Source organism: Ruegeria sp. CF5 (assembly GCF_056537325.1).
In genome coordinates, this window is the sequence record NZ_JBQFRI010000007.1 from 54,873 (window position 1) to 109,955 (window position 55,083).

Consider the following 55,083-nt stretch of genomic DNA (forward strand, 5'->3'; position numbering starts at 1 on the left):
ATGACCAGGGCACCGCAGGAGCGGGCATAGGTCAGGGCGCGGGAAAACACCTTGGTATTGGTGACGACGTGGTCACAGTCGGTGAAGGCCACGGCGCCTGCGTCCTGCAGAAACCCGATCTCAGTCATCTCGCGCCCTTCGCGGCCCTTGGTCAGGGCGGCCATGGGCAGCACGTTGACGGGCGTGTCGGCCTGCGCGCGGCGGGTGACGAATTCCAGGCTCTCGGGCGTGTCGATGGAAGGGCTGGTGTCAGGGCGCGTGACGATGGTGGTCACACCACCGGCGGCGGCGGCAAGACCGGCTGACTTGTAGCTTTCCTTGTGACGCTCACCCGGTTCACACACTTTGACGCCGATATCGACAATCCCCGGTGCAAGGCAATAGCCGCCGCAGTCGATGATTTGCGCATCCGCAGACGGAGCTTCGCCGTCACCCCGCGCAGCAATACGACCCTCGGCAACCTGCAGCCAGCCGATGTTGTCTGAACCGGATTCGGGATCGATCAGGCGAGCGTTGGTGAAGATCGTATTGCTCATGCAATGGCCCTTTCGATTGCGGCTTTGGTGGCGGCGGGGTCCGCCTGATACTTGATCAGATGTTTATCGCCGCCCTTGGTGACGATCTGGACAAAGCTGCCCATGATATTGACCGCCTCGATCTGGTTCAGCGCCACAGTGCGCTGACCGGGGCCGGTGAGGGCGGTGTCGGTCATCTGCCACGTCGCAACAAGTTCTTCCGAGGCCAGATACCAGGCACGGAGGCCGACGGCGGCCAGCCCGGCAGGCGCGCCGGTCCAGACATAGGGGTTGCCGATCAGCCATAACACAGCCATCGCTGCCGCCATGGCCCCGGCGGCAAGCCATGCGTTGGTGCGGATATAGGCGCCTTTGTCCGGCGCGAAGGTTACAGGATCAGCCATAGGGCACCTCCGATGGCCAGCAAGATCACCAGGGCCAGAACGGCCGAACCGATGCGGCGCGGCTTGTCATCCTGCGATGCGGTCTGAGGGACCGAGAACGGTTTCGCGCTTTCGGTTTCGATCTTGCCGCCGGTCCAGTTTGTGGCCTCTTCCGTGAAAAGACCAATCAGGCGCAAGCGAGGGTCCGGTTTCAGCGTGGCAGCGCGATCCCCAAAGGCGGCACTGCGCACGGCCATAACCCAGCCTTCGATGGCCTCAAGGGCGTTGCGGTCCAATTGATCCCCGGACACGCCACAACCTTCGTTCAGATACCCATAAAGTCCAAGGTCTTCGAGGTCCGAGACCGGGAAGATGTCGATCTGCTCGGGATCCAGCCCTTTGACCCCCAACACCTGGTCGGTAGCACCGGGTTCACGCAGAAACTTTGCCTCTTCGGGCCGCATATTCAGCGCAAACAGGCGGATCACACCGCGTTCATGGGGGGCGATGGTCAGATCGCTCATGCGGCGTCTCGCAAATTACGGGCCAGCAGTTCCATCGCGGCCATTCGGACGGCGACGCCCATCTCGACCTGCTCTTGAATCACCGAGCGGTTGATGTCGTCGGCCAGCGTTCCGTCAATCTCGACCCCCCGGTTCATCGGACCGGGATGCATGACAATGGCATCGGGTTTGGCCAGCGCCAGCTTGGCGGCGTCCAGACCGTAGCGGTGGTAATACTCACGCTCTGAGGGGATAAAGCCGCCATCCATCCGTTCCCTCTGAAGGCGCAGCATCATGACGACATCCACGTCTTTCAGGCCCTCATTCATGTCGTCGTAAATCTCGGCGCCGAATTCGGCAAACTGGCCCGGCACAAGCGTCGGCGGGCCGATCAGGCGGATGCGGTTTTCCATCTTGCCCAGCAGGATCAGGTTGGATCGGGCCACGCGAGAATGCGCGACGTCTCCGCAGATGGCGATGCTCAGCCGGTGCAGGCGGCCTTTGGCCCGGCGGATGGTCAACGCGTCCAGCAGGGCCTGCGTTGGATGTTCATGCCGCCCGTCGCCCGCATTCAGCACAGCGCAGTTCACCTTTTGCGCCAGCAGATCGACCGCGCCAGAATGCGGATGCCGTACCACCAGCAAATCAGGATGCATCGCATTCAGCGTCATTGCAGTGTCGATCAGCGTCTCGCCCTTTTTGATCGAGCTTGCCTGCATCGCCATGTTCATCACGTCTGCGCCCAGCCGTTTGCCTGCCAGTTCAAAACTGGCCTGCGTGCGGGTCGAGTTCTCGAAGAACATGTTGATCTGCGTCAGCCCCGACAGCACATCGGAACGTTTGGCCGGTTGCCGGTTCAGATCGACGTATTTTTCGGCAAGATCGAGGATGGCGGTAATATCGGATTGCGACAGATGCTCGATGCCAAGAAGGTGACGATGGGCGAAACGCATGGGCGGGCTCCTGTCTGACAATCGGGCCGCTTATAGAAAGGACAGAGCGGCGGGGCAACACGGTCCTGCGACTATGGGTTATTTTCCGTTTCGGGCAGTTTTTCGCACCCGCCATCTTCCAGACACTGTTCACCGGGTTTGCACCAACGCCCGAACCCGCAATCGATGGCCTTTTTCGGGACACAGCCCTGTTCTCGCGAACATTTGAAACCGGGGCGGCATTGTGAACCGGTTTCTTCGCATAAAAACCAACCCGGTCTGGTGCATCCGCCGCCGGGCAGGCAGGCCGACCCGGGCCCACAGCTGCGCCCGTCAGAACATTTCGTCTCGCGGCCGGGATCGAATTCCGGGCTGCTGCTCTCACACTCTCCACGCGCATTGCAAAAGCTCCCACCGGGGCAATCAAGGCGCGAGGCGCATTTGTTCGCCCCCGCCGGCGCGCATCGGGTTCCGCCGGATACGCATTTTTCGAACGGTCCGCAGGATCGCCCGCCACCGCAATAAGTGCCTCCGGGCGGAATACAGTGGCCATCCCAACTGCAACGTTGACCCAGAGGGCAGCAGTTTCTTGCGCCGCACTGGGCCTGACCCCCCGGACATTGTCTGAGTTTGTCGTGAAAATGGGCCACAGCGGGCATACCGCTTGTCAGCGCAAGCAGAACACACAGCAAAAGGAATCGAACGATCAACAGCATGAATTCCCCCATGGTCGGGGTGTTCGGGGGCTCAGGCAAGGTCAATTCGCTTTCCCTCGCCGCAAAGGCGGTTAGATTGTCAGCCATGGAATCGGCTCTGGACTTTCATACCGCACGCGCCCTGCTGGAATGGCAGGTGGAACTGGGCGTGACCGACGCGGTCGGGGACAATCCGGTCGATCGGTATGCTTTGCCGGACACCACGCCCAAGCCAAAGAAAGCCGCTCCGGCACAGGCGGCCCCTGTGAAACCGAACAAAGTGGATCCGGTGAAGGTGGCGCAAACGTCAGCGCAAGCGGCCAATTCGCTGGTTGATTTGCGCGCTGCGATGGATGCGTTCGATCATTGCGATCTCAAACGTGGTGCGCGGCAGCTGGTGTTTGCGGACGGAACGCCGGGCGCGCGCGTCATGATTATTGGTGAAGCTCCGGGCCGGGATGAGGATCGAGAGGGGAAACCGTTTGTCGGACGCGCGGGCCAGTTGCTGGATCGCATGCTGGCCGCAATTGACCTGAAACGATCCGAGAATGCCTATATCACCAACGTTCTGCCGTGGCGGCCACCCCAGAACCGTGATCCCAAGCCCGAGGAAATTGGCATGTTGAAGCCGTTTCTGGAACGTCATGTCGCGTTGGCAAAGCCCGAAGTTCTGGTTCTGATGGGCAATATCAGTTGTCAGGCGGTGCTGGGCAAACGTGGTATTACGCGGCTGCGGGGACAGTGGGAACAGGCCATGAACCTTCCGGTCATTCCTATGTTCCACCCCGCTTACCTGCTGCGCCAGCCGCAGATGAAGCGACAGGCCTGGGCAGATTTGCTGGAACTCAGGGCGCATTTGGGAGGCACGTCATGAAAATTCTGGCCTTCTCGGACCTGCACATGGCGCGGAACCGCGCCGCTGATCTGGTTTCCGCCAGCCGTGACGCGGATCTGGTGGTCGGCGCGGGCGACTATTGCAACATGCGTCACGGATTACCCGAGGCGCTGGAAATGCTGTCCGGCATTTCTGCGCCACTTGTGCTTGTTCCTGGAAACGCTGAAAGCGCCGAAGAACTGGAAGAAGCCGCACCCGAAGGCGTTCACATCCTGCACGGTTCTGGCATGACGATGGATGGTCTGCGCCTGTTCGGTCTTGGCTACGGCGTTCCGGTAACACCGTTCGGTGATTGGTCCTGCGACCTGACCGAGGCGGAGGCCACCGAGATGCTGGCCCGGTGCAATGACGCGGACATCCTTGTTGTGCACTCACCCCCGAAGGGAACCGGCGACACGACCTCGCAAGGTGTCTCCGTTGGCTCGGTTGCCATACGCGACGCGATAGAACGCATTCAGCCAAAGCTGGCGTTCTGCGGCCATATTCACGACAGCTGGGGGTATCGCGGAACTGTTGGCCGGACCGAAGTTGCCAATCTGGGCCCAAAGGTAAACTGGTTCGAGGTTACAGCGTGATTGATCCGGTTATTCTGTTTGCCTTCGTTCCCGCTGCGTTGGCACTGAACCTAACTCCTGGCGCGGACATGATGTTCTGTTTGGGGCAGGGCCTGCGTTCGGGATCGGGATCGGCCGTAACCGCCAGTGCGGGAATATCGCTCGGAACTCTGGTCCATGTTGTGATCGCGGGGCTGGGTCTGGGCGCTGCGGTTGCCACTATGCCCTGGCTATTTGACGCGATCCGATGGCTGGGCGTGGGCTACCTGCTGTATCTCGCGTGGGGTGCCATACGAAACGGTGCGGTGGCGGGGGATGCTCAGCGGCGACCCACCCGATATGCCTTTCGGGACGGGTTTCTGGTCAATCTGACCAATCCCAAGGTCATCTTGTTCGTTCTTGCCTTCATTCCGCAATTCGTTGATCCGGCCGGTTCGGTTCTTTTGCAGTTTCTGATGTTCGGAACGATCATCGCGCTGGGCGGCTTTTTTGTGAATTCGGCAGTTGGCGTATTTGCTGGTGGCATGGGCCGAAGGTTGGTCAATAATCCTCGGTTTTCGCAGATTGTTGGCTGGATCACGGGGGGCATTTTTGCTGCACTGGCTCTCCGTCTTGCAATCATGGAAAGGGCATGACTCGGCATGTCGCAAATTGATGAAACCAAGGCGTTCATTCCGGTTCGCATCGCGGTACTAACCGTCTCAGATACCCGGTCTGTGGAAGAGGATCGCTCGGGTCAGACCCTTGCCGATCGTATCGAAAAGGCCGGTCACATACTAACTGACCGCAAAATCATTCGGGATGAGCGCGCAGAAATCGCTGCCCAGTTACGGCTGTGGGTTGCTGACCCGGAAATTGACGTGGTGATCTCGACCGGCGGCACCGGGCTGACCGGCCGGGATGTTACCGTCGAGGCGCATCGCGACGTCTATGAGAAAGAGATCGAGGCCTTTGGTACCGTGTTCACCATCATCTCGATGGACAAGATCGGGACCTCTGCGGTTCAGTCCCGCGCAACCGGTGGTGTGGCGGGTGGAACCTATCTGTTCGCCCTGCCGGGCAGCCCGGGCGCGTGCAAGGACGCATGGGACGGCATTCTGGAGAAACAGTTCGATTACCGCCATCGTCCCTGCAATTTCGTGGAAATAATGCCACGATTGGACGAACACTTGCGACGGAAGTAGACTGGACACACGTTACACTATTCATAACTGCTTTGTGGCTTGGCATTTTTTTCTGCCCGGCTACCTTCAGCATGTGGCAGCCCGATGCGACCGGAGTGACGTGAACGATGCGATTTCTAAGGCAAAGCCTTGTGGGGGTTTTTCTGGCGGCTTTGACGCTGGCGCTGCTGATTTATGCCGCGCAGTCCATCGTAGGTGCCGTGCAGGAGGTTCTGGCCCGAGACTCGCAGCCGCCGGAATCGCGGGAACGTGTGTTTGCCGTCAGCGTCCGTACTGCTGAGTTCGCGACCGTCACGCCATATCTCGAAGCCTTCGGAGAGGTTCAGAGCCGACGCCGGCTTGAACTGCGCACAGCCGCAGGGGGACGTGTGATTGCATTGTCCAGCGACTTCGAAGATGGCGGTACTGTCCACGCCGGTGAAATACTGGTCGAGCTTGATCCGGCAGACGCGCAATCGGCCCTAGACCGCGCCAAGTCCGACCTGCTGGATGCGCAATTCGAGGAACGTGATGCCGAACGCTCGCTTCTGTTGGCGCAGGATGAACTGAAGGCGGCGGAAGATCAGGCGGATTTGCGGGCAAGGGCGCTGCAACGGCAGAAGGACCTTGAATCCCGCGGATACGGATCGACAGCCAGCGTGGAAGAGGCAGAGCTGACCGCAGCGTCCGCGCGGCAATCCGTTCTGGCGCGCAGCATCGCGCTGGCGCAGGCGGAATCCCGTGTTGACCAAACCACAACCCTGCTTGCGCGCGCGCGAATTGCGTTGGAAGCGGCCGAGCGGGATTTGGAAGACATGACAATCCGCGCCCGCTTCGACGGTACCTTGTCGGGGGTGACCCTTGTCGAGGGCCGCCTTGTCGCGGCCAATGAAAAACTGGCCGAACTGGTTGATCCTAACGCGCTTGAGGTGGCTTTCCGTGTCTCGACGGCACAATACGTGCGGTTGCTGGATGAGAGCGGTGAACTGATCAATGCGCCTGTCAGCATTTCGCTTGAAGTGACCGGGGCCGATCTGGTCGCGCATGGCCGCATCAGCCGGGACAGCGGGTCGGCAGGCGAGGGTCAGTCGGGACGGCTGATTTTTGCACGTCTGGATGCAGCCCCCGGGTTCAAACCGGGTGATTTTGTTACGGTTTCGGTGGAAGAACAGCCTCTGGATAAAGTGGTGCGCCTGCCTGCATCGGTTCTGGACGCATCCGGATCGGTGCTGATCCTTGGCCCGGATGACCGGCTCGAATCGCTGCCTGTGCAGCTTGTGCGCCGTCAGGGTGACGAGGTTCTGCTGCGCGGTCAGGGTCTTGAGGGGCGTGAGGTCGTGATCGGGCGTACCCCGCTTTTGGGAACCGGCCTGCGTGTGCGTCCGCTGCGGGTCGAAGCTCGGGCGGACCCGGATCTCGAGATGGTCGAATTATCCGATGAGCGTCGGGCACAATTGGTCGCGGTGGTCGAAGCCAACGAACGTATGCCGCAGGACGTCAAGGCCAGAGTCCTGAGCCAGCTGGGCAACCAGCAGGTTCCCGTGCAACTGGTGCGGCGAATTGAAGACCGGGCAGGGGGCTGACGGGCATGATCCGTGAGATTCCCGGTACGGCCAGCGGCATCCTCAGCTATTTTGCGCGGCATCGCACGCTGGCAAACCTGTTGCTGCTGGTGATGCTGGTTTTGGGGGCCGCCTCAATCCCCAATATGCGTGCGCAGTTCTTTCCGGACGTCATACTCGAACGGGTCGATATCACGGTTCAATGGGATGGTGCCGGTCCTGAAGATGTTGATAACGGTATCGTTCAGGTGATCGAGCCTGTGCTGCTTTCCGTCGAAGGTGTAAACGAAACGAGGGCCCGATCAACGGAAGGCAGGGCACAGATCTGGCTTGATTTTGAGCCAAACTGGGACATGGCGCGCGCGGTAGAGGAGGTGAAGACCGCAATCGATGGTGTTACGAACCTGCCGGAAGATGCCGATGAGCCGAATATTCGCAGGGCGGCATGGCGGGACCGTGTAACCGATGTGGTCCTGACCGGCCCGGTCGAAACCAGCCAGCTTGCGCAATTCACAGATGAGTTGATTACCCGATTGTTCGACGTGGGCGTGACCCGGACCACCATCCGCGGGCTAGCAGCCCCGCGCATCGTGGTCGAGGTGCCAACTGCACAGCTTATCGCCAATGATATCGGCATGGTGGACATTGCATCTGCCATCGCAGCCGAGGTGACGGCCAGCCCTGCCGGCGATGTGACCGGTGCCAATGCCCGCATTCGAACCGGCGCCGAAAAAAGAAAGCCCGAAGAGATCGAGAGTATCGTTCTGCGGTCCTACCCGGACGGCTCCAAACTGGTTGTCGGTGATCTGGCACAAATCCGGGTGGAAGGCACAACGCGCGAACGCGGGTACTATGTTGGCGACGATCCTGCGATGTCCGTGCGGGTGGACCGGTCGGATCAGGGCGATGCAATCGAAATTCAGCGCACGGTCGAACGGGCGGTTTCGGAGATGCAGGCCAGCTTGCCCGAGGGCATAACGGTTGAACTGATCCGCACCCGGGCGCAGGCGATTTCGGACAGGCTGAATATACTTGTCGACAACGGGTTGGTCGGTCTGGGTCTGGTTGTGTGTCTTCTGTTCCTGTTTCTGAATGCGCGCATCGCCTTTTGGGTTGCTGCCGGAATTCCGGTGGCGATGTTCGCGGCCATTGCCCTGATGTATATCGGCGGGTTGTCGATCAACATGGTGTCCCTGTTTGGCCTGATCATCACGCTTGGCATTGTTGTCGATGATGCCATCGTTGTCGGAGAGCACGCCGATTTTCGCGCCCGTCGTCTGGGTGAGCCGCCGGTCGTCGCCGCCGAGCGCGCAGCCCGGCGCATGGCGATGCCGGTATTTGCAGCGACACTGACGACGGTGATCGCTTTCTTTGGTCTTACATCCATCGGCGGGCGTTTCGGAGAACTGATCCGCGACATTCCGTTCACCGTGATCGCGGTGCTGATTGCGTCGCTGGTCGAGTGCTTTTTGATACTGCCGAACCATATGGCCCACGCCATCAAGCATTCGGCAAAAGAACATTGGTATGATCTGCCCAACCGCGTCGTCAACCGCGGCTTCAGATGGGTTCGTGACACCCTGTTCCGGCGGTTGATTACATGGGTTATCCAAGCAAGGTACGTGGTGCTGGCGGCCATGATTGCCATTCTTGCCAGCCAGATTTCCCTGTTCATCCGGGGAGATGTGCACTGGCGGTTCTTCAATGCGCCCGAACGCGGATCGGTCACCGGCAACTTCATCATGATCGAAGGGGCTACGCGGTCCGATACGATGGAAATGATGCGGGAATTGCAGCGGGCGACGGAAGAACTGGGAAAAATCTACGAAGAACGACATGGACGAAATCCGATTGATTACGTGCTGGCCGAAGTCGGCGGTTCTGCCGGGTACGGGTTGTCGGCCGCGGAAGGCAAGGACAATGATCTTTTGGGCGGTATTTCGATCGAGTTGATCGATGCCGATCTGCGCCCCTATTCCAGCTTTGAATTTGTGGGAGAGTTACAGGAATTCGCAGTCAGGCATCCTCTGGTCGAAGTGATTAGTTTCCGGGGGTGGCGGTCGGGTCCGGGCGGCGATGCTATCGAAGTGAATTTCTTTGGCGCGGAGGTCGGAACGCTCAAGGCAGCCTCCGAGGATCTTCAAGCCGAGCTAGTGAAATATCCTGAAGTTTCAGCGCTTGAGGATGATATGGCTTATGACAAGGAAGAATACATACTGGATCTGACCGCGCAGGGCGAAGCGCTGGGTTTCCGGATCGAGACTCTGGGCCGTGTTCTGCGCAACCGGCTGAACGGTATCGAGGCGGCGACCTTCCCCGACGGGCCGCGCAGCACCGAAATCAGGGTGGAACTGCCTGAGGGAGAACTGACTGCCGATTTTCTTGAGCGGACTTTGATGCGCACACCGGATGGGGTGTATGTGCCCTTGGCGGATATCGTCTCGGTCAAGCGCGTATCCGGCTTTTCGACAGTGCGGCGCGTCAATGGTCTGCGGACCATCACGGTAAATGGCGACATCTCCGAAGACGACCCGGCCCGCGCTGCCGAAATAGAACGTGCCTTGCGGCAGGAAATCCTTCCGAACATCGCGTCCGAGCATCAGGTGGAGTGGCGCTTGGAGGGCCTCAGCGAACAGGAAGACAGGTTTCTTGCCGAGGCGCGAACGGGCCTGATCCTGTGTCTGACGGGTATCTACCTTGTTCTGGCATGGGTGTTTGCCAGTTGGACACGGCCATTTGTGGTGATGGCAATCATTCCTTTCGGATTGGTCGGAACAATCTGGGGGCATTACGTCTGGGATGTGCCTCTCAGCATGTTTACCGTGGTCGGCCTGCTGGGGATGACGGGGATCATCATCAACGATTCCATTGTTCTGGTGACGACCATTGACGCCTATCAGAAGGACAGGGGACTGGTTCCGTCAATCATTGAAGGGACCGCTGATCGTCTGCGGCCGGTGATGCTGACCACTCTGACAACGGTTCTTGGTCTGACACCTTTGCTCTATGAGGGATCGCAACAGGCACAGTTCCTGAAGCCGACAGTGATCACCTTGGTTTATGGTCTGGGTTTCGGGATGCTTCTTGTTCTGCTTCTCGTCCCCGCGCTGATTGCGATTCAGGGTGACATTTCGCGGCCCATGACGGCAATGCGCCGTGCCTTGCGCGCACCGGATCGGACTGTGCGTATTGCGGTAACCGGAACTGCGGTTGCGATGCTGCTCTGGCTGGTAGTGACGATGATCTGGCCATTGATCACAGGCGCGCCCTGGTCGGTCTTGCAGATGTTTGACGCAGGTGACGCGAACGTCATTCGCGTCGCGTTGGGCCAGTTTGTTATTGGCGCCATGCTGATCCTGCTTGTCGGAGTAACGATATCTTCGCTGGTGTACGCCCGCCTGTCCGGCCGCAGAAAAACCTGATCAGTGGCGGTTTGCCTCAGAATGCTGAACCGCAAGTGCGTGCTCTAACAACTCGATGACCCGCGCACTCATCGCAAGATTACCCGCGCGTATCTGCTCAATCGGAAACCATTGCGCGTCCATCGCATCATCGCCCGCCATTGGCTCGCCCTCAACATAGGAGCAGGCCACACCGACAAGCAGGTAGTGGGCGACAACACGTCCCTCTTCGTCCCGGCGAATAAGATCCAGATTGTCCAGATAATGCGTCGGATCGGCCTCGATACCGGTCTCTTCCCGCAATTCCCGCTGTGCGGCGTCAAGGGCAGTTTCACCCCACTCCACATGTCCGCCGGGAAAACCCCATAGTCCGGCATCCGGCATTTTGCTGCGCTGTACCAACAGCACCCTGCCTTCATGCAGCAATACGGCCAGCGCGCCGATCAACGGGGTTTTGGCCATCCCTCAGCCCGCACCACAGCCCTGAATGTCAACGGAATGATTTGCGCCCAATACGGTGATCCGAACCTCGGACCGATCAAGTGCAAATGCTCCGCCCAACTGGCTGACCAGTTCCGAGCTGGCAACCAGCTTATTTCCCTGCCTTCGGGTTTCGGTCTGCGACGCCCAGATTGCGGGATTGCCGGGTTCGATGACGGCAATTTCCGCACCGCCGGCCGAGGGCATGGTGATGTGCGCCTCAACCTGTATTCCATCGGCGGTCGGCTTCAGAAGGCAACTGGCCTTTGCCACACCAGCCTCGCTGGCGGAGTAGGGCCGTTGCGCCAACGCCGCCGCAATGGCGGGGTTGCGGGCGGCTTGCGCGTCCAGCCGGTGGTCGAATTCCAGATTGCCCGGCACACAGACATCCTTGCAGACACCCAGATCCATTTCGCCTTTCAGCCGCACGGCTTTGCCGGGCTTTGCCGGGGTGATTTCAACGGGCAGGACAAGTTGATCCTTATACCCGATCGAGCGCAGGCCGTTCTGATCAAAGACATATGGCGCGGGCCATGTGATCTCGATGTCGCTGACGTTTTGCGAGCCGCTCCAGTCGAAATGCGGCGGGATGCCTGCGTCGCCCGGTGCCCGCCAATAGGTCTTCCAGCCGTCCGCCAGCGTCAGGCGGATCGCGCCCATATAGGTGCCTTTGGCAGTCATTCCGCCGTCCAGGATTTCCAGCTGCACTAGTTTGTCCACACCCCCTGCAGAGGATGATGTGGCAAGAGCCAGGCAAATGGCCGAGACGACGGAAAGGGATTTAATGCGCGCTGTCATGTTCTATAGATGCGCAGTGCGGGCGGAAATGCCAAGTCACGTTCAGGTCAGAAGGGCCGTTTTCGCCGGAATTGCGCGTCTTTACTTGCCAATACCGTCTTCGCAGGGTCATTCTTGGAATGAAACAAGCAAGAGTTGTCAGCACATGGACCTAACCGGAAAACTGTTGATTGCGATGCCCGGGATGGGCGATCCGCGATTCGACCATTCGGTGATCTACATCTGCAGCCACGGGGATGACGGGGCGATGGGCCTGATCATCAACAAACCCGCCGATCTGCGTCTGAAGGGTTTGTTGACACAGTTGAATATTCCTTGCCGAATTCCGGTTATCGGGGAACGTCTGGTGCGTTTTGGTGGCCCGGTCGAGATGTCGCGCGGATTTGTCCTGCACAGCGCGGAATACGAAGCGAATCTGCATTCCATGGCAATCTCGGAAGGGTTCCGAATGACGGCCACGCTGGACATTCTCGAAGACATCGCCGCCGGTCGCGGACCGGAGCAGGCGATGCTCATGCTGGGGTATTCAGGCTGGGGACCCGGGCAGCTTGAGGATGAAATCTCGATGAACGGCTGGCTGACCGCCGACGCTGCGACCGATCTGGTTTTCGAGACCGAAGATGATGCTAAATGGGAAGCGGCGCTGGCCACATTGGGTGTCGACCCGCTGACCCTGTCCGCCAACGCCGGGCACGCCTGATCAGGTATTGCGCGGTGCAGCGGCCCGTCGAAGCCGGTCATTGATGGCAACACCCAGCCCGTGGGCCGGGATCGGAGTGACCGCTATCGGGCGCCCTGTCCGGTCCAGTTCGTGCAGAGCCGAGAACAGGTTTGCCGCAGCTTCGTTCAGATTGGCATCCGCCGAAAGGTTCAGATCGCAATCCACGGCACCGAAGCCCAACAGGACTTCGTCGCCCTGACGTGATCGGGCGTCCAGGCGCACCGGTGCATCGGGCGCATAGTGGGAGAGCAATTGCCCGGGCGCCGTCAGCTGATCGCCCACCTTATGCCGGTGCAGATTGCGACCCAGTGCAGCCTCGACCTCTTCTGAAGCCACTCCGCCGGGGCGCAGCATTGCGGGGTCGCCCGCCAATCCGACAATGGTAGATTCCAGCCCCACTCCGCACGGGCCGTCGTCAAGTATCGCGGAAATCCGGCCATCCAGCCCCGCGCTGACATGTGCGGCAGTTGTCGGGCTGATCCGGCCCGACGGATTGGCCGATGGTGCGGCGACCGGCCCGTCGAACACGGAAAGTAGTTTGCGCGCCGTCTCATGCGCCGGGACCCGCACCGCCAGCGTATCAAGGCCTGCGGTAACAAGTGATGATATTCCGTGGCCATCCTTCAACGGCAAGACCAGCGTCAGCGGGCCCGGCCAGAAAGCGTTGGCCAGACACTCTGCCTCGTCCGTCCATTCGACATATCGTTGTGCGGCATCCACCGACGCCACATGGGCGATCAGCGGGTTAAAGCTGGGTCGCCCTTTGGCCGCATAGATGGCGGCAACCGCTTCGCCATTGCGGGCGTCGCCGCCCAGCCCGTATACGGTTTCGGTCGGGAAGGCGACCAGATTCCCCTGCCGCAGCAGTTCCGCTGCGCGAGTAACACCTGCGCCGTTAGAAGTCAGATATTCTGTGCCGTTGGGGATCATAAGTGGTGACGCGGCGTTTTGGTTGCTTGAAACATGCGGATGGATAGGTAATCGTCCAAGCCCCGATGAATACCGACGCGTGCCGGGAATTCCAAGCCCGCACGTGCACCACGCCAGACAGCCCCCGAGGGAAGCCATGCCGTATCGCGCCCCAATCTCTGATTACGAGTTCCTTTTTGCAGATGTGGTCGGTTTCGATCAGGTCGCTGCGACCGACCGCTTCGCCGAAGCCAGTTCCGATGTGGTCAGCGCCATCCTGACCGAAGCCGGCAAGATGTGTGAAGAAATCATGGCCCCGCTGCAACGCCCCGGCGATTTGGAGCCTGCGCGGCTGGAAAATGGCGTGCTGCGCACGTCTCCGGGTTATGCGGACGGCTGGAAAGCGATTGCCGAAGGCGGCTGGATCGGAATCAGCGGCGATCCGGAATTTGGCGGGATGGGCCTGCCGATGACGGTGACCACCGCAGTGAATGAGATGATGAGCGCAGCCTGCCTGTCGCTGCAACTGGCGCCGCTGATGAGTCAGGGTCAGATTGAGGCCCTGGAACACCACGCCAGCGATGAGTTGAAACAACTCTATCTGCCCAAGCTGATTTCGGGTGAGTGGTCCGGCACCATGAACCTGACGGAACCGCAGGCCGGTTCGGATGTCGGGGCCTTGTCTTCCCGGGCGGAACCGAACGGCGACGGAACCTATTCGGTGTCCGGGCAGAAGATATTCATCTCTTGGGGTGACAACGATTTCTGCGAAAATGTGTGCCATCTGGTGTTGGCGCGTTTGCCTGATGGGGTGCCGGGAACCAAAGGGATTTCCCTGTTTTTGGTGCCGAAATACATCCCCGACGAAGAAGGTAATCCGGGTGTCGCAAACGATCTGAAGGTGGTTTCGCTAGAGCATAAGATGGGCCTGCACGGTTCGCCCACCTGCGTGATGCAGTATGACGGCGCCAAAGGCTGGCTTGTCGGCAAGGAACACGGCGGCATGGCTGCCATGTTCACCATGATGAACAACGCCCGTCTCGGCGTCGGCGGTCAGGGCGTTGGCTCTGCCGAAGGGGCCTATCAGCACGCACTGGCCTATGCGCTTGAGCGCAAGCAGGGCAAGACACCTTATGGTACGATCATCGACCACGCTGATGTGCGCCGGATGCTATTGGAAATGCGGGCCGATGTGTTCGCTGCCCGTGCAATTCTGCTGGCAAACGCCGTGGCGATCGACATGGCAAAAGCCACAGGCGATGCTGAATGGGCCGCGCGCGCGGCATTGCTGACCCCGATCGACAAGGCGTTCGGCACCGAAACCGGCATTCGCGTTGCCGAGACCGGTGTGCAGGTTCATGGCGGCATGGGCTTTATCGAAGAAACCGGTGCCGCGCAATTCTACCGCGACGCCCGCGTCACGGCGATTTATGAGGGCACCAATGGCATACAGGCCATGGACCTTGTGGCACGCAAGATGATGGACGGGGGTGAGGCCGCGTCGCGCCTGCTGGATGAGATCGAGGATCAGGCTGAAAGCGCCCGTGCGGTTCTGCCCGATCTGGCCGGTCCGGTGTGGGAGGCAACGGAATCGCTGCGCGAAGCCACAGAATGGCTGGTCTCGCAGGGCGATATGAACGACCGATTTGCCGGAGCGCTGCCTTATCTGCGGGCGTTCGCACGCGTTCTGGGCGGTCATTATCACCTGACAGCGGCGCTGGCTGATCCTGAAGGCCCACGCGCCAAACTGGCCCGCTACTATATCAACGCGCTGTTGCCCGAACACGCGGGCCTGCTGGTGCGGGCGCAGGCCGGATCGGCTGATCTGTATGCGCTCAGCGCAGACGAGTTGGTGGCGTGATGGATGGCGCGCGGCCTATGGTAATGCGAAGCCCTTGGGATGAACCTCCAGCACCCGGTGAGGCCATCGAAGTGGCCGAAGGCGTCCTGTGGATGCGCCTGCCGCTGCCGATGGCGCTGGACCATGTGAACGTATACGCACTGGATGACGGCGATGGCTGGACGGTGATCGACACCGGATTTTCGTCGAAAAAGACGCGGGGCATCTGGGAAACTCTGATGGCGGGACCATTGGCGGGCAGGCCGGTGACACGCGTTGTGGCGACCCATCACCATCCCGATCACATTGGCAACGCAGGCTGGTTCCAGTCCGAACATGGGGCCGAACTGATCACCAGCCGCACGGCGTGGTTGTTTGCGCGGATGCTGACGCTTGACGTGCAGGAGACATGGCCAGAAGAGACGCTGGATTACTACCGTAGCGCGGGCATGGCGCCCGAAGTGCTGCAAAAGCGGATGTCCGACCGGCCCTTCAATTTTGCCGATATGGTTTACCCCATGCCGCTGGGTTTTACCCGCGTCCGTCAGGGCGATGTGTTTCGCATGGGCGGGCGCGACTGGGACGTTCACATGGGCAATGGCCACGCCCCCGAGCACGTGACACTCTGGAGCCGCGATGACAACCTCGTCATCACAGGCGATCAGATTCTTAGCTCGATCAGCCCCAACATAGGTGTGTACGCCACCGAACCCATGGCCGACCCTGTCGCCGAATGGCTCGAGGCCTGCGAGCGGCTGGAGCCGCTGGCGCGGCCTGATCAACTGGCCCTTGGCGGTCACAAACTGCCCTTTACCGGCCTGCCGGTTCGGATGCGGCAATTGATCGACAACCATCATGGCGCTCTCAGAAGGCTGACTGACTACCTCGATACGCCAAAAACCGCGGCGGAGTGTTTTGTGCCGCTGTTCAAGCGGTCGATCGGCGAGGGGGAATATGGCCTTGCTTTGGTCGAAGCGGTTGCGCACCTTAACCATCTCTACCACATTGGATCGGTAACCCGGACGCGGCGCGCGGACGGGGCGTGGCAATACCTTCGCAAAGGGTAAGAGATGGAAGACAAGATCGAAACGTCAGCCGAAGCTGCCGAGGCCGCGGCGCTTCCGCGCTGTTATGAGGTCCACGCGAACTCCGAGGCGGACTCGGGTACAAAGGAACTGCCCAAGACGCTGCAGAAACCGGTCGAGGCCAAAAGTCCGGCGCAATGGGCCTATGAGCGTCTGATCCTATACATCCAGAACTTTGAAAAGCAGCTCGACAACAGTCAGGAAGTTGCCATGGGGTTCACCGGTGGCGACGCAGGTGTGCTGCGGATCGAAGGGATGGGGTATTTCGATCCGGATATCGTGACATTCTATGGCTCGGACGGGGCCGGGGGCAAAACCCAGCTAGTCCAGCATGTCAGCCAGCTGAACGTGATGTTGCGCGCCCTGCCAAAATCGATCGAGGACAAACCGGCCAATCGCATCGGCTTCCGTCTGGCGGCAGATCTGGAAGAGGAATGACCTCTTAGCTTGCAATTCAGTGTTGCGCAGCTTTGAATGATTGCATCGTTCAGGAGTTTGCCGCGTGACACATTTTTCAGCCGTTACAACCGCCTACGCCGGAGCATGGGCGCGTCGGCGCATGTTCGTTCCGATCTACATCGCGGTGCGCCTGCTGGTCATTGCGCTGATCGCGCCGGGTGTGGCCATCGCGGTCAATCTGGCGGTTTCGCTGTCTGATCAGACGGCACTGACAGATCAGGACATTGCAGCCTTTATTCTGTCGCCGGTTGGTTTCGTTTCGGCCGTTCTGGTTCTCAGCCTGTTTCTGCTGGCCGAGGTTCTGGTCTTTTCCGTCATGGCCGGGTCCCTTCGGATGGGTGAGCGTGACCCGTGGCGCGCGGGAAGTTCCGCGATCGGTCTGATTGTCTCAAGACTGCCCAACCTGCTTGGCTTTGCGGTGCGCTTTGTTCTGAAGGTCCTGCTATTGGTCCTTCCTTTCGCAGCGGTTGCGGCGCTGATTGCGTGGTGGACGCTGACGGAATACGACATCAACTATTACCTGACCTTCCATCCTCCGTCTTTCTGGATTGCTGTTGCGCTGATCGGTGGTGTCATTGCCATTCTAGCCTGGGTATTGATCCGCCGTCTTTCCGCTTGGGCCTTGTCGCTGCACCTCGTCCTGTTCGAACAGGTGGCTCCTGCTGATGCGTTTGAAGAAAGTGCGCGGCGGATGGAGGGCAAGCGTGGTCGCCTCAAGATAGAACTGGTGCTTTGGCTGTTGATCCGCGTCGCAATTGCCGCGGCGATCGGTGGTCTGGCCAGTCTGGTCTTTGGCCTTGTTCCCCTGCAGGAGGGGACCAACCTGCGGCTGGCACTGATCGTCAGCTTGATCGTGGCCATGCTGTGGTCGCTTGCGGGGCTGGTCCTGGCCGCCATTGCGTTGGGGGCGTTGGCAGTTCTGCTGGATGGGTTTTTCGAAATCGAAACGCCCGAACCGCCACATCCTGAACCCCGTAATCTGCGGGGGCGGGTCTTTGGCTTGATGGCTCTGGCCGCTGTGGCGGTCTTTGGAGGCATTTGGATTGGTCAGGACTTGCTGGCCAAATCGCAGGGCGCCGAAAATGTCGATGTCATCGGGCATCGCGGTGCGGCGGCTTTACGGCCTGAAAACACGATGGCATCGGTTCTGAAAGCTATTGATGACGGTGCCGACTGGGTCGAGATCGACGTTCAGGAAACGGCGGACGGCGTTGTTGTTGTGGCCCATGACAGCGATTTCATGAAGCTGGCGGGGGTGAACCTCAAGATCTGGGACGCAACAATGGCTGATCTGGACGATATCGACATCGGCAGCTGGTTTGGCCCCGAATACGCAGATGAACGCACGCCAACACTGCGCGATGTTCTGGCTGCTGCGCGAGGTAAGGCCAAGGTCATTATCGAACTTAAATACTATGGCCACGACGTCGATCTGGAGAATCGTGTCGCCGAGATTGTTGAGCAACTGGGTATGGAAGAAGACATTGCCATCATGTCCCTGAAATATCCGGCGGTTCAGAAGATGCGGGCGCTGCGCCCGGACTGGCGCGTCGGGATTCTGGCGGCAACGGCTGTGGGCGATCTGGCGGGGCTTGACGGTGATTTCGTCGCTGTCAACGCAAACATGGCCTCACCCGGTTTGATCCGGTCGGTTCAGGACGCGGGAAAGGACTTTTACGTCTGGACCATCAACGACCCGCTGCAGATGTCCGCCATGGTCTCGATGGGTGTGGACGGCCTGATCACGGACAGGCCCGCCATGGCGAACGAGGTTCTGCGAGTGCGTGCCGAAATGGGCCCGGCGGAACGCCTGCTTTTGTGGCTGGCGACAGAGTTCGGTCTGTCTGTGGATACCGAGGCGATGCGTGATGAAAACCCGTGATCTTGTGCTGGGCCTGTTGCTAATGGCAACGCCGGTGGCCAGCCAGGACCTCATGCGTACGGTTGAAATGCCCGGCCACCGCGCCCTGATGGAGGTGCTGGAAACGGGTGAACCTGTGCCGTTCGAAACGGACGGCTGTTCTGGTGGCCTGTCATCCAGTTGGCGGCTTGTGGCCGATACCTTCCCCGCATTCGGTGAAATGCACGACTCCTCACCCCCATGGGAGGCATGTTGTGTGATCCATGATCGGGCCTATCACAATGCCGCAGGTACCTCGACCGCCGAAGACAGCTTTGAGGCCCGTCTGGCTGCGGATGAGGCGCTGAAGGCATGTGTTATCGAGGACGGTAACCAACGCGCCGATGACTTCGCCATTCGATACCAGATGACCCCGGAACAGGTGCGCTCGGCCTATTCGACGATTGCCGGGGGGATGTATCTTGCAGTGCGGTTTGGTGGCGGCCCCTGCACCGGCCTGCCCTGGCGCTGGGGTTTTGGATATCCGGGTTGTACACCTTTGCAATCCATGGTGCCTGCGCGCGAATGACGTGGTGACAGTCGCATTTTTTTGCATTATCCACCAAATAAACACGCGAATAGGAAAGATTCTGACATGGCTGAACACAAGCACGGCGAAATGGACATCACCGTTCAGACAAAGACCTTTGAAGGGTTTGTGAAATTCACAACATGGACCGTTGCGGTCATCCTTTTCATACTGCTTTTCATGGCTGTGTTCACCTCCTGATCTGAACGGGTGTGTCTGTGCTCAGAATTCTGATTGCCTGTCTTCTGGCGGCAACCGTTGCAGGGTGCGCGGGATCGAAACGCCCCGAGGGTGATCCGGCACAGATCGTTGCCCGGTCCTATCGCGATCCGGGGCCTTCGACGCTTACGCTCTATACGATGATCAACAACCGTACAGGGCAGGGCGCACACACCTCTTTGATGATCAATGCGCGTGAGCGTGTGATTTTCGACCCGGCCGGTTCGTTTCAGGCAGACATTGTACCGGTCAAGGATGATGTGCTTTATGGAATCACTCCGGCGGTTGAACAGGCGTATCGGGCGTCCCATGCGCGTTCCACCCACCACGCGGTCATTCAGACGTTGCAGGTAACGCCGCAACAGGCCGAAATCGCCTATCAGTTGGCAAAGCAGACCGGGCCGGTTCCCGGCGCGTTTTGCGCGAACTACACCGCGCGCATTCTGCAACAGGTGCCGGGGTTCGAGCAGATAGATGTGGTGTATCAGCCGAAAAAGCTGTCGGACCAGTTCGGACAAATCCCCGGCGTAGTGACCGAAACCTACTATGAATACGATGATGCCGACCTGCAGAAAGGTTTGGCAGAGAACAACGCCAAACTGAACGAGCTGGACCGGGTGTCAACCGAGTAGGTACAACAGCCCGTACAGCGTGGCGGCACCGGAAAAGATCGCCGCCAAAACGTTTTTCGTTATCAGCCCCACTGCCAGCGCGACCGTCGCTGCACTCATCCGCGGCACATCGGCTTCCCCACCGGTTGCCGAAGGCCAGACAACCAATGGTGCGATCAAAGCGGGCAGGATGGCGACTGCCGTGTACCTGAGGTGGCGCAACAGCCACGGCGGCATCGGGCGGTCGCCGACAAAGCCAATGAACACGAACCGCAATGCAAAGCTGCCAACGGCCAGCCCGACAATGATGATCCACATGGTGGTGGGGTCGATCTGCGTCATGCCTTTGCCTTTCTGCGCTCCAGCATCACTTCTGCCTGCGCTCCGGCCATCATGCCTGCGCAACCCGCGATCAGCAGGCCCAGATTGAACGGAATCGCCACGGTCAGCAGTGACACCACAATCGCAACCAGCGCTGCCACCACATGTGCCATCGTCCGCATCATCGGGCCGATCATGGACAGAAACGTAATGGGCAGGGCAAAATCCAGCGCCCAGCTTTCCGGAATTTGCGTGCCAAGAACCGCACCCAGATAGGTGGACAAAATCCACAGCGGTGTGATCGGCGTGACCGAGCCGAAGAAATAGGCCATCCGCTGCGGTACAGTCAGATCAGGTTCGTTCTCGAACCGCACGATCGAGCAGGCATAGGACTGATCAACAGTCAGATAGGCCGCAAAGGCCCGCTGCCACATCGGGGCCGCCCCAAGATACGGCGTCAGCGAGGCCGAATACATCGCCATCCGCAGGTTTACTGCCAAGGCCGAGGCCAGCACGATTGCCGTTGGTGCCCCGTCCTGCAGCAATTGCAGCGCCGCAAACTGCGCTGCCCCTGCAAACACGGTTGCTGTAAAGGCCATGGTCTGAACGATATCCAGCCCCGCCTCGGTGGCGAAGACGCCGAAAAGCGTGCCAAAGGGAATGGCCACAAAAACAAAAGGTGAGCCGTCCCGAAAACCCTTCCAGAAGTATGACTTGGATGTGGTGAATGCCATGGCTAAATCCTATGGTGTCGGCATCAGCAGTAGCGGGCTTGGGAAAGGGTTGCAATTGGCCACGGAAACAGACCTGACGGAATATATCATCGCACCGGACCCCGGCGCGGCCCGTCTGACCCGGGCGGTCGAAGGCGTGGACCAGAACGGGCAAGCCAGTCACATCTCGGTGGTCGAGGAACGCCCTCTGACGATATTTCTCAATTCGCAGGAAATCGTGACCGCGATGACCATTGGTGACTACCCCGAGTATCTGGCACTTGGGTTCCTGCGCAATCAGGGGATGTTGCTCGCGGACGACGACATTGTGCGTGTCGATTATGACGACGATCTGGAAACCGTCGTCGTGCGTACCGCACGTGAGACTTCGTACGAGGACAAGCTCAGGAAAAAGACACGCACCAGTGGCTGCGCCGTGGGCACCGTGTTCGGTGACATGATGGAGGGGCTCGAAGACGTGCGTCTGCCACAGGTACAGGTGCGCACCTCGTGGCTTTATGACCTAGCGGCCAAAATCAACCGCACGCCGTCGCTGTATCTTGAGGCAGGTGCGATTCATGGCACCGTCCTGTGCCGTGAAAACCGCCCGCTGGTTTATATGGAGGATGTCGGTCGCCACAACGCGGTCGACAAGATCGCTGGCTGGATGCTGTCCGAAGGTGAACAGGCGGAGGACAAGATCCTTTACACCACCGGGCGTCTGACCTCGGAAATGGTGATCAAGACCGCGATGATGGGCATCCCTGTCTTGGCGTCCCGATCAGGCTTCACCGCATGGGGTGTCGAGATCGCGCGCGAGGTTGGCCTGACCCTGATTGGCCGCATGCGCGGACAGCGATTTGTGTGCCTGTCAGGAGAGGATCGGCTGGTTCGGGATGTTGATCCGGCGAGCATTCCCAGCGAAGACAAACGGAATAAGAGAAAAAGCTCTTTGCCCTGATTTCTGCCCCTCAGGGTAGCTGTCTCAAGAAAATCCTGCGAATTCTGATAGATGTGCCCTAGTATGGAAGGCGCAGATACAGAAATTGAACAGGCTCCGGCCGGAGAGAGACATGGAACTGATCAATCTTATTGCGCCGGTATTTGCGGTTATCCTGACGGGTTACGTGTTTTCGTGGACAAAGCTTCTGAGCGAAAACACCGCCGATGCATTGGTTCAATTCGCGGTTTACGTCCTGATTCCAGCCATCATGTTTTATCTGATCGGGCAGGAGAAATTCGAGAACCTCATCAACTACGGCTTCTACATCTCCTACGGCGGAACGTTGCTGGCCCTGTTCTTCGTTTTGTTTTTCTGTTTGAGGGGCGTGGTGCATCTGCAGACCGGTGCTGCAACTGTGGCGGCATTCGCCGCTGTCGCCTCAAACACGGCGCTGGTCGCCCTGCCTGTTCTGCACGCGATCTTCGGCGCGAAGGGTGCGCTGCCAGCGGTATTGGCCAATCTGGTCGTTGCACTTTTGCTTTTGGTCATGACAACCATTCTGGAAAGTTCGGCAGGGCACAAGGCAGGCACCAAGACGCCGATTTACAAGATATTCCTGAACGTTCTCAAAAACCCGATCATCGCCGCGACTTTGTTGGGTGTAGCGTATTCGTTCACCGGAATAGGGTTCTCGGATTCGGTTTCGGACTATCTGGAACTGCTGAGCCAGGCGTTGGCCGCCGTGGCGCTGTTTGCGATCGGGTTTACCACCAGCGTGCGTACGATCGTGCAAACCGGGCCAATGATCCTGTCTTTGACGGTGGTAAAGCTGATCGTCGCGCCGGGGCTGGTGCTGCTGGCCGCCCATCTGATCGGGCTGGATCCGTTGTGGACGATCGCGGCTACCGTTTCCTCGGCGGTTCCGACGGCGAAGAACGTATTCCTGCTGGCCAAGCATTATGAGCAGGAACCCAAGCTCGCAGCCCATATCGTTTCCTCTACATCCTTCCTGTCAATCGGGACACTGATCATGTGGCTGTTTGTCCTCCACCAGCTTTACCCCTCGGCATTTCAACTGAATTGATTAGATTGTGGATCGTCGCGAAGTGGCGACCGGTTATCGGTTTGAATCTGGGGATAGAGAATGCAGCAGACTCTTGGCGTCATCCTTGCAGGCGGGCTTGCCACCAGAATGGGCGGTGGTGACAAGGGTTTGCTTCAGCTTGGTCAAAAAAGCCTGCTCGCGCATGTGATCGACCGTCTGGGACCGCAAGTGGATGGCCTTGCGCTGAATGCCAATGGCGATCCCGAACGGTTTTCGGATCTGGGCCTGCCTGTGCTTGCTGACACCGTCGAAGGTTTTGCCGGACCTCTGGCTGGGGTTCTTGCCGGGCTCGATTGGGCTGCCGGGCAGGGGGCCGACCGCATCGTAACCGCCGCTGCCGACACGCCGTTCTTTCCGCGTGATCTGGTCGAACGGCTGGTGCAGGCATCGCAGGGGCAGACCCATCCGCTGGTTCTGGCCACGACGCCGCGCACCGGGGAAGAGGCGCTGAAATCCGGTGGAGGTAAGCGCGTGAACCGACATCCGACCTTCGGTCTCTGGCCTGTCGCCCTGCGGGACGACCTGCGGGCGGCGCTGAACAACGGGCTGCGCAAGGTCGTGTTGTGGACCGACAGGCATGAGGGGCGTGAGGCGCTGTTTCCGGCGGACCCGTTCGATCCGTTCTTCAACGTCAACACGCCCGATGATCTGGAACTGGCGCACAAGATGCTGGAGAAGGCATGAAAATTTATGGTGTGACCGGATGGAAGAATACCGGCAAGACAGGGTTGATGGAGCGCCTTGTGGCGGAAATCACCGCACGTGGTTTCACCGTCTCGACCATAAAGCACGCGCATCATTCCTTTGACGTCGATCAGCCGGGTCGCGACAGCTATCGGCATCGTCAGGCCGGGGCGGCCGAGGTCTTGCTGGCCTCGCAATACCGTATTGCCCTGATGCAGGAATTGCGCGGCGCACCGGAACCTGCGCTGAAGGATTTGCTGGGGCGTCTCTCGCCCGTCGATCTGGTGTTGATCGAAGGTTACAAACGCGAGCGCCACCCAAAGATCGAAACCCATCGGGCCGAGCCGGGACAACCGCTGATCGCGACCGATGATGATACGATCCGCGCTGTGGCTAGTGACTCGCCATTGAATCTGGATCGCCCGGTTTTTGACCTGAACGACACCGCAGGTATCGCGGATTTCATTCTCCGGGAGGTCGGTTTGTGATTCCGTTCCAGACCTTTGCCATGGTGGACTGGTCTGGTGGAAATGATACAGGCCCGCGCTCCTGCAAGGATGCAATCTGGGCCTGCGTAGCGCGGGATGGCGCGGCGGAAGAGCCGGTATATCTGCGCAACCGGAAACTGGCCGAGGACTGGCTGGCTGAGTTGATCGCGGCGGAATTGGCTGCGGGCCGCCGCCTGTTTCTGGGCTTTGATTTCCCATTCGGCTATCCGCAGGGCTTTGCGCGGGCGTTGACGGGTTCGGACGATCCTTTGGAGATGTGGGCATGGTTCGAGGCCCGGATCGAAGACGCGCCCGACAGGAACAACCGTTTCGATCTGGCCGGTGAGATAAATCGTGGATTTGGCGGAAAGGGACCGTTCTGGATGAACGCCTTGCAACGCGACATCACAGGTTTGCCGCGTAACAAATCCGACTATCGCAACCCGTTCCCGGATCGTCGCGCGGTTGAACATCTGGCCAAAGGCAGTTTCACCTGCTGGCAAATGGCGGGCGCCGGGGCTGTTGGTGGTCAGGTGATGATGGGATTGCCCGTGCTTTCCCGGCTGCGGCGCCGCTTCGACGGAAAGGTGGCCGTCTGGCCGTTCGAGCCCTTGGATAAACCTGTTGCGTTTGTCGAGGTCTGGCCTTCGCTGAATCTTGGCAAGGAACCCACAAACTGGATCAGGGATGCATGGCAGGTAGAACAGGTCGCCTTGACTCTGGCCCGCTTGCCGGTTGAGGAATTGGCGATCCAATTGGATGTCAGCGCGTCAGAGGAAGGCTGGATACTGGGTGTGACACAGGACAAACCGAATATTTCCCCCCCACCACTCAGAAACGACTGTTTCGCGTTACCGGCAGGTGTGAACTGGACCCCAGTTGACGAGGCTCTGGACCTGCTGCGGGACAGATTGCGCCCGATCGCGGGGATTCAGACGGTATCTCTGGCCCACGCGTCAGGCCGCGTTCTGGCCGGTGATGTTACTGCGCTGCGATCCAACCCACCACAGCCGAACACGGCGGTCGACGGGTATGGCTTTGCGGGGGCAGTGCCCGAAGGCGCGCATGTATTGCCGCTGACCGAAGGGCGTTCGGCTGCCGGGATACCCTATGACGGCACTGTCCCCAAGGGTCACGCCCTGCGGGTTCTGACCGGTGCGGCCCTGCCTGATGGGGTGGATACCGTCATTCTGGAAGAGGATGTGACGGTTCAGGACAACCACATCGCCTTTCACGGCCCACTGAAACAGGGGGCCAATACGCGGCGTGCGGGCGAAGATGTCGCCGCAGGGGACATCGCGTTGACGGCGGGCCGCAGGCTTACACCTGCTGATCTGGCGCTCTTGTCCGCTGTGGGGGTGGCCGAGATACCTGTACGCACCCCATTGCGGGTGGCCATCCTGTCGACTGGGGATGAACTGGTCGAACCCGGCGCCGCTGCTGGGCCCGGCCAGATCTACGATGCCAATCGCCCGATGCTGTTGGCGATGATCGAAAGGCTGGGTTTCAAGGCGGTGGATATCGGCCGGGTCGCGGATGATCGGGCCATTCTGAAAGACAAGCTGGATGAAGCGGCAGGCAAGGCCGATGTCATCCTGACCAGCGGCGGGGCGTCTGCAGGAGATGAAGATCACGTTTCGGCCTTGCTGCGCGAGGCCGGTGCCATGCAGGAATGGCGTATCGCCCTGAAGCCAGGGCGCCCTCTGGCGCTGGGTATTTGGAACCAAACGCCGGTTTTTGGATTGCCGGGAAATCCGGTGGCTGCGATGGTCTGCACTCTGATATTCGCCCGCCCCGCCCTTGGGCTGATGGCTGGAGAAGGCTGGCAGGTACCGCAGGGCTTTGACCTGCCTGCGGCGTTTGAAAAGCGCAAGAAGCCGGGCCGTCGTGAATATTTGCGCGCCCGCGTAAGGGAGGGTCGGGTCGAAGTTTTCCGATCAGAAGGGTCCGGACGGATCAGCGGCCTGAGTTGGGCCGAAGGTCTTGTCGAGATCGGGGATGGTGAGTGCCATATAACACCGGATGATCCCGTGCGGTTCATTCCCTATGGAAGCTTCGGCTTGTGACGGTTTCGGTCTCACGCGGTTTCTCGGATCAAGAGCGCGCGCAGGCGGCGGCGCTTTTCTGGCAGGCCTTCGCGGCCAAGCTGAACCGGGTCATGGGACCGGACAGCAAGGGTCTGCAGTTTTTCCAGCAGGCGCTGAACCCGGACTTTGCCCTGGTTGCCCGAAATTCCGATGGCAGAATGTTGGGTCTGGCCGGGTTCAAAACCGATGCCGGTGGGCTGGCTGAAGGGAGCATGACAGATCTGGCGCGTGTCTATGGCTGGTTCGGGGCCACTTGGCGGGGTCTGATCCTGGGCGTACTGGAACGCAAACTTCAGCCGGATGTCTTTCAGATGGATGGGATATTCGTCGACGCAGCCGCTCGTGGCCAAGGTGTGGGCACGGCACTTCTGGCTGCAATCAAGGAAGAAGCCCGGCGTGCGGGAATGCGCGAAGTGCAGCTTGACGTGATCGACACCAATCCTCGCGCCCGTGCCCTGTACGAACGTGAAGGGTTCTTACCCAAAGGCGAAGAAACGACCGGACCGTTCAAATACATCTTCGGTTTCAGCAAGGCGACCCGGATGAGCTGGTCGGTCGATGCCAAGCCGGTGACAGATAGCGACCTCAGTCAAACGTCCCCGCCACGCGGCCCAGCAACATGAACGCCCGCGCCGTGCGTGTTTCCCCCAGTGCGGTCAGTTCGGCGTCGCTGGCTTCTGGTTCAAACGCGACGATCATATGGTCGAACCGGCGCAGAAAGTGATGCGCCGCATCGCGAAAGATCGGGTCCTGTTTCATCCGACCGGCCGTCAGCGCCAACGACGAGCGGTCCCGGATACCCCCAAGCGAGGCAACCGCCCGCCCGCGCGCACCATGCGCAAACTGACGCCAGATCTCGGGCCGCGCCATGTCAGGGCGCAGATCGTCCATATAGATGCCTTCCTGACTGAGCAGTGTCAGCACATCCTGCGCGGCCTGAATAAGCTGTGCCGTCTTTCGATTCTTCAGGGCTGCCTTCAATGCGGCGAACCCTTCGTTATCTTCGGGCGTTTCCGGAAAATTCAAGGCGCGGATGAACGTCTCAGATGTCAGCGGCGGCGCTATCTCCTCGGCCGATGTGCCAAGCTCCAGCGATGTCTGGTCGTCCTGCGACGGTAGGCCCGGGGGCTGTGTGGCCCGTGTGGGCTCGTGCCGTTTAGACGAAAAGGTGACCAGCGCTTCTTCGGTTTTTTTGGTTGCTTCCGCAATTTCATCCAGCTTCTGGTTGACGGCCGGTTCATAGGCGCTGGCCGCTTTTTGCTGTTGGATGACATAGGCCTGCCGGATGGCGTCGATTGCTGTTTGCAGCCGCTCGCTTTCTTCGCGCATGACCCGGCTGGCACGCATCGCCAGCGCGGCAACCCAGATCATGGCAACCGGCATGAAGACAGCCAGAAGTGCGACGATAAACCCGCCGCTCCGGGTTTCGCCCGGCAATACCAGAAAAATTACGGAAACCACCAGCCAGATCAGGCTGAGTGCAACGGCCGCAATCTCAATCCCCGTGATGGACGGGTTGCCGGGCCGATCATAGATGCCCAGAGATGTCGGTCGCTCGGATTCCCGGTCTGAGTTGGGCCCGGACATGATAACTGCTCCGTCAGGAGTACTGGATATTCAAAACTTCGTAAGACCGCATACCGCCCGGTGTACGTACCTCGACGCTGTCGCCCTCATCTTTGCCGATCAGGGCGCGGGCGATCGGTGACTTGATGTTCAGCAGACCGTTTTCGATGTTTGCTTCGTGTTCACCCACGATCTGCCAGGTTTTTTCTTCGTCGGTATCCTCGTCGACCAGCGTGACCCGGGCGCCGAACTTGATCGCGCCAGACAGTTTCTTGGGGTCGATCACGTCGGCCAGCGACAGGGTCCCCTCAAGTTCCTTGATGCGGCCTTCGATAAAGGACTGCTTTTCGCGGGCCGAATGGTATTCGGCGTTTTCCGAAAGGTCGCCATGTTCGCGTGCTTCGGCGATGGCCTTGATGATGGCCGGGCGCTCTTCGGATTTGAGGGTCTTCAGCTCTGCCTCAAGCGCGGCAAAGCCCGCAGGCGTCATGGGGATCTTTTCCATTTTTTCTTCGTCCACGCAAAAATTGTGTCGCCCCGCCGCACGAAAGCGTCGGGGCGACAGATTGGGTCGCTGAATACCTGACCCAAATGGCGCGCAAATTGCAAGAGGTCAGTGATAACTGACGCGGATTACAGCCTAATCATAGGCAACAACCTCGAATTCGATGCCATTGTCGTCGTCGAAATAGAATCGCCGCCCCGGTTCGTAGTCGGCGTGATTGTGCGGCTTGAACCCGGCGGCCCGCACTTTGGCCTCGGTCGCGTCGATGTCATCGACCAGCACACCCACATGGTTCAGTCCACCAACTATGTCATAGCTACTCTCACCCGAAGGTTTCGGGTCGCCGGGGGCATAAAGCGCCAGATACGTGTGCGCACTGCCCACGTGCACGGTGTATCCGCCCGCAATCGCCGGGCCTTCCCACCGGGTTTTCCAACCGAATACATCCTGCATCCACTCAGCTGTGGCCTTTGGATCGCGCACGGTGAAATTGGTGTGTTCAAGTGTCGCCATCATGTGGTCATCCTTTCCGTTTCAGACTTGTCCCGACTCACCGTAATTTCTAAACCTAACTTTAGGTCAAGATATTTGTGGAGGTCGCATGGCTGTTTCTGAAGGACTGGCAATCGGGGCTTTGGCCCGGCGGACTGGGTTGGCGGTCTCAGCCATCCGGTACTATGAGGCGCAGGGCCTGATTGCGCCCTGGCGTAACGCTGGCGGGCAGCGGCGGTATCAGCGCGCCGATATCCGGCGCCTGAGCTTTGTGATGATCGCACAGCAATTCGGCCTGACCCTGCCCGAAATCCGAGAGGTATTGTCGGGTCTGCCGGGCAATCGCACCCCCACCCCGCAGGACTGGAAAGACATCAGCGTCAGGCTACGTGCGCATCTGGACCAGCGAATCGATACTCTGCTTCGGTTGCGCGACAATCTGGATGGATGCATCGGCTGCGGGTGCCTCAGTCTGCCCAAATGTGCCCTCTACAACCCCGATGACCGTGCAAAAACGCATGGTAGCGGTCCCAGATACCTGATGGGTGACGCGCCAGAGGATTGATATGCCGCATTGCGGCAGTTTTACGCCGTGTTTCGATTGACCAGACACTTTCACAACGGGTAATCACCCGTGAAACAAAATTGCGCCAACCATGCGGTGAAAGCGCCAATTCGGAAAGTTAGCTAAGGAGCCCGCGATGGCCGAGATTGAACGCGAAGCGATGGAATACGATGTGGTTATCGTGGGCGCAGGCCCCGCGGGCCTGTCGGCGGCCATCCGTCTGAAACAGCTGGATGCCGACCTGAACGTTGTTGTGCTGGAAAAAGGGTCCGAAGTTGGCGCGCATATCCTGTCGGGTGCGGTTCTTGATCCCTGCGGTCTGGACGCGCTGATCCCGGACTGGAAGGAAAAGGGCGCACCGCTGAACGTGCCGGTAAACGAGGACAACTTCTACATGCTGGGCGAAGCGGGTCAGATCCGCATCCCCAATTTCCCGATGCCGCCGCTGATGAACAACCACGGCAACTACATCGTCTCGATGGGCAACGTCTGCCGCTGGATGGCGGAGCAGGCAGAAGAACTGGGCGTTGAAATCTTCCCCGGCATGGCCTGTTCCGAAGTGGTTTATGGCGAAAACGGCGAGGTTAAAGGCGTTGTGGCCGGCGTCTTTGGTCTGGAAGCAGACGGCTCGTACGGTCCGAACACCGAGCCGGGCATGGAGCTGCACGGCAAGTATGTGTTCCTGTCGGAAGGCGTGCGTGGTTCGCTGTCCAAGGAAGTCATCGCCAAGTACGACCTGTCTGCTGGCAAAGAACCGCAGAAATACGGTGTCGGCATGAAAGAGATCTGGGAGATCGACCCCGCCAAGCACAAGGAAGGTTCAGTCACGCACACCATGGGCTGGCCGCTGGGCGGTAATGCCGGTGGTGGATCGTTCATCTATCACCTTGAGAACAATCAGGTTTATGTCGGTTTTGTGGTTCACCTGAACTACAAGAACCCACATCTGTATCCCTACATGGAATTCCAGCGCTTCAAGCATCACCCGATGGTGGCCGAGCTGCTGAAAGGCGGCAAGCGCGTGGCTTATGGTGCCCGCGCAATCACCGAGGGCGGCTATCAGTCGATGCCGAAGCTGGTCGCGCCGGGTGTGGCGCTGCTGGGTTGTTCGGCGGGCATGGTCAACGTCCCGCGCATCAAGGGCAACCACAACGCCATGCTGTCGGGCAAAGCCGCAGCCGAGGCCGCGTATGACGCCATCAAGGCCGAGCGTTCGGGTGATGAGCTGACCGATTATGAGACCGAAGTCCGCAATGGCGCGATCGGCAGCGACCTCAAGAAAGTGCGCAACGTCAAGCCGATGTGGTCCAAGTGGGGCCTGACGGCCTCGTTGGTGTTTGGCGGTCTGGACATGTGGACCAACACATTTGGGTTCTCGCTGTTTGGTACGTTGGGCCATGGCAAGAATGATGCGGAATCGACCGAAGATGCCAGCAAGCACAAGCCCATCGACTATCCGAAACCCGATGGCACGCTGTCTTTTGACCGTTTGACCAACGTGTCCTTTGCCGCAACCAACCACGAGGAAAGCCAGCCCTGCCACCTGCGCCTGGCGGATCCCGAAATCCCGGTTAAGGTCAACCTGCCAAAATTCGACGAACCCGCACAGCGTTACTGCCCGGCGGGTGTCTATGAAATGGTCGAAGATGAGAACGGTCCGCGATTCGTGATCAACTTCCAGAACTGTGTTCACTGCAAGACATGTGACATCAAGGACCCCAGCCAGAATATCACCTGGACCACACCGCAGGGTGGGGACGGTCCGAACTATCCGAACATGTAAGCAAAAATCGGGTGATGGCGGGGACGTGAAAGCTCTGCCATTGCCTCTTTGTTCCGCAGGCCCTAGCTTATTCGTCAGACAACGACAATAAGGCAGGATTTCGGTGTTTTCTCTGGTTCGTCGCGCGGCGTTTGCCGTGTTTGCTACCGCTTCTGCGCTTCCGGTTCTGGTTTTGGCAGACACCGGCGCGGGCTCTTATCTGGCCGGGCGTCAGGCTATTTACGAAAGCGACTATGCTGCTGCGGCCAGATACTATGCCCGCGCGCTGAATTTCGACCCGAAGAACACTCAACTGCTGGAAAGCGTCCTTCTTGCCCGTCTGGCATTGGGTGAAGTTGAACGCGCGTTGCCGATTGCCCAAGCCATGGCAGATCAGCAGTTACGCAGCCAGGCCGCCAGCATGACCATCGCTGCCAGTCTGGTTTCCGAAGGCAAGTATGACGAACTGCTGGCGCAGGATCCGGAAACGGAGGGTGTCGGTCCACTTGTCGACGGTTTGATGATTGCCTGGGCGCATATCGGAAACGGGGCAATGTCGAAGGCCCTGGAACAGTTCGACACGGTTGCCGGGCAGGATGGTCTGCGCGAGTTTGCGCTGTACCACAAGGCAATGGCACTGGCTTCTGTCGGCGATTTTGAAGGGGCCGAGGCGGTTTTTTCGGCCGAAGACGGGGTGGTTTCGCGCATCTCACGCCGCGCCGCGCTGGCCCGGGTCGAGATTTTGTCGCAACTGGATCGCAATGAGGACGCGCTTGCGTTCCTGTCGGACGTCTTCGCAGGTGGTACTGATCCGTCAGTCAGTGATGTCATCGATCGTCTGAAGGCAGGCGAAACGTTGCCCTTCACGCATGTTCGCACGGCGCAGGACGGAATTGCCGAGGTGTTCTTTACTGTCGGTGCCGCTCTCAACAGCGAAGCGGCTGACGACTATGTTCTGCTCTATTCCCGCATCGCAGGATATCTGCGGCCGGATCATATCGACGCTTTGCTGCTCAGCGCCGAAAAGCTGGATGAGCTGAACCAATACGATCTGGCGGTTGCGACCTATCGCATGGTGCCGCCGGACAGCACGGACTACCATGCGGCTGAACTGGGCCGCGCCGACGCCCTGCGCCGGGCTGACAAATCGGACGCCGCCGTCGAAGTGCTGCAAAATCTGGCACTGCAACATCCGGCCCTGCCGGGCGTTCACAGCGCGTTGGGCGATCTGCAAAGACAGCAGGAGAACTATGCCGACGCCGTGGCCTCTTACGACAAGGCCCTTGATCTGTCCGCGGACACTTCGGGCCGCAACTGGTTTCTGTATTATGCGCGCGGGATATCCCATGAACGGCTCAAGCATTGGGACAAGGCCGAAGCGGATTTTCGCAAGGCTCTGGAGCTGAACCCGGACCAGCCGCAGGTTCTGAACTATCTCGGCTACTCGCTGGTCGAACGGCAGGAAAAGCTGGACGAGGCGCTGGACATGATCGAGCGCGCCGTGGCCGTCCGGCCCGACAGCGGCTACATCGTGGACAGCCTCGGCTGGGTCCTGTTCCGTCTGGGCCGTTATGAAGATGCCGTGGATCACATGGAACGGGCGGTCGAGTTGATGCCGGTCGATCCGGTTGTGAACGATCATCTGGGCGACGTGTACTGGGCGGTTGGCCGCGCGCGTGAGGCCGAGTTCCAGTGGAAGCGCGCGTTGTCCTTTATCGATCCGGAAGACACGGACGGAGAGGCCGACCCCGACCGCATCCGCCGCAAGCTGGAAATTGGTCTGGACGCGGTGCTGGAGGAAGAAGGCGCAGACCCCCTGAAAGTCGCCAATGAAGGTTGAGGCATTCGCGCCCGCCAAGATCAATTTGACCCTGCATGTGACCGGCCAGCGTGATGATGGCTATCACCTGCTGGACTCACTGGTGGTGTTTGCCGATGTAGGGGATCATCTGACCTTTACGCCCGGCGCTGATCTATCGCTTACCGTTGCCGGAGAACATGCCGAAGGAGTTCCAGCGGACAGCCGCAATCTGGTCTGGAAAGCAGCGCAGGCAGTTGGCTGGACAGGGCAAATTCATCTGAACAAAGTTCTACCCCACGGCGCGGGGATTGGCGGTGGGTCTTCGGATGCAGCGGCGGCCCTTCGTACGTTTGCCGGACAGGGTGCAAAGGTTCCACAACACCTCCCGCTGTCTCTGGGGGCTGATGTTCCTGTCTGTATGACGGCCACAGCGGTGCGGATGCAGGGTATTGGCGACAGGGTTTCACCTGTCACACTGCCAAACCTGCCTGCGGTTCTGGTCAATCCGGGCATTCCGGTTCCAACCGGCCCGGTTTTTAAGGCCTTGGCGCGGCGTGATAACTCACCGATGCCCTCCGAAATTCCAGAGTTTGATACGCCTGAGGATTGCGCCATATGGCTGCGAGGGCAACGTAACGATCTGGAAGATCCTGCCATTGGACTGGCGCCCCAGATCGAGCGCGCGTTGGACGATCTGCGATCGTCTCGGGATGCCCTGATGGCGCGCATGTCAGGGTCAGGTTCAACCTGTTTCGCGCTTTATCCGACAATGAAAGCGGCGCATTTCGCGGCTTATGAGATCGGCGCTGAGCACCCCGACTGGTGGTGCCATGCGACGCAACTCAATTGAGCCGCGACACCACGTAATCGGCCAGATCGCGCAGCAGGTCGCGGATTTCGTGATCCGGTAACTGGTCCAGCGCCGCTTTGGCTTTGGCTGCCCAGCCAAATGCATCCGCGCGGGTCGCATCGAACGTGCCATATTTGTTCATCAGCCCAAGAGCGTGATCCAGATCGCCGTCTTCCTGACGGCCTTTTTCGATCGTGCGCTGCCAGAATGCGCGCTCTTCGGTGGTGGCCTGCGCAACCGCTTTGATCACTGGCAGGGTCAACTTGCGCTCGCGGAAATCGTCGCCGACATTTTTGCCAGTCGCTTTGCTGTCGCCCTGATAGTCCAGCAGGTCATCGGCAATCTGAAACGCGATCCCCAGCGCATCGCCAAAGTCAAACAGCGCCTTGACCTGTTCCTCGGATGCGCCCGCAATCACACCGCCCACTTCGGTTGCTGCCGAAAACAGTGCCGCCGTCTTGCCGCGCACCACTTTCAGATACACCGACTCGTCGGTGCCCAGATCGGTCGCTGCCGTCATCTGCAACACCTCGCCCTCGGCAATCGTGGCCGAGGCATTGGCAAGGATATCCAGAACCCGCAGTGATCCGGTTTCCACCATCAGTTGGAAGCTGCGTGAAAACAGGTAATCGCCCACCAGAACGCTGGACTTGTTGTCCCACAACAGGTTTGCCGTGGGCCGTCCGCGCCGCTGTGCGCTTTCGTCCACAACGTCGTCATGCAGCAAGGTGGCGGTGTGGATGAATTCGACCGTCGCGGCCAACCGCACATGATGCGCGCCGGAATAGCCGAACAGCCGCGCCGCAGCCAGCGTTAGCATTGGTCGCAGGCGTTTGCCGCCCGCTTCGACCAGATGCGCCGTCACCTCGGGGATTCGCGGCGCGTGCTCCGATGCCATCCGGGTGCGGATCAGTTCGTTTACGTCCGCCATGTCGGCGGTCAGAATCTCCGCCAGACGCTCATGCGGTTTTGAGATTGTGCCGACGCTCATCAAACTCCTGCTACAAGGCTCGACTTTCGCCCCACCTTGCCCTTACATCCATCCCCATGAAAGAACTTCTGCGCAGCACCGATCCGACCATCATGGCCTTTGCTTCCGCTCTTCTTCAGGGCGAGGATATAGACTGCTTTGAGATGGACGTAAATATGAGCGTCCTAGAAGGCGGCATAGGAATCTTTCCGCGCCGCCTGATGGTGCGCGTTGATGATTTCGACCGGGCCGCACGGGTGATGCGCGACAACGAAATTCCCTTGGGGAGATGAGTGGCTTTTCCGAAAACGACCTGACCCGAAACGACTTTCTGGGTGGTCGGATCAGGTTGTGGCAGCCCAGAAACGGATATCGCGCGGGCGTTGATCCTGTGTATCTTGCGGCTTCTGTTCCGGCCTCTGCCGGACAATCGGTGCTTGAACTGGGATGTGGCGCTGGGGCTGCGATCCTTTGCTTGTCCGCCCGGGTGCCGGGACTGGCGCTGACCGGGATCGAACTGCAACCCGCCTACGCGGAACTGGCGCGCAGAAACGCATCGGAAAACAGCCAGGCGCTTGATGTTGTTCAGGCCGATCTTTCCGCCTTGCCGGCTGAACTGAAACAGCGGCAATTCGACCACGTCATCGCCAATCCGCCATATTACCAACATGGCGCGCACAGCCAGTCTCCGGACGAAGGGCGGCGGATCGCGTTGGGGGAACAAACGCCCCTGTCCATCTGGATTGACGTGGCAGCCCGGCGTCTTGCACCGCGCGGCTATCTTCACATGATACAGCGCGCCGACCGTTTGCCCGACATGCTGACGGCCTGTTCGGGGCGTCTGGGATCGGTTGAGATTCTGCCGCTGGCACCTCGCGAAGGTCGGTCTGCCGAATTGCTGATTTTGCGCGCCAGAAAGGCAGGGCGAGCCGCGTTCAGACTGCACGCTCCGGTCATTTTGCATCAAGGAGACCAGCATCCGGGCGACGAAGATCACTATCACCCTGAGATCGAGGCGATACAGCGTCACGCCGCTGCCATGCCTTGGCCCGGCTCAAACAGGCGGTGAACAGCCAAAAATGTCGGATTTATGACAGAATCTGTGCGCTCGCAGCGTGACAGGGTGGAAACGATGTGATCAACTTCATAGGTACCATTCACAAAAAAGGAGGATCGCCATGAGCGTGAGCGCACATCTGACCGAGCTGAAGAAAAAGCACGCAAATCTCAGCGTCGAAGTAGAAGAAGCCCAGCGCTCGCCAGGTATCGATGATCTCCACATCGCTCAATTGAAGAAGCAAAAGCTAAAACTGAAAGAAGAGATCGAACGCCTTTCCACTTAAGGTTTCAGGCTGGCCCGCGCGGCAATTGTCGCGCCGCCAGTGATGAGCAGGGCCGCGACCGCCAGCGTCCACGATGGCGCGGCGATCCCGACCAGTACCAGCACAAGGGTTGACAGCAACGGTGCCGCATATGAGCTGGTGCCGAGCATCTGAATGTCGCCCTGCTTGACCCCGATATCCCAGACATAAAACGCCAGCCCGACGGGTCCCAGGCCCAGGGCAATTGTCGATGCCCAGCCAAGTGTCGAGGCGGGCCAGACCGTTTCCTCCAACGCGAAATGCAATCCCCACGAGGCCACGGCCGTAAGCACGCAGAAAACCGCGACCGAACTGGTGGGTGTTTTGCCCAGCCGACGGGACAGAACCGAATAGCCTGACCACGTCAGCGCACACAAAAGGGCCAGCGCATATCCCGGAAGATGCGCCGCCTGAAACCCGGCGCTGCGGCCACCAGTAATGATCAGGGCGGCCCCCGAAAATCCAAGACATGCGCCGAACAAATGTCCGATGCGCAGGGATTCTCCGGGCAGCAGGCCGGAAAACAGGACGATCAGCAAGGGCCAGAGATAGGCGATCAACCCTGCCTCGGCCGCAGGTGCCATTCGCAGCGCCGAAAAATACAGCGCGTGATATCCGAACAGGCCAATCGCGCCGAACAGATAGATTTTCCAGCTGACCTCTCGCAACTGCGCCAGACCGGCTGTTTGCGAGGTCCAGATCAAGCCCAATATGCCGCCAATGGTAAAGCAGATCGCATTCAGCAGCAGCGGCGGCGTCGGGGCAGAACCGACGGTAAAAAGCGCCAGCAAGGACCACAAAAGTACCGCGATGAACCCGATGGCGGTGGCGCGTGATCTGGTCATCGGCGGTAGACATCCTCAATCGGTATTATTTCAAACTCGTCCGAGATATGGGCGGTTTTTTCAATCTCTGTCACGAACCATTCTTTGAAAGCGGCAATCTGTGGCCGCTTTTCCGCCCCCTGCAGGCACAGAAACCGAAACCGCGCCTGCGATTCGATGGCCGTCCTGAAAGGCGCAACCAAACGGCCTTCGATCATGTCCTTGATGATCATCGCACGGCGGCCCAATGCAACCCCGACACCAGCGACGGCCGCATCGATGGCATGATCCGCGTTTGAAAAATGCGCGCCATGCGTGGGCTCAAAATCCTGACCGACGGCACGAAACCAGGCAGGCCAGTCACACGGCGGATTCAGAAAACTGATTGAATCGTCATGAATCAGGGGCGCATCCCGCAGACTCTCGGGGCTCGGAAAGCGTTCGGCCAGCTCTGGTGTCATGACAGGCGTCAGCCACTCTCTGCGTACCGGAACGGAATACAGCCCGTCATCCTGCCCATAGCCAAATCGGATTGCGACATCCACGTCGTCCCGCTCCAGGTCCATCATGCGAAGGGTTGCCGAAAACCTCAGATCGATTTCGGGATGCGACCGCGCGAATTCGTACAGGCGCGGGGCCAGCCACTTTGCCGTCAACGCCGGGCCAGCCGTCACGGTAAGGGTCGTGTTGTCCTGCAACCTGCGCGTTGCTGCCCAGGCGGCCTGCAGGGCCGAAAACCCGTCAGCGGCACCGGGTGCCAGTGTCTTACCGGCCTCTGTCAGTTCTACCGCGCGGTTGAGGCGGCGAAACAGGGGCTGGCCCAGATGCTCCTCAAGCGATTTGATCTGAAAGGACAACGCGGCGGGGGTGACGCTCAGCTCGTCGGCGGCCTTTGCAAATGACATATGACGCGCAGCGGCATCAAAGGCGCGAAGGGCGGTCAATGGGGGCAGGCGGTCACTCATTTCAGATAAGAATTGTTTAACTGATCCGGGGAAAACTCTCGTTTGTCATGATTGAAATCAAGCGTCATCCTTGAAGCAAGTCAAGTCCACCTGAATTGAAAGGAAGATTGCCATGATCGAGATGACGACAAATCCCGCAGCACGCTGTGCCTTTCAACGTGCACATGAGGAACGCGGCAAGGTGATCAAAAAGGTATTGAACTGGTTGTTTGGTTCCCGCTGAACGCAGCGCGCGCGTTCTTACGGGATAAAAGAAGGGCCGGCCCCAAGGGGTCGGCCCGTTCTGTTTTTCCGGTCGTCTGGATCAGACGAAGAATTGTGCACCGTTTGCGGAAATGGTCGATCCGTTGATGAACTGCGAATCGTCTGACGCCAGGAAGGCGACGCAACGCGCAATTTCTTCCGGTTCACCCAGACGGCCCGCAGGGATCTGTCCAATAATCGCATCACGCACCTTTTCCGGCACGGCCATGACCATCTCGGTCGCGATATAGCCGGGGCAGATGGCGTTTGCGGTGATGCCCGCGCGGGCGCCTTCCTGCGCCAGCGACTTGACGATGCCAAGATCGCCCGCCTTGGTCGCGGCATAGTTCACCTGCGCGAACTGACCCTTCTGACCGTTGATCGAGCTGATAACGATCACACGACCGAACTTGCGTTCACGCATGCCGGGCCAGACGGGGTGCACGGTGTTGAACACGCCGGTCAGGTTGGTGTCGATCACCTGATGCCACTGTTCCGGCGTCATCTTGTGGAACGGAGCGTCCTTGGTGATGCCGGCATTTGCCACAACGATGTCGATCGGACCGACCTCGGCCTCGACTTTTTCGATGCCCGCTTTGGATTCGTCATAGTCGGCAACGTTCCACTTATAGGTGGCGATGCCGGTCTCTTCTGTGAACTTCGCCGCGGCTTCGTCATTCCCCGCATAGGTGGCTGCAACGTTGTATCCTTCGGCTTTGAGCGCCTTGGAAATTGCTGCGCCGATGCCGCGGGAGCCGCCGGTTACGAGTGCTGTACGTGCCATTCAGGATTCCTCCAATTATAATCGCCTTGGTAATGCTGTTACTCTGGAGCGCTTGGATGCGCAATATTGTTTCGCGGCAAAAATGCAAACTCTCGTTGTCAATTTTGTCGCATCACTGCCATAAGTTTGAATTGTAACAAAAAAGGGCGCCGTTCTGGCGCCCTCTTGTTTTTGGGATCAGCGCAATCAGTCGCGCTCCACGCAAAGGGCAACACCCATGCCGCCACCGATGCAGAGGGTCGCGAGACCTTTCTTGGCGTCGCGGCGCTTCATTTCGAAAAGCAGCGTGTTCAGGACCCGGCAACCCGATGCACCGATCGGGTGGCCAATTGCGATGGCGCCGCCGTTCACGTTCACGATCGACGGATCCCAGCCCATGTCCTTGTTCACGGCGCAAGCCTGTGCGGCAAACGCTTCGTTGGCCTCGACCAGATCCAGATCGTCAACCGACCAGCCTGCTTTTTCCAGCGCCTTGCGCGAGGCATAGATCGGGCCAACGCCCATGATCGACGGGTCCAGACCGGCGGTTGCGTAAGAAGCGATCCGGGCCAGAGGCTCAATCCCGCGCTTTTCTGCATTCTCGGCCGACATCAGCAGGGTTGCGGCAGCGCCGTCGTTCAGACCGGATGCGTTGGCCGCAGTGACCGAACCGTCCTTGGTGAAGGCCGGACGCAGCTTTGCCATGGCTTCCATGGTGGCGCCGTGACGGATGTATTCGTCCTTGTCCATCACGATGTCACCCTTGCGGGTCTTGATGGTGAAAGGTGTGATTTCGTCGGCGAACTTGCCGGCCTTTTGTGCGGCTTCGGCCTTGTTCTGGCTGGCGACTGCAAACTCGTCCTGCATGTCGCGGCTGATCTGCCATTTCTCGGCAACGTTCTCGGCGGTCTGACCCATGTGATAGCCGTTGAAGGCGTCCCACAGACCGTCGCGGATCATCGTGTCGATGTATTTCATGTCACCCATCTTGTGACCGGCGCGCAATGCGGCGGCGTGGGGCGACAGGGTCATGTTCTCTTGCCCGCCAGCGGCCACGATATCGGCGTCGCCCAGCTGGATGTGCTGGGCACCCAGTGCCACAGCGCGCAGGCCCGAGCCGCATACCTGGTTGATACCCCATGCAGCGCTTTCCTGCGGCAGGCCGGCATTGATATGCGCCTGACGCGCGGGGTTCTGTCCCTGAGCGGCGGTCAGGACCTGACCCATGATGGTTTCGCTCACTTCGCCCTTATCGATTCCGGCGCGCTCGACGACCGCTTCCAGAACGGCGGTGCCCAGATCATGTGCAGGGGTGTTCGCAAACGAGCCGCCAAAGCTGCCGACACCGGTGCGTGCGGCGGATGCGATTACTACGTTGGTCATATGGTCAATCCTTTACCGTCATGGTCCTTTGGGAAATCTGACGGCGCAGGTTTCGGGAAAACAATCCCCGTGTCACAAGCGCCTCACTATCCCCCGCTCCGACTGTACCTGCCATAACGTAATGCTGCAGTCGCAGCAACGGACAGCTTGTCTCATCAATGTGATCAGCAGGTTCTTGCGGACGCACGACAGAGGCTAAGCGCTTGCGCGGCCGTCACTATTTTTCTTCCAGGGCGGTGTGACCGATGGTGCGCCAAACAGAAAGCCCTGCAGGCAGTCTACGCCGCTTGCCAGCAGAAATTCCGCATCCGAGGCGCTTTCAACCGATTCGGCGGTGACCAGAATGTCAAATTCGCGCGCGACCGAAACCAACGCCCGCACCAGCGCCTGATTATCCGCATTCCCGCTGACGCCGCGCACGAACTGGCCGTCGATCTTGGCGGCATCGAACAGGAAGTCGCGAAAGTGGCGAAAGCTAAAGCTGCTGGTACCATAATCGTCCAGTGCAAAAGCGATTCCCCGTGCCTGAAGACGGTCCATGAAATCGATCACCAGCTCGGGCACAAGCATGGCTGAACTTTCCGAGATTTCCAGAATCAGTCGCTCTCCCAACTGGGCATTTCGGTTCAGAAACCTATTCAGAATCTGCGACCAGCGTGCATAGCCGATGGATCGTGCCGACATGTTGATAGACAGCCGGATTTGGGGATTTCTGGACAGCGCGCGTAATCCCAGCTCAAGCGCGACGCAGTCGAGCTCTCGTCCGATTGGAGTTTCCTCGACCTGCGGCATGAATTCACGGGCGGGAATGACCCGGCCGGTTTCGTCCAGTACCCGGATGAACCCTTCGTAAAACGCAAGCGCATGTGGTGGATTGGCCTGAACCACCGGCTGAAAGGCAAGCCTGCACTGTTTGTGCTTCACAGCCTCAGTCGCCATGCCCACAACGGAACGGTCCCGCGCGCTGACCGCCGCGTTCAGGGGGGTATCAGCGCCTTCGGGTACATCCGCCGGATTGCTTCGCTTACTCACGGTGATTCCTTGTGCGTTGCCGGAAAAGGTCCGACAGCACTTTCACGGAAAACCCGTAAATCCGCAGTTAATTCGCAAAGGATTTATGTGTTGCCCTAGTCAGACGGACTCAGCGGGACATCTGCCATGCGCGGCTCAGTGTTACAGCGGCGCCGATAACTGCCCCGAGCGTTCCCACCGCCATCATGGCAAACCCGGTGGCAATTCCCACAGGCGGGACACCTTCGTTCAGGGCGGCCGCCATCGCAACAACAAGACCCATCAGGCCTATTGCGGTGTATATCGCGGTTGTACGGCTCATTGCTGCCTCCGGGGGTTCACATTCGAAACACCCGTTTCATATGGAGTTGCCGCGCCGTTTTTCAAGCGGCGGCCAAAACAACCGGCGGTATTCCGTCAGGCCCGTTCCGCTGCCGGGGTCGGGGGCGGTGTCCCGACCTGTTCGAAACCGGGGGTTCCGCGATCTTCGGGATGGCGTGCCAGATGACGGGCCTTGATCTGCTCTGAGGTGTCGCGGCTGCCGTCGTGACTGTATCCCGGCGGTGCAAAGGCATAGGCCAGCCGCTGACGCAGGCTAAGCCCGGGCTGAATCACATCGCGAAAGATGCCGACCCATTCGTGAAACGCCACGCGCAGCGGGTTGAAGGTGCCGATATTGTGCACCAGACCATAGTCAACCCGATCGCCTTCCTGTTCCGGCACAAAGGTACCGAACATCTTGTCCCAGATGATGAAAACACCCGCATAGTTGCAATCCAGATAGCGTGCGTTGCGGCCGTGATGCACGCGGTGATGGCTGGGCGTGTTCATCACCGCCTCGAACCAACGGGGCATTTTGCCGATAGCTTCGGTATGTATCCAGAACTGATAGATCAGGTTCAGCCCGCCGACGAACAGCACCATCGCGGGATGGAATCCCAGCAGGATCAGCGGCGCGCGCACCACCATCATGAAGGTGAATGTATAGGTCCATGTTTGCCGCAAGGCGGTGGTCAGGTTGTAATGCTGCGAACTGTGGTGGTTCACGTGGCTGGCCCAGACCCAGCGGATGCGATGCCCGAACCGGTGCACCCAGTAATAGCGCAGATCATCCAGAACAAAGCACAGGATAATGACGGGGATAGAAGTGCCGAGGTTCAGCGGTGTCAATTCCCACAACCACATGAAAAACGCCCAGGCGATGAAGCCGAGCAACAGACCCGAGGCGATGTTGCCCGCCCCCATGATCAGAGAGGTCACGGCGTCGCGCGTCTCATACCGGCCGCCCCGCCGTTTGACGGAGATCCAAAGAAACTCGGCCAGAATGGCGGCAATGAAAAACGGCACGGCCCACTGAACCGCATCCGGGAAAGTCACCTGATCGGTCATGCAGGCTCCATCAGATGCCGCCAATGGCGGCGTTCGGTTTCGTCAAGGCGGACAACAACGCTGGGTGCACCGAAATCGTGAAAGTGAACGGCCAGACCCTGCGGATGTTCCAGCCAGTCGAAATCCATCAGATGGCGCCCGACGGTATCCGCGCCAAAGGACCACAGCAAACCTGCCCCGGTTTCGGTACGGATCAGGGCCGAATGGCAGTCATGCGCGACGGTGACATCAATCACCATGTCTTCCGGGAAATGGCGGCGCCACTCGGCTCGCGCGTTGTCGGGCGTCAGCACGCGCCGCTGCGATCTGCCGGTCAGATGCAGTAACAGTGCGATCCCGGCAAGGCCTCCGATCACCAGAACCAACAGGATTTCAAGTGGCATTCAGTCCTCCTGCCGATACCGTGCAAAGGACGCCGGAGACTGTCAAAGGTGGCGTGGCGTCAGCCAGTCTGCATCTGCTCAAGCACTTCATGCCGGACGACGCGTTCAACAAAGGGAACCAGCCCGTCAGGGCCGGATTGCCGGTCTTTCAGGTGAATGCAGATATCCGGCCTCCGGGACGCGATGATGCCGACAAGCTCACCTCGCACCCTGTCATCCAGCCCAGCGCCGATAATGGCACAGGCGATGCGCCGTTCTGTTTCCAACTGGCGCTTCACCTCTTCCTGATCGTGGGCGCCTAGCCACTCAATGGGCAGATGCTCCAGTTTTTGCGCGACGTCGCCGATTACATTCGGCAGTCGTCCGATCAACAGAACCACGGGTTTCATAGCCGCCTCCTTTCCCACGGCTGCAAGTCAGAACCGGCCCGTTATGGGCCGTGTTCAGTGTAGCACAAAAACGAAGCGGATGGCGTTGCGCTAGTTGGATATCGTAAAGGTACCGGACTCACCCTTGCCCTTGTCGCGGGTGAAAGTGACCTGATTGCCGTCTATTGTAACTTTCTGACAATCCTCGGGGAGTTGTTTGTCACCGACAATAACGTTTCGGCACCAGTACCGTCTGTTCCAGGCCCAGGCCCCGACGACTTTGGCTTTATTTCTGCCAACACCCGATATTTTTCCATCCGCCGAGATGACGAACCAAGTCTCTCCGCTGACCAGCTTTTTACCGGCTACAGCCTCCAGGAATTGCTGCTTTTTGCGGATGTCCTTGGCCTCAGCGGTTTCAACGAGGAAAAACGAAACGCTGGCCACTGCGGCCAATAGGGCAACAATCTTCATAACAATCTTCCCAATCACAAAGATCGGGAGAATAGCACATTTCAGATAATTTTTCGCCCTGGCCTCAGCTTTCGCCGCCGACAAGCGTTGAAATGATCGATTTGGCGCTGTCCGAATTCCACTCGGCATCGCCGATCAGGCGGGCAATCTCGTTGCCTTCGGGGTCGATGATCACGGTGATCGGTAGGCCGACTACACCCATTTTTCGCGCCACGGCCTGTTTCGGGTCCTGATGGCGGGGCAGGTTGGTGATGCCGTTTTCGTCAAAGAACTTCTTGATACCCGCGGGCGAGTTGCGCCCGGTGGCCAGCGTCAGCACCTCGAATTTTTCGCCCCCGAACTCATCCTGCAATTCGGCGATCTGTGGCATTTCCTTGCGGCAGGGGGCGCACCACGTGGCCCAGAAGTTCAGCAACACGTATTTGCCGCGATAATCCGCCAGCGACCCGGTGCCGGTGTCATCCTCAAGCTGAAATTCGACCACTTCGACGGGCTTTGGCTCTGAATGCAGGATCAACCGCTTCAGAGTGCCGTCACGCAGTGGCGCCAATGTTTCGGCATCTGTCGCCAGCGCGGTGTTTGCACCCAGCGCAAGGGCCATATAAAGGGGGATCAGACGAATTAGGCGCATATCAACTCCGGGTTCTCCAACATGACCGATCAATCCTCGAACCAGATGTGGGGCGGCCGCTTTGCCGCCGGTCCAGACGCGATCATGGAGGCGATCAATGCCTCGATCGGGTTCGATCAGCGGATGGCAGCCCAGGACATCGCAGGCTCGCGCGCCCATGCCGCCATGCTCGCGGCCACAGGCGTTATTACTGATAGTGACGCCGAAGCAATTCGGGAAGGGCTGCTCACCGTATTGTCAGAAATCCAGAGCGGCGCGTTTCAGTTCTCGACCGCGCTGGAAGACATCCATATGAACGTCGAGGCGCGGCTGAAGGAAGTGATCGGAGAGCCCGCAGGCCGTTTGCACACAGGCCGCAGCCGAAATGATCAGGTGGCGACCGATTTCAAACTCTGGGTCCGCGATCAGCTGGACGCGGCCGAGACCGGCCTGCTGGCCCTGATCCGCGCGCTTTTGGCGCAGGCCGAGGCCGGGGCCGATTGGGTCATGCCCGGCTTCACCCACCTGCAAACCGCGCAGCCCGTGACATGGGGCCACCACATGATGGCCTATGTCGAGATGTTTGGTCGTGACCTCAGCCGTGTCCGCGATGCCCGTGCCCGGATGAACGAATCCCCCCTGGGTGCCGCTGCGCTGGCGGGCACGTCCTTTCCCATCGACCGCCACATGACGGCCGAAGCCCTTGGTTTTGACCGCCCCGCCGCCAACTCGCTGGATGCGGTCAGCGACCGCGACTTCGCGTTGGAGTTCCTGTCGACCGCTTCGATCTGTGCCATGCACCTGTCACGCTTTGCCGAGGAACTGGTGATCTGGTCTTCGGCCCAGTTCCGTTTTGTATCTCTGTCGGATCGCTTCTCGACTGGTTCGTCGATAATGCCGCAGAAGAAGAACCCCGATGCTGCAGAACTGATCCGGGCCAAGGTCGGGCGGATTTACGGGGCCAATACGGGTCTGATGATGGTCATGAAGGGCCTGCCTCTGACCTATTCCAAGGACATGCAGGAAGACAAGGAACAGGTCTTTGACGCAGCCGACAACTGGATGCTCGCGCTGGCGGCGATGGAAGGCATGGTCAAGGACATGACCGCCAACCGCGACAGCCTTGCCGCCGCTGCCGGTTCGGGCTTCTCGACCGCGACCGATCTGGCCGACTGGCTTGTGCGCGTACTGGGCCTGCCGTTCCGCGATGCGCATCACGTCACCGGATCGCTGGTAGCAATGGCCGAGGCCAAGGGCTGCGACCTGCCTGACCTGACGCTTGAGGATATGCAATCGGTCCATGCGGACATCACGGATGATGTCTATTCTGTCCTTACTGTCGCAAATTCGGTAAACTCACGCCAGTCCTATGGTGGCACGGCCCCGACTCAGGTCCGTGCCCAGATCGACAGATGGAGGGCAATGCTGCCATGACCCTTTTGCGTGTGATCGTACTGACAGCCGCTGGGTTCGCTCTGGCGGGCTGCGGCGCCGATGGTGAGCCCATTCAACCGACGCTGAATGCAAATGTCGGTGTCTCGGGAAGCGGGACTTATGTCGGTGGCGGGGTCGGCTTTTTCAAAGGCCCCGTGGGACTGTATCTGGGTTTCTGATCACCTGATCGAAAGTCGCGGCAACTTTGCCTTCACCGGGTGAAGGCAAATTGCGTGTCTTGGAAACAATCTTGCCAAATTTCTGTCATTTTGTCCGCGTATCCCGATTAGGACGATTGCGCAGAATTAGGAATAATGATGTCCACTGACGGCCAGAATGCAGCAACTCTTTTACAGGTTCCCCCAGATCCGGTTCCCCCTGCCTCATCTTTGATCGTGTCGGTCGCGCGCGACTCGGGCATCAGCCCGTTTCGCCAGTTCGCTGAGATGAGCAAGCTGCATTTTGGTCCGGGCAAGTTAAACTCGGATGAATACTATTCTTTCCGGCTGTACGATCCGTCTAAATCGATTGACGAAAAGAAAGAGTATGTCGGCACAAATGCCAGCCGCGCCCTGAACCTGCGGATGTCCGAAAAAACGCGGGCCGGGATGGAGCATATCGTCGATCACAAGCTGATATACGGCACGTTCATCAACGCAATGGGATTGCGGTCGACGCATACGCAGGCCTATGCGTCGTCGATCCGGTCACTGGGCAACCTTCCAGTCCTGTCGTCTCCGGAAACCCTTGAGGCCTATCTCAGGGAACAGGCAAAATTCCCACTCTTCGGAAAACCACAATTTTCTTCGATGAGTGTTGGATCCATCCTGATCACGGGTCTTGAAGGCGATACGCTGATCCTCGGAAATGGCAAGGCCATCCCGATTTCGGCCTTCTGTGCTGAGGTGTTTCTGAAGTTCTCGGACGGGTACCTGTTGCAGGATGCCCTTCTGCCTCATCCGGATCTGGCTTCGGTTGTGGGCAATGTCACCGGAACGGTCCGGATGGTAACCATCAGACGCTCGACCCAGCCCGAGCTGCTGTACTCGCTGTGGAAAGTACCTTCACCAGCCGCGATGTCCGACAATTTCTGGCAAAGCGGCAGCATGATCGCGCGTGTGGACAGGGACACTGGCCAGGTCGGCACCTGCTGGGCCGGAAAATCGACCGAGGCGCACGAGATCGAGGAGCACCCGGTATCGCAGGTGAAATTTGCCGATATCACGATGCCCGATTGGGAAGACGCCAAAAAGACCGTGCTGGACGCGCACGCCATGTTCCCCGAGTTTGGGGTGCTGGGGTGGGATGTTGCGCTGACCGACAATGGCCCGACCATTGTGGAAGGCAATACAAGCCCGCTGCACACGCTATACCAGCTTGCCTATCAGCGGGGCGTGATGAACCCGGAATTCAAACCTGTATTCGATCAGGTGGAGGCGTATTCCGAGCAATTGCAACGCCCGGTGGAAAAAAAGCGCAAACGGAACGGATCAAGGCGGTGAATCCCGATCGGGGCTATTGATCCGCGTAGTTCTTTCGGATTAAGCGCGCAGGTATGGATCACTTTCTCTACCGCGACGGCGCGCTTTTCGCCGAAGACGTACCGATCACCGAAATAGCCGCCGCGGTGGGAACGCCGTTCTACGTCTATTCGACGGCAACCCTGTTGCGGCATTTCCAGTTGTTCGACGACGCGCTGGATGGCACCGACCACCTTGTCTGCTACGCGATGAAGGCCGCCAGCAATCAGGCGATCCTGAAAACTCTGGCGCAGGCCGGAGCGGGAATGGATGTGGTTTCGGGCGGCGAATACCTGCGGGCCAAAGCAGCGGGTGTTCCGGGGGACAGGATCGTCTTTTCCGGCGTAGGCAAGACCGCCGACGAAATCCGCACGGCCCTGACAGGGGGTATCCGCCAGTTCAACGTCGAATCCGAGCCCGAGATGGAGGTGATCAACGCCACCGCGCTGGAGCTGGGTGTTGTTGCGCCGATCACCGTTCGCGTGAACCCGGATGTGGATGCCAAAACCCATGCCAAGATCGCGACCGGCAAGTCCGAGAACAAGTTCGGTATCCCGATCGCTCGCGCGTCCGAGGTTTATGCACGCGCGGCAAGCCTGCCGGGGCTAGAGGTTGTTGGAATCGATGTCCACATCGGTTCGCAGCTGACCGAGCTTGAGCCGTTTGAGCTGGCCTACCAGAAAGTTGCTGAACTGACCGAACGGCTGCGCGCCGAGGGCCACAATATCCGCCGTCTGGATCTGGGTGGCGGTCTGGGAATTCCGTACACCCGTTCGAACGACGCGCCGCCGCTACCCGTTGAATACGGTGCACTGATCAAGAAAACCCTTGGCCATCTGGGCTGCGAGATCGAGATCGAACCCGGACGCCTGATTGCAGGCAATGCGGGTCTGATGATCAGCAAGGTGATCTATGTGAAATCAGGCGAGGGGCGCGATTTTCTGATCCTCGATGGCGCCATGAACGACCTGATCCGTCCCGCCATGTACGAGGCGCATCACGATATTATCGCCGTGCGGGAACCCGCGCCGGGGCTGGAGCCGCAGCCCTATGACATCGTCGGCCCGGTCTGCGAGACCGGTGATACTTTTGCCAAGCAACGCAACATGCCGCCGCTGGCTGCCGGTGACCTGATCGCATTCCGCAGCGCCGGCGCCTATGGCGCGGTGATGGCCAGCGAATATAACACCCGCCCCCTGATCCCCGAAGTTCTGGTCAATGGGGATCAATTCGCGGTTATTCGCCCAAGGCCAAGCTTTGACGAAATCATAAACCGCGATACCATACCTTCGTGGCTTTGACGCGATAACCGCGCGGGCCGGACAGGAGGCCCGCTTTGAGCGCCAGACAAAAGTTGCCGATTCCCCGGATGTCGCTGCTGCTGACGCATGCGGGGATGCTGGCCGAGCGGGTTCTGCGCGCGTTCTGGCCGTTTTTCTCGATCTTTATGGCGATTCTGGCCGCTCTGATGCTGGGTCTGCACGATCTGGTGATGGCCGAGGTCGTCTGGGCCGTCTTTGCGGCGGCGCTTGTGGCCCTGCTGGTCGCGGCGGGTGTCGGAATCAGGCGCTTTCACTTCCCGACAAGGGCCGAGGCGCTGGTCCGGCTGGACGAATCGCTGCCCGGTCGCCCAATTCAAGCGTTGATCGACGATCAGGCGATCGGGTCGATGGATGCGGATTCGGTCGCCATGTGGCAAGCGCATCAGGCCCGCATGGCTGCAAAAGCAACCACGGCCGAGCCGGTCAAACCCGATCTGCGGCTTGCCGCACGTGATCCTTACGCTGTGCGGTATGCGGCACTGCTGGCGCTGGTTGTCGCCTTTCTGTTCGGGTCGTTCTGGCGTATCGGCACCGTCGCGGAAATCGCGCCGGGCACGGCGGTTGCGGCACAAGGCCCGACATGGGAGGGCTGGGTTGAACCGCCGCTTCATACCGGACGGCCAGCGCTGTATCTGGCCGATCAGGAGGACGGCGCCCTGAGCGTTCCCGAAGGCAGCCGGATAACATTGCGTTTTTACGGTGAAGTCGGTGGTCATTCCCTGACTGAAACAACCTCGGTCACCGGAACCGAAGCAGCCACTGCGCCTGAGCAGGATTTTGTGGCAACGCGCCCCGGTGTGATGCGAATTGAAGGCCCGATGGGTCGTGAATGGGTGATCGGTATCGTGGCCGATGAAGCACCGCAGGTTGCAGTGACCGGCGCGGCGGCAACAGGTGCTGGTGGCCAGATGACGCTGCCCTTCATCGCCAGCGACGATTACGGGGTGGTTTCCGGTTCCGCTCGTATCGATCTTGATCTTGCGTCGGTGAACCGCCGCTATGGTCTGGCGACCGAGCCGGACATCCGGCAGGCCGTCACGATCGATCTGCCAATGCCCATCGCCGGGGACCGGGCCGAATTCAGCGAAGATCTGATCGAAGATTTTTCCCAGCACCCCTGGGCACATCTGCCAGTGAAGATCATTCTGTCGGTCGAGGACGCAGCCGGTCAGAAGTCGCAATCCGAGGTCCTTGCCACAAACCTGCCCGCGCGTCGGTTCTTTGATCCGCTGGCTGCGGCCGTTATCGAACAACGCCGCGATCTGCTTTGGGCGCGGGCCAACGCGCCGCGCATCGCCCAGATTTTGCGCGCTGTCTCGCACCGGCCCGAGGACCTGTTCCGCTCGGACACGGCCTATCTGCGCCTGCGCGTGACACTGCGCAGGCTCGAAACTTATACCGAATATGGGCTGACGTCCGAACAGCAGGCCGAAATAGCCCAGGCGCTGTGGGATCTGGCCATCCTGCTTGAAGACGGAACTCTGGCCGATGCGCTGGAACGGATGCGTCAGGCGCAGGAGCGTTTGTCCGAAGCGATGCAGAACGGCGCCAGCGATCAGGAAATCGCCCGGCTGATGCAGGAACTGCGTGACGCTACCGACGATTACCTGCGGCAGCTTCAACGTCAGGCACAAGAAAACGGCGACGATCAGGGCCAGCCGGGCCAGAACGGTGAAAGCATCCAGATGTCGCAGAACGATCTGCAACGCATGATGGACCGGATTCAGGAACTGATGGAACAGGGCCGGATGGCCGAGGCACAGCAGGCGCTGGAAGAGTTCCAGCAGATGATGGAAAACATGCGCGTCACCCAAGGGCAGGGTGGGCAATCCGAAGGTCAGCAGGCAATGGAAGGTCTGGCCGAAACCCTGCGCGAACAACAAGGTCTCAGCGATCAAGCGTTCCGTGATTTGCAGGAACAGTTCAACCCCGGCGCACAGGCCGGTGAAAGCCGGGGCAACGAGGGCACCTCGGGCGGTCAGGGCCGGGGTCGAAGCCACGAAGGCCAGGGTGGCCAGGGCCAAGGTCAGGATGAGGCGGGGCAAGGTCAGCAGGGGCAAGGTAGTCTGGCTGATCGTCAGCAGGCCCTGCGCGAAGAACTCCGCCGTCAGGAGCAGGGCTTGCCACGTACCGGCACATCCGAAGGTGAGGCCGCCCGTGAGGCGCTGGAACGTGCCGGGCGCGCGATGGAAAACGCAGAGGGCGCGCTGCGCGACAATGATCTTGCGGAAGCCATTGACCGCCAGTCAGAAGCCATGGAGGCCCTGCGCGAAGGAATGCGGTCTCTGGGTGAAGATATGGCGCAGCAATCCCAGCCGGGTCAGGGAACGCAGGACGGTGATATGCAGGCGACCAATCGCGACCCGTTGGGAAGAAATCCGGGCAGCGTGGGCGCCTTTGATACAGACGAAAACCTGTTGGGACGCGAAGATGTCTATCGACGCGCCCGCGAGTTGCTGGAGGAAATCCGCCGCCGCTCGGGTGAATCGGACCGGCCCCGGATCGAACTGGAATACCTCAAACGCCTGCTGGAGCGTTTCTGATCCGACCCTAGGGTCCGGTCATTCCTGTGGTGCGGAGCCAGCAGCCTGAGATTCCAGCCAGATGCGCGCCTGATCCACCAGCGACACATAAGGCTTCAGTATCGGTTCGGCCTGAGGAACCGCATCGCTGATCTGGCGCGCGTTTCCGTAGACCAGATACAGAACGATACCGATGGTCAGGATCAGCCCGAAACCACGTATGAATCCGCCGGATTTGCGCGGGGGTTCGGTGGCTTCCGGCGTGTCGTCGGCAGTATCGCTGCGCAGTGTCGTGCTGATCGCTTCGACATCCGGCAAGACATCCCGACGCGATCCTTCAGACGCGGTTTCCGTTGCTGCAGGCCTTTTTGGTGCGACTTTGGCCTCGGGCTCGGTGTGCGCCTCCAGACCCAGATCCGGCTGGCTTTCTAGATTTTCGGTTTCCTGCGCCCGCAATCCGGCCTCGCGTTCGGCTTCTTCACGCAGGATGCTGGCAACCGATGGGTCCAGATTGCTGTCACTGTCCGTTTTCGGAGGCTTCGGCGCGTCGACCTCGGGTGTCTCGGCCTCGGCAGTATCCTCGACCTTGACCTCGGTTGCGGCGACCTGCTCGGGCTCTTTGGCTTGGGATGGTTCAGGCTCAACATCCGTCGGTTTTGACGGTGTCTTTTCCTGAAACCACGTTTCCTCGCAATTGGAACACTGCACGTCCCGTCCGCCCTCGGGGATAACCTCGTCCGGTACCTCGTATTGTGCGCTGCATTTCGGACATGTAAGACGCATACTGCCTCCGGGCCTGCCTTGTGATCTGATAGTAGTTTTTTCAGGAATGATATTCCGTTAATACCTGCGAGCAAAGGGCGTTTTCGGTTTCGTGGGGCAAGTGTCGCCAATTCGACCCGCTACCGGCATTGAAACTGTCCGGGGGCTGGGGCAAGAAGAACGCCAAACCAAAGGGGGCAGGTGTGATCGAGCTGGAAAACGTCAGCTACAGCTACGGCGGAGGGGAGTTGCTGAGCAACGTTTCGATGCAGTTAAAGCCCGGCTCGTTTCATTTTCTGACCGGCCCGTCCGGGGCCGGAAAGACCACGCTTCTCAAGCTCTGTTATGGTGCATTGTTGCCCACCGCAGGGCGGCTGAGCGTCTTTGACGAAAACGTCGCTGGACTGGACCGGGACCAGATGGCCGTGCTGCGCCGCCGGATCGGGGTGGTGCATCAGGACTGCCGCTTTCTCGATCACATGACGGTGGCCGAAAACGTCTCGTTGCCGCTGATGGTATCGGGGCGCGGAGTGGCCGACGAGCAGGACAACCTGAACGAATTGCTTCAATGGGTGGGGCTGGGTGCCCGGCTGGACGCGCATCCGCCTGAATTGTCCGGTGGTGAACGACAGCGCGCGGCGCTGGCCCGTGCGGTCATCCTTTCGCCGGATGTGGTGCTGGCTGACGAGCCGACCGGCAATGTGGACTGGGACATGTCGCAACGGCTGTTGCGCCTGCTGGTCGAACTGAACCGGATGGGCAAGACCGTATTGATCGCAACCCACGACCTGAGCCTGATCCGCGCAGCAAAAAGCCAGATTCAGGCGCGCGTTCTTCGTATCTCGCAGCGGCGCCTGCAACTGGCGGGGGCAGATCTGTGAGCAAGGGCGACATCCGCAACCTGCTGCATGCAGACAAACGCGCCGACCGGGTGGTGCCGCCAACCGGGATCACGGCGCAGTTAACTCTGTTTGTGTCGGGGGCCATGGCCTTTCTGGCCGTTTTTGCGCTGGCGCTCTCGCTTGCGTCTGGCCGTCTGGCCGACCGCTGGGCCTCAGAGCTTGCAGGCGCCGCGACGTTGCGCATCAATGCGCCCGCCGATCAGCGCGCAGCACAGACCGAGACGGCGCTGAAAGTTCTGCAGCAAACCCCCGGCGTTGCCTCGGCCCGGGCGCTGACAACCGAAGAACAGGCCGCGTTGCTGGCTCCGTGGTTCGGCCCCGATCTGCCGCTCGACAGCCTGCCGGTTCCCCAGTTGATCGAGATTACCGAAGGTGAGCCGGGCATCGACACCATGGGTCTGCGCCTGCGGCTTGGGGCCGAGGTTCCGGGCGCCGTGCTGGACGATCATACACGCTGGCGCGAACCTCTGGTGGATGCCGCCGTCTCGCTCAGGCGTGTGGGCCTGATCTCGATCCTGCTGATTGGCGGGGCCACTGCGGCAATGATCACGCTGGCAGCCAATGCCTCGCTGGCTGCGAACGCGCAGGTGATCGAGGTGTTACGCCTGATCGGGGCGAAAGACCGCTTCATCGCCGGTGCATTCGTGCGCCGCTTTACCTATCGCGCCCTGTTCGGTTCTGCCGTCGGAACGCTGTTTGGCATGACCGGCGTCCTGCTGCTGCCCGAGGCATCGGATGCGGGCGGGTTTCTGACCGGTCTTGGGTTTCAGGGCATCGGCTGGGTTCTGCCCGCTCTGATCCCTCTGTTGGGTGCAGTCGTGGCGTTTTTCGCCACATGGAACGCGGCACGCCGCAAGTTAAAGGAGCTTTCGTGATGGCCCTGGCAATTCAGTGGGTGCGGTCGCTTGTTTTCACGATCCTGATGTACGTCTGGATGCTGTTTCTGGGGCTTCTGTTTGCGCCTTATGCACTGGTCACCAAAAGGGGTGCCTTGCAGGCATGCAAGCTGTACGCGCGCAGTACGATCTGGCTGGCGCGATGGATGGTCGGCATCCGCAGCGAGGTGCGCGGGCCGGTCCCGACCGGCGAGGTGATGATCGCGGCGAAACACCAGTCGTTCTTTGACATTCTGATCATTTTCGACGCGGTGCCGCATGCCAAATTCATCATGAAACGAGAGCTTTTGTGGACACCCATCATCGGCATCTACGCCAAGCGGCTCGGGTGCATTCCCGTCGACCGAGGCAGGAAGGGTGCAGCGATCGCAAAGATGGTCAAGGACGTTGCCCGCGAATTCTCTGAACCCGGCCAGCTTGTGATCTACCCGCAGGGAACCCGGGTCGCACCGGGGGCGAAGAAACCCTATAAGGTCGGTACCGCCGTTCTGTACGAAGGGCTTGAAAACCCCTGTGTTCCGGCGGCGACAAATGTTGGGGTTTTCTGGCCCAGAACAGGCATCCTGCGCAAACCCGGCCACGCGATTGTGGAATTTCTCGAACCGATCGCACCGGGGGTCCGCAAAAACGATTTCATGGCGCGGCTCGAGGATATGGTCGAGACGCGCTCGAACGAACTGATGCGCGAAGTGGGGTTTGATCCGGATGCAGTTCATTGAAGATATTGCGGCGCTTGAGGCGCTTTATGGTTCCCCGGGCGCTCCGGCCCTGCGCAAGGTGGCCCGCCGCCTGACACCGCTTTATCGGCAATGGATCATGGCCTCTCGCATTTGCGTGCTCAGCACGGTCGGACCGGAAGGCGTCGATGGCAGCCCGCGCGGCGACGATGGGCCGGTGGTGCTCGAGCTTGACCCGGGCACGCTGGCCTTGCCGGACTGGCGCGGC

At 59.7% G+C, this 55,083-nt stretch carries 61 protein-coding genes (2 of these 61 running past the window's edge); 36 read left to right on the plus strand and 25 right to left on the minus strand.

Translation table 11 applies throughout. From position 1 onward, the window contains the following. The 4 genes in view from pyrC to ACR0NW_RS16240 are tightly spaced (each overlapping or abutting the next) and all read right to left on the minus strand, a layout consistent with a single transcriptional unit that may run on beyond the window. On the minus strand, positions 1-536 hold the 5' portion of the coding sequence (gene pyrC, locus ACR0NW_RS16225) for a dihydroorotase (RefSeq protein ID WP_480451586.1). Its footprint begins 745 nt before the window's first position; the window shows 536 of its 1,281 coding nt (coding positions 1-536); the start codon lies at positions 534-536; its stop codon lies off the left edge, out of view. Then, a complete protein-coding gene (locus ACR0NW_RS16230; RefSeq protein WP_480451584.1) occupies positions 533-919 on the minus strand; it encodes a hypothetical protein in 387 nt (128 codons plus the stop codon). The genes pyrC and ACR0NW_RS16230 overlap by 4 nt, the downstream gene beginning before the upstream one ends. Beyond that, entirely contained in the window at positions 904-1,422 is a 519-nt protein-coding gene (locus tag ACR0NW_RS16235; RefSeq protein ID WP_480451582.1) for a hypothetical protein, read from the minus strand. The genes ACR0NW_RS16230 and ACR0NW_RS16235 overlap by 16 nt, the downstream gene beginning before the upstream one ends. Then, entirely contained in the window at positions 1,419-2,354 is a 936-nt protein-coding gene (locus ACR0NW_RS16240) for an aspartate carbamoyltransferase catalytic subunit (protein ID WP_480451581.1), read from the minus strand. The genes ACR0NW_RS16235 and ACR0NW_RS16240 overlap by 4 nt, the downstream gene beginning before the upstream one ends. Positions 2,355-3,134: 780 nt before the next feature. Here ACR0NW_RS16240 and ACR0NW_RS16245 point away from each other — a divergent pair. From ACR0NW_RS16245 to ACR0NW_RS16270, 6 genes are all read left to right on the plus strand, one after another. Continuing rightward, positions 3,135-3,902: a uracil-DNA glycosylase gene (locus tag ACR0NW_RS16245; RefSeq protein ID WP_480451662.1), complete on the plus strand. Its 768-nt coding sequence runs from the start codon at positions 3,135-3,137 to the stop codon at positions 3,900-3,902. Beyond that, positions 3,899-4,498, plus strand: a complete 600-nt coding sequence (locus ACR0NW_RS16250; protein WP_480451580.1) for a metallophosphoesterase family protein — start codon at positions 3,899-3,901, stop codon at positions 4,496-4,498. The genes ACR0NW_RS16245 and ACR0NW_RS16250 overlap by 4 nt, the downstream gene beginning before the upstream one ends. Continuing rightward, positions 4,495-5,112 (plus strand): LysE family translocator, encoded by a 618-nt coding sequence (locus tag ACR0NW_RS16255; protein ID WP_480451579.1) that lies wholly within the window; start codon positions 4,495-4,497, stop codon positions 5,110-5,112. The genes ACR0NW_RS16250 and ACR0NW_RS16255 overlap by 4 nt, the downstream gene beginning before the upstream one ends. A 6-nt stretch (positions 5,113-5,118) precedes the next feature. Next, a complete protein-coding gene (gene moaB / locus ACR0NW_RS16260) occupies positions 5,119-5,661 on the plus strand; it encodes a molybdenum cofactor biosynthesis protein B (RefSeq protein ID WP_480451578.1) in 543 nt (180 codons plus the stop codon). A 107-nt stretch (positions 5,662-5,768) separates the two neighbouring features. Then, the gene (locus tag ACR0NW_RS16265) at positions 5,769-7,223 is read left to right on the plus strand and encodes an efflux RND transporter periplasmic adaptor subunit (RefSeq protein ID WP_480451577.1); all 1,455 of its coding nucleotides are present in this window, start codon (positions 5,769-5,771) and stop codon (positions 7,221-7,223) included. 5 nt (positions 7,224-7,228) lie between these two features. After that, entirely contained in the window at positions 7,229-10,624 is a 3,396-nt protein-coding gene (locus tag ACR0NW_RS16270) for an efflux RND transporter permease subunit (protein ID WP_480451576.1), read from the plus strand. Here ACR0NW_RS16270 and ACR0NW_RS16275 read toward each other — a convergent pair whose 3' ends face one another. Beyond that, complete coding sequence (locus tag ACR0NW_RS16275; protein ID WP_480451575.1) at positions 10,625-11,065, minus strand: NUDIX hydrolase; 441 nt, start codon at positions 11,063-11,065, stop codon at positions 10,625-10,627. 3 nt (positions 11,066-11,068) lie between these two features. Continuing rightward, positions 11,069-11,791 carry a protein-disulfide reductase DsbD domain-containing protein gene (locus tag ACR0NW_RS16280; protein WP_480791886.1) on the minus strand — a complete coding sequence of 241 codons (723 nt, stop codon included), beginning with the start codon at positions 11,789-11,791 and terminating at the stop codon, positions 11,069-11,071. Between the two features lie 118 nt (positions 11,792-11,909). On the opposite strand from ACR0NW_RS16280, the gene ACR0NW_RS16285 reads away from it, so the two are divergent. Beyond that, the gene (locus ACR0NW_RS16285) at positions 11,910-12,581 is read left to right on the plus strand and encodes a YqgE/AlgH family protein (RefSeq protein WP_480451573.1); all 672 of its coding nucleotides are present in this window, start codon (positions 11,910-11,912) and stop codon (positions 12,579-12,581) included. On the opposite strand, the gene ACR0NW_RS16290 is transcribed toward ACR0NW_RS16285, so the two are convergent. Beyond that, complete coding sequence (locus ACR0NW_RS16290) at positions 12,582-13,532, minus strand: L-threonylcarbamoyladenylate synthase (protein ID WP_480451571.1); 951 nt, start codon at positions 13,530-13,532, stop codon at positions 12,582-12,584. 136 nt (positions 13,533-13,668) lie between these two features. On the opposite strand from ACR0NW_RS16290, the gene ACR0NW_RS16295 reads away from it, so the two are divergent. The 7 genes from ACR0NW_RS16295 (at position 13,669) to ACR0NW_RS16325 (ending at position 20,175) form a co-directional block, all read left to right on the plus strand. Then, positions 13,669-15,372: an acyl-CoA dehydrogenase gene (locus ACR0NW_RS16295; RefSeq protein ID WP_480451569.1), complete on the plus strand. Its 1,704-nt coding sequence runs from the start codon at positions 13,669-13,671 to the stop codon at positions 15,370-15,372. Continuing rightward, complete coding sequence (locus tag ACR0NW_RS16300) at positions 15,372-16,418, plus strand: MBL fold metallo-hydrolase (protein WP_480451568.1); 1,047 nt, start codon at positions 15,372-15,374, stop codon at positions 16,416-16,418. The genes ACR0NW_RS16295 and ACR0NW_RS16300 overlap by 1 nt, the downstream gene beginning before the upstream one ends. 3 nt (positions 16,419-16,421) lie before the next feature. Next, positions 16,422-16,874 (plus strand): DUF6173 family protein, encoded by a 453-nt coding sequence (locus tag ACR0NW_RS16305; protein ID WP_480451566.1) that lies wholly within the window; start codon positions 16,422-16,424, stop codon positions 16,872-16,874. Between the two features lie 64 nt (positions 16,875-16,938). Continuing rightward, on the plus strand, positions 16,939-18,777 hold the full coding sequence (locus ACR0NW_RS16310; RefSeq protein WP_480451564.1) for a glycerophosphodiester phosphodiesterase: 1,839 nt from the start codon (positions 16,939-16,941) through the stop codon (positions 18,775-18,777). Continuing rightward, complete coding sequence (locus ACR0NW_RS16315) at positions 18,764-19,324, plus strand: hypothetical protein (protein WP_480451562.1); 561 nt, start codon at positions 18,764-18,766, stop codon at positions 19,322-19,324. The genes ACR0NW_RS16310 and ACR0NW_RS16315 overlap by 14 nt, the downstream gene beginning before the upstream one ends. Before the next feature lie 66 nt (positions 19,325-19,390). Next, a complete protein-coding gene (locus tag ACR0NW_RS16320; RefSeq protein WP_170654591.1) occupies positions 19,391-19,525 on the plus strand; it encodes an aa3-type cytochrome c oxidase subunit IV in 135 nt (44 codons plus the stop codon). 17 nt (positions 19,526-19,542) lie between these two features. Further along, positions 19,543-20,175, plus strand: a complete 633-nt coding sequence (locus ACR0NW_RS16325; protein WP_480451561.1) for a hypothetical protein — start codon at positions 19,543-19,545, stop codon at positions 20,173-20,175. Here ACR0NW_RS16325 and ACR0NW_RS16330 read toward each other — a convergent pair. Further along, positions 20,164-20,496: an AzlD domain-containing protein gene (locus ACR0NW_RS16330; protein ID WP_480451560.1), complete on the minus strand. Its 333-nt coding sequence runs from the start codon at positions 20,494-20,496 to the stop codon at positions 20,164-20,166. The two genes, ACR0NW_RS16325 and ACR0NW_RS16330, sit on opposite strands and share 12 nt — an antisense overlap. Beyond that, a complete protein-coding gene (locus tag ACR0NW_RS16335) occupies positions 20,493-21,209 on the minus strand; it encodes an AzlC family ABC transporter permease (RefSeq protein ID WP_480451558.1) in 717 nt (238 codons plus the stop codon). Before ACR0NW_RS16335 ends, ACR0NW_RS16330 begins: the two co-directional genes overlap by 4 nt. A 49-nt stretch (positions 21,210-21,258) precedes the next feature. Between ACR0NW_RS16335 and ACR0NW_RS16340 the strand changes: the two genes are divergently transcribed. The 6 genes from ACR0NW_RS16340 to ACR0NW_RS16365 all read left to right on the plus strand — a co-directional run bounded on the left by ACR0NW_RS16340 (position 21,259) and on the right by ACR0NW_RS16365 (position 27,118). Continuing rightward, positions 21,259-22,149 carry a formate dehydrogenase accessory sulfurtransferase FdhD gene (locus ACR0NW_RS16340; RefSeq protein WP_480451661.1) on the plus strand — a complete coding sequence of 297 codons (891 nt, stop codon included), beginning with the start codon at positions 21,259-21,261 and terminating at the stop codon, positions 22,147-22,149. A gap of 112 nt (positions 22,150-22,261) precedes the next feature. Then, positions 22,262-23,215 (plus strand): AEC family transporter, encoded by a 954-nt coding sequence (locus ACR0NW_RS16345; protein ID WP_480451556.1) that lies wholly within the window; start codon positions 22,262-22,264, stop codon positions 23,213-23,215. A gap of 60 nt (positions 23,216-23,275) precedes the next feature. Next, positions 23,276-23,920 (plus strand): molybdenum cofactor guanylyltransferase MobA, encoded by a 645-nt coding sequence (gene mobA, locus ACR0NW_RS16350; protein WP_480451555.1) that lies wholly within the window; start codon positions 23,276-23,278, stop codon positions 23,918-23,920. Continuing rightward, positions 23,917-24,408 carry a molybdopterin-guanine dinucleotide biosynthesis protein B gene (gene mobB, locus ACR0NW_RS16355; protein ID WP_480451553.1) on the plus strand — a complete coding sequence of 164 codons (492 nt, stop codon included), beginning with the start codon at positions 23,917-23,919 and terminating at the stop codon, positions 24,406-24,408. The genes mobA and mobB overlap by 4 nt, the downstream gene beginning before the upstream one ends. A 20-nt stretch (positions 24,409-24,428) precedes the next feature. Beyond that, positions 24,429-26,474 (plus strand): molybdenum cofactor synthesis domain-containing protein, encoded by a 2,046-nt coding sequence (locus tag ACR0NW_RS16360; protein WP_480451659.1) that lies wholly within the window; start codon positions 24,429-24,431, stop codon positions 26,472-26,474. Further along, positions 26,471-27,118 (plus strand): GNAT family N-acetyltransferase, encoded by a 648-nt coding sequence (locus ACR0NW_RS16365; RefSeq protein ID WP_480451552.1) that lies wholly within the window; start codon positions 26,471-26,473, stop codon positions 27,116-27,118. Before ACR0NW_RS16360 ends, ACR0NW_RS16365 begins: the two co-directional genes overlap by 4 nt. Here ACR0NW_RS16365 and ACR0NW_RS16370 read toward each other — a convergent pair. From ACR0NW_RS16370 to ACR0NW_RS16380, 3 genes are all read right to left on the minus strand, one after another. Further along, positions 27,081-28,082, minus strand: coding sequence for a hypothetical protein (locus ACR0NW_RS16370; protein ID WP_480451551.1), 1,002 nt, complete (start codon positions 28,080-28,082; stop codon positions 27,081-27,083). The two genes, ACR0NW_RS16365 and ACR0NW_RS16370, sit on opposite strands and share 38 nt — an antisense overlap. A 13-nt stretch (positions 28,083-28,095) precedes the next feature. Beyond that, a complete protein-coding gene (greA, locus tag ACR0NW_RS16375; RefSeq protein WP_170654607.1) occupies positions 28,096-28,566 on the minus strand; it encodes a transcription elongation factor GreA in 471 nt (156 codons plus the stop codon). 135 nt (positions 28,567-28,701) lie between these two features. Further along, the gene (locus ACR0NW_RS16380) at positions 28,702-29,082 is read right to left on the minus strand and encodes a VOC family protein (RefSeq protein ID WP_480451549.1); all 381 of its coding nucleotides are present in this window, start codon (positions 29,080-29,082) and stop codon (positions 28,702-28,704) included. Between the two features lie 85 nt (positions 29,083-29,167). Between ACR0NW_RS16380 and soxR the strand changes: the two genes are divergently transcribed. From soxR to ACR0NW_RS16400, 4 genes are all read left to right on the plus strand, one after another. Beyond that, a complete protein-coding gene (soxR, locus tag ACR0NW_RS16385) occupies positions 29,168-29,623 on the plus strand; it encodes a redox-sensitive transcriptional activator SoxR (RefSeq protein ID WP_480451547.1) in 456 nt (151 codons plus the stop codon). A 136-nt stretch (positions 29,624-29,759) separates the two neighbouring features. After that, positions 29,760-31,406: an electron transfer flavoprotein-ubiquinone oxidoreductase gene (locus ACR0NW_RS16390; protein ID WP_480451545.1), complete on the plus strand. Its 1,647-nt coding sequence runs from the start codon at positions 29,760-29,762 to the stop codon at positions 31,404-31,406. Positions 31,407-31,509: 103 nt separating this feature from the next. After that, positions 31,510-33,225: a tetratricopeptide repeat protein gene (locus ACR0NW_RS16395; RefSeq protein ID WP_480451544.1), complete on the plus strand. Its 1,716-nt coding sequence runs from the start codon at positions 31,510-31,512 to the stop codon at positions 33,223-33,225. After that, on the plus strand, positions 33,215-34,036 hold the full coding sequence (locus tag ACR0NW_RS16400) for a 4-(cytidine 5'-diphospho)-2-C-methyl-D-erythritol kinase (protein ID WP_480451543.1): 822 nt from the start codon (positions 33,215-33,217) through the stop codon (positions 34,034-34,036). The genes ACR0NW_RS16395 and ACR0NW_RS16400 overlap by 11 nt, the downstream gene beginning before the upstream one ends. Here ACR0NW_RS16400 and ACR0NW_RS16405 read toward each other — a convergent pair. Further along, positions 34,029-35,027: a polyprenyl synthetase family protein gene (locus ACR0NW_RS16405; protein WP_170654618.1), complete on the minus strand. Its 999-nt coding sequence runs from the start codon at positions 35,025-35,027 to the stop codon at positions 34,029-34,031. The genes ACR0NW_RS16400 and ACR0NW_RS16405 overlap by 8 nt on opposite strands. A 56-nt stretch (positions 35,028-35,083) precedes the next feature. On the opposite strand from ACR0NW_RS16405, the gene ACR0NW_RS16410 reads away from it, so the two are divergent. From ACR0NW_RS16410 to ACR0NW_RS16420, 3 genes are all read left to right on the plus strand, one after another. Beyond that, positions 35,084-35,299 carry a putative signal transducing protein gene (locus tag ACR0NW_RS16410; RefSeq protein WP_170654620.1) on the plus strand — a complete coding sequence of 72 codons (216 nt, stop codon included), beginning with the start codon at positions 35,084-35,086 and terminating at the stop codon, positions 35,297-35,299. Further along, complete coding sequence (locus ACR0NW_RS16415; RefSeq protein ID WP_480451541.1) at positions 35,296-36,075, plus strand: tRNA1(Val) (adenine(37)-N6)-methyltransferase; 780 nt, start codon at positions 35,296-35,298, stop codon at positions 36,073-36,075. The genes ACR0NW_RS16410 and ACR0NW_RS16415 overlap by 4 nt, the downstream gene beginning before the upstream one ends. Before the next feature lie 109 nt (positions 36,076-36,184). Then, positions 36,185-36,349 (plus strand): DUF465 domain-containing protein, encoded by a 165-nt coding sequence (locus ACR0NW_RS16420; protein ID WP_170654624.1) that lies wholly within the window; start codon positions 36,185-36,187, stop codon positions 36,347-36,349. Here ACR0NW_RS16420 and yddG read toward each other — a convergent pair. From yddG to ACR0NW_RS16475, 11 genes are all read right to left on the minus strand, one after another. After that, on the minus strand, positions 36,346-37,212 hold the full coding sequence (gene yddG / locus ACR0NW_RS16425; protein WP_480451539.1) for an aromatic amino acid exporter YddG: 867 nt from the start codon (positions 37,210-37,212) through the stop codon (positions 36,346-36,348). The two genes, ACR0NW_RS16420 and yddG, sit on opposite strands and share 4 nt — an antisense overlap. Beyond that, a complete protein-coding gene (locus ACR0NW_RS16430) occupies positions 37,209-38,156 on the minus strand; it encodes a transcriptional regulator GcvA (protein WP_480451538.1) in 948 nt (315 codons plus the stop codon). Before ACR0NW_RS16430 ends, yddG begins: the two co-directional genes overlap by 4 nt. A gap of 304 nt (positions 38,157-38,460) precedes the next feature. Continuing rightward, on the minus strand, positions 38,461-39,183 hold the full coding sequence (phbB, locus tag ACR0NW_RS16435) for an acetoacetyl-CoA reductase (RefSeq protein WP_170654631.1): 723 nt from the start codon (positions 39,181-39,183) through the stop codon (positions 38,461-38,463). 186 nt (positions 39,184-39,369) lie between these two features. Then, positions 39,370-40,545: an acetyl-CoA C-acetyltransferase gene (locus ACR0NW_RS16440; RefSeq protein WP_480451537.1), complete on the minus strand. Its 1,176-nt coding sequence runs from the start codon at positions 40,543-40,545 to the stop codon at positions 39,370-39,372. Positions 40,546-40,740: 195 nt separating this feature from the next. Then, the gene (locus ACR0NW_RS16445; protein WP_480451536.1) at positions 40,741-41,577 is read right to left on the minus strand and encodes an EAL domain-containing protein; all 837 of its coding nucleotides are present in this window, start codon (positions 41,575-41,577) and stop codon (positions 40,741-40,743) included. 109 nt (positions 41,578-41,686) lie between these two features. Further along, positions 41,687-41,878, minus strand: coding sequence for a hypothetical protein (locus ACR0NW_RS16450; protein ID WP_170654637.1), 192 nt, complete (start codon positions 41,876-41,878; stop codon positions 41,687-41,689). Positions 41,879-41,973: 95 nt separating this feature from the next. After that, on the minus strand, positions 41,974-42,945 hold the full coding sequence (locus ACR0NW_RS16455; RefSeq protein WP_480451535.1) for a sterol desaturase family protein: 972 nt from the start codon (positions 42,943-42,945) through the stop codon (positions 41,974-41,976). Beyond that, complete coding sequence (locus tag ACR0NW_RS16460) at positions 42,942-43,328, minus strand: hypothetical protein (protein ID WP_480451534.1); 387 nt, start codon at positions 43,326-43,328, stop codon at positions 42,942-42,944. The genes ACR0NW_RS16455 and ACR0NW_RS16460 overlap by 4 nt, the downstream gene beginning before the upstream one ends. 59 nt (positions 43,329-43,387) lie before the next feature. Continuing rightward, entirely contained in the window at positions 43,388-43,717 is a 330-nt protein-coding gene (locus tag ACR0NW_RS16465; protein ID WP_170654642.1) for a hypothetical protein, read from the minus strand. A gap of 90 nt (positions 43,718-43,807) precedes the next feature. Next, complete coding sequence (locus ACR0NW_RS16470) at positions 43,808-44,170, minus strand: hypothetical protein (protein ID WP_480451532.1); 363 nt, start codon at positions 44,168-44,170, stop codon at positions 43,808-43,810. 64 nt (positions 44,171-44,234) lie between these two features. Beyond that, entirely contained in the window at positions 44,235-44,801 is a 567-nt protein-coding gene (locus ACR0NW_RS16475) for a TlpA disulfide reductase family protein (protein ID WP_480451531.1), read from the minus strand. A gap of 21 nt (positions 44,802-44,822) precedes the next feature. Here ACR0NW_RS16475 and argH point away from each other — a divergent pair, with 21 nt between their 5' ends. The 5 genes from argH (at position 44,823) to ACR0NW_RS16500 (ending at position 51,599) form a co-directional block, all read left to right on the plus strand. Continuing rightward, complete coding sequence (gene argH, locus ACR0NW_RS16480; protein WP_480451529.1) at positions 44,823-46,214, plus strand: argininosuccinate lyase; 1,392 nt, start codon at positions 44,823-44,825, stop codon at positions 46,212-46,214. Then, positions 46,211-46,393 carry a hypothetical protein gene (locus tag ACR0NW_RS16485; RefSeq protein WP_170654650.1) on the plus strand — a complete coding sequence of 61 codons (183 nt, stop codon included), beginning with the start codon at positions 46,211-46,213 and terminating at the stop codon, positions 46,391-46,393. Before argH ends, ACR0NW_RS16485 begins: the two co-directional genes overlap by 4 nt. Positions 46,394-46,531: 138 nt before the next feature. Next, positions 46,532-47,716, plus strand: a complete 1,185-nt coding sequence (locus tag ACR0NW_RS16490; RefSeq protein ID WP_480451527.1) for a sugar-transfer associated ATP-grasp domain-containing protein — start codon at positions 46,532-46,534, stop codon at positions 47,714-47,716. A gap of 53 nt (positions 47,717-47,769) precedes the next feature. After that, the gene (lysA, locus tag ACR0NW_RS16495) at positions 47,770-49,035 is read left to right on the plus strand and encodes a diaminopimelate decarboxylase (protein ID WP_480451526.1); all 1,266 of its coding nucleotides are present in this window, start codon (positions 47,770-47,772) and stop codon (positions 49,033-49,035) included. Between the two features lie 68 nt (positions 49,036-49,103). Continuing rightward, positions 49,104-51,599 (plus strand): TIGR02302 family protein, encoded by a 2,496-nt coding sequence (locus tag ACR0NW_RS16500; RefSeq protein ID WP_480451658.1) that lies wholly within the window; start codon positions 49,104-49,106, stop codon positions 51,597-51,599. Positions 51,600-51,617: 18 nt separating this feature from the next. Here ACR0NW_RS16500 and ACR0NW_RS16505 read toward each other — a convergent pair whose 3' ends face one another. Beyond that, entirely contained in the window at positions 51,618-52,361 is a 744-nt protein-coding gene (locus ACR0NW_RS16505; RefSeq protein WP_480451525.1) for a zinc-ribbon domain-containing protein, read from the minus strand. Positions 52,362-52,543: 182 nt separating this feature from the next. Between ACR0NW_RS16505 and ACR0NW_RS16510 the strand changes: the two genes are divergently transcribed. The 4 genes in view from ACR0NW_RS16510 to ACR0NW_RS16525 are tightly spaced (each overlapping or abutting the next) and all read left to right on the plus strand, a layout consistent with a single transcriptional unit that may run on beyond the window. Next, positions 52,544-53,221 carry an ATP-binding cassette domain-containing protein gene (locus ACR0NW_RS16510; protein WP_170654902.1) on the plus strand — a complete coding sequence of 226 codons (678 nt, stop codon included), beginning with the start codon at positions 52,544-52,546 and terminating at the stop codon, positions 53,219-53,221. Further along, the gene (locus tag ACR0NW_RS16515; protein WP_480451523.1) at positions 53,218-54,117 is read left to right on the plus strand and encodes a cell division protein FtsX; all 900 of its coding nucleotides are present in this window, start codon (positions 53,218-53,220) and stop codon (positions 54,115-54,117) included. The genes ACR0NW_RS16510 and ACR0NW_RS16515 overlap by 4 nt, the downstream gene beginning before the upstream one ends. After that, entirely contained in the window at positions 54,117-54,857 is a 741-nt protein-coding gene (locus ACR0NW_RS16520) for a lysophospholipid acyltransferase family protein (RefSeq protein ID WP_480451521.1), read from the plus strand. The genes ACR0NW_RS16515 and ACR0NW_RS16520 overlap by 1 nt, the downstream gene beginning before the upstream one ends. Further along, positions 54,844-55,083, plus strand: partial view of a pyridoxamine 5'-phosphate oxidase family protein gene (locus tag ACR0NW_RS16525; RefSeq protein ID WP_480451519.1) — the 5' portion only. The gene runs 366 nt beyond the window's last position; 240 of the gene's 606 nt are visible here — the first part of the coding sequence; it begins with the start codon at positions 54,844-54,846; its stop codon lies beyond the right edge, outside the window. The genes ACR0NW_RS16520 and ACR0NW_RS16525 overlap by 14 nt, the downstream gene beginning before the upstream one ends.

Bases quoted from the DNA above. Each gene is read 5' to 3' on its own strand.
- yddG (WP_480451539.1), bottom strand. From the start codon at position 37,212: ATGACCAGATCACGCGCCACCGCCATCGGGTTCATCGCGGTACTTTTG.
- ACR0NW_RS16500 (WP_480451658.1), top strand. From the start codon at position 49,104: ATGTCGCTGCTGCTGACGCATGCGGGGATGCTGGCCGAGCGGGTTCTG.
- ACR0NW_RS16490 (WP_480451527.1), top strand. From the start codon at position 46,532: ATGTCCACTGACGGCCAGAATGCAGCAACTCTTTTACAGGTTCCCCCA.
- ACR0NW_RS16240 (WP_480451581.1), bottom strand. From the start codon at position 2,354: ATGCGTTTCGCCCATCGTCACCTTCTTGGCATCGAGCATCTGTCGCAA.
- ACR0NW_RS16520 (WP_480451521.1), top strand. From the start codon at position 54,117: ATGGCCCTGGCAATTCAGTGGGTGCGGTCGCTTGTTTTCACGATCCTG.
- ACR0NW_RS16235 (WP_480451582.1), bottom strand. From the start codon at position 1,422: ATGAGCGATCTGACCATCGCCCCCCATGAACGCGGTGTGATCCGCCTG.
- ACR0NW_RS16430 (WP_480451538.1), bottom strand. From the start codon at position 38,156: ATGAGTGACCGCCTGCCCCCATTGACCGCCCTTCGCGCCTTTGATGCC.
- ACR0NW_RS16465 (WP_170654642.1), bottom strand. From the start codon at position 43,717: ATGAAACCCGTGGTTCTGTTGATCGGACGACTGCCGAATGTAATCGGC.
- ACR0NW_RS16315 (WP_480451562.1), top strand. From the start codon at position 18,764: ATGAAAACCCGTGATCTTGTGCTGGGCCTGTTGCTAATGGCAACGCCG.
- greA (WP_170654607.1), bottom strand. From the start codon at position 28,566: ATGGAAAAGATCCCCATGACGCCTGCGGGCTTTGCCGCGCTTGAGGCA.
- ACR0NW_RS16330 (WP_480451560.1), bottom strand. From the start codon at position 20,496: ATGACGCAGATCGACCCCACCACCATGTGGATCATCATTGTCGGGCTG.
- ACR0NW_RS16360 (WP_480451659.1), top strand. From the start codon at position 24,429: ATGGTGGACTGGTCTGGTGGAAATGATACAGGCCCGCGCTCCTGCAAG.
- ACR0NW_RS16410 (WP_170654620.1), top strand. From the start codon at position 35,084: ATGAAAGAACTTCTGCGCAGCACCGATCCGACCATCATGGCCTTTGCT.
- ACR0NW_RS16245 (WP_480451662.1), top strand. From the start codon at position 3,135: ATGGAATCGGCTCTGGACTTTCATACCGCACGCGCCCTGCTGGAATGG.
- ACR0NW_RS16335 (WP_480451558.1), bottom strand. From the start codon at position 21,209: ATGGCATTCACCACATCCAAGTCATACTTCTGGAAGGGTTTTCGGGAC.
- ACR0NW_RS16400 (WP_480451543.1), top strand. From the start codon at position 33,215: ATGAAGGTTGAGGCATTCGCGCCCGCCAAGATCAATTTGACCCTGCAT.
- ACR0NW_RS16450 (WP_170654637.1), bottom strand. From the start codon at position 41,878: ATGAGCCGTACAACCGCGATATACACCGCAATAGGCCTGATGGGTCTT.
- ACR0NW_RS16300 (WP_480451568.1), top strand. From the start codon at position 15,372: ATGGATGGCGCGCGGCCTATGGTAATGCGAAGCCCTTGGGATGAACCT.
- soxR (WP_480451547.1), top strand. From the start codon at position 29,168: ATGGCTGTTTCTGAAGGACTGGCAATCGGGGCTTTGGCCCGGCGGACT.
- ACR0NW_RS16270 (WP_480451576.1), top strand. From the start codon at position 7,229: ATGATCCGTGAGATTCCCGGTACGGCCAGCGGCATCCTCAGCTATTTT.
- argH (WP_480451529.1), top strand. From the start codon at position 44,823: ATGACCGATCAATCCTCGAACCAGATGTGGGGCGGCCGCTTTGCCGCC.
- ACR0NW_RS16390 (WP_480451545.1), top strand. From the start codon at position 29,760: ATGGCCGAGATTGAACGCGAAGCGATGGAATACGATGTGGTTATCGTG.
- ACR0NW_RS16470 (WP_480451532.1), bottom strand. From the start codon at position 44,170: ATGAAGATTGTTGCCCTATTGGCCGCAGTGGCCAGCGTTTCGTTTTTC.
- ACR0NW_RS16295 (WP_480451569.1), top strand. From the start codon at position 13,669: ATGCCGTATCGCGCCCCAATCTCTGATTACGAGTTCCTTTTTGCAGAT.
- mobA (WP_480451555.1), top strand. From the start codon at position 23,276: ATGCAGCAGACTCTTGGCGTCATCCTTGCAGGCGGGCTTGCCACCAGA.
- ACR0NW_RS16285 (WP_480451573.1), top strand. From the start codon at position 11,910: ATGCCAAGTCACGTTCAGGTCAGAAGGGCCGTTTTCGCCGGAATTGCG.
- mobB (WP_480451553.1), top strand. From the start codon at position 23,917: ATGAAAATTTATGGTGTGACCGGATGGAAGAATACCGGCAAGACAGGG.
- ACR0NW_RS16230 (WP_480451584.1), bottom strand. From the start codon at position 919: ATGGCTGATCCTGTAACCTTCGCGCCGGACAAAGGCGCCTATATCCGC.
- ACR0NW_RS16475 (WP_480451531.1), bottom strand. From the start codon at position 44,801: ATGCGCCTAATTCGTCTGATCCCCCTTTATATGGCCCTTGCGCTGGGT.
- ACR0NW_RS16455 (WP_480451535.1), bottom strand. From the start codon at position 42,945: ATGACCGATCAGGTGACTTTCCCGGATGCGGTTCAGTGGGCCGTGCCG.
- ACR0NW_RS16250 (WP_480451580.1), top strand. From the start codon at position 3,899: ATGAAAATTCTGGCCTTCTCGGACCTGCACATGGCGCGGAACCGCGCC.
- ACR0NW_RS16380 (WP_480451549.1), bottom strand. From the start codon at position 29,082: ATGATGGCGACACTTGAACACACCAATTTCACCGTGCGCGATCCAAAG.
- ACR0NW_RS16505 (WP_480451525.1), bottom strand. From the start codon at position 52,361: ATGCGTCTTACATGTCCGAAATGCAGCGCACAATACGAGGTACCGGAC.
- ACR0NW_RS16485 (WP_170654650.1), top strand. From the start codon at position 46,211: ATGACCCTTTTGCGTGTGATCGTACTGACAGCCGCTGGGTTCGCTCTG.
- ACR0NW_RS16345 (WP_480451556.1), top strand. From the start codon at position 22,262: ATGGAACTGATCAATCTTATTGCGCCGGTATTTGCGGTTATCCTGACG.
- phbB (WP_170654631.1), bottom strand. From the start codon at position 39,183: ATGGCACGTACAGCACTCGTAACCGGCGGCTCCCGCGGCATCGGCGCA.
- ACR0NW_RS16405 (WP_170654618.1), bottom strand. From the start codon at position 35,027: ATGAGCGTCGGCACAATCTCAAAACCGCATGAGCGTCTGGCGGAGATT.
- ACR0NW_RS16440 (WP_480451537.1), bottom strand. From the start codon at position 40,545: ATGACCAACGTAGTAATCGCATCCGCCGCACGCACCGGTGTCGGCAGC.
- ACR0NW_RS16290 (WP_480451571.1), bottom strand. From the start codon at position 13,532: ATGATCCCCAACGGCACAGAATATCTGACTTCTAACGGCGCAGGTGTT.
- ACR0NW_RS16370 (WP_480451551.1), bottom strand. From the start codon at position 28,082: ATGTCCGGGCCCAACTCAGACCGGGAATCCGAGCGACCGACATCTCTG.
- lysA (WP_480451526.1), top strand. From the start codon at position 47,770: ATGGATCACTTTCTCTACCGCGACGGCGCGCTTTTCGCCGAAGACGTA.
- moaB (WP_480451578.1), top strand. From the start codon at position 5,119: ATGTCGCAAATTGATGAAACCAAGGCGTTCATTCCGGTTCGCATCGCG.
- ACR0NW_RS16420 (WP_170654624.1), top strand. From the start codon at position 36,185: ATGAGCGTGAGCGCACATCTGACCGAGCTGAAGAAAAAGCACGCAAAT.
- ACR0NW_RS16265 (WP_480451577.1), top strand. From the start codon at position 5,769: ATGCGATTTCTAAGGCAAAGCCTTGTGGGGGTTTTTCTGGCGGCTTTG.
- ACR0NW_RS16320 (WP_170654591.1), top strand. From the start codon at position 19,391: ATGGCTGAACACAAGCACGGCGAAATGGACATCACCGTTCAGACAAAG.
- ACR0NW_RS16415 (WP_480451541.1), top strand. From the start codon at position 35,296: ATGAGTGGCTTTTCCGAAAACGACCTGACCCGAAACGACTTTCTGGGT.
- ACR0NW_RS16460 (WP_480451534.1), bottom strand. From the start codon at position 43,328: ATGCCACTTGAAATCCTGTTGGTTCTGGTGATCGGAGGCCTTGCCGGG.
- ACR0NW_RS16305 (WP_480451566.1), top strand. From the start codon at position 16,422: ATGGAAGACAAGATCGAAACGTCAGCCGAAGCTGCCGAGGCCGCGGCG.
- ACR0NW_RS16275 (WP_480451575.1), bottom strand. From the start codon at position 11,065: ATGGCCAAAACCCCGTTGATCGGCGCGCTGGCCGTATTGCTGCATGAA.